Genomic DNA, 57671 nt, shown 5'->3' with positions numbered 1-57671 from the left:
TTAAACAAACCGCTATAGCTAGAGTGTAAGCTTCTTGTGCCTCCATCTATAAGGTCTTTAGCGGCATCGGCAGCTTGTTCCAAATAAGCAGTACCGTCAGAGCCAGTGACACCAAAGGCAGTTCCATTGTGATATTTTTCCCATGTACCTTCGTAAAGTGCAATTGTGGCTTTTAGTAATTGAGCTGCTTCTTTACTTACACGAGGCTGACTTAGATTAGCTTTTGTTTTCAATAATGAAATTGCCATATCAAGGTCCGCAAGTATAAAATCAGCCACTTCATTACGTGGCGATCTAGCTCTATATAAAGCCTCTGTATCTAAATTATTAAAATACTCCTTATAAATAGGAACGGCTCCATATTTTTTTAATAAATCAAAATAGAAGTAGGCTCTAAAGAATAATCCTTCACCTTTAAATTGATTAATATTGGCCTCTTCACCCACGGCTTTATCAACATTTGATGCAAAATAATTTGCTTGCCTTATTTCATCCCAACTCCAAAGCGATCTGTTAGCCTCGTCAGGGATACCTTGAGTACCATTCAATCTAGATCCTGCACCTGTACCCAACCCGAAATCTGTACCTGTATCAGGCATTTGAGCACTACCAAAACCTACACCAGACCATCCGGGTAGTTTATTATAAAAAGAGTTTGTATACAACTCTAAATCACTTCCTGATTTCCAGAAAGCTGGCTCTGATATTTCATCTAGAGGGGTTCTTTCCAATATATCATCGTCACACGACACCATTAAGATTGCCGAGCATATTGTTAGAATATAAATTATTTTTTTCATAATTAGTATAAATTAAATTTTAAAATGAAACATTAATTCCTGCCGAAATGGTTTTTGATAAAGGATAAGAAGAACCTCCACTAAAAGTACCTCTAACGGATTCAGGATCATAAAATAAAAGATCTGATACTGTTAAGAGGTTTTCTCCTGTAACAAATATTCTAAATCTATCAATCTTATATTTTTCTGATATATTTTTAGGAATTGTAAATCCAAGTTGTATCGTTTTTAATCTCGCATAGGCACCATTCTGTAAATAATGGTCAACTGCAGATTTGGTGTTTTTATTATTTCTACCACCATTCTGTGCATAAGGTCTAGCAAAATACGAATCTGTATTTGGACCTAGAGGACTTGTGGTATTTTCTGGTCTATAATAATCTAAATGCTCTTCATACACATTAGAATGGAATGGCCCTTGTGCTGGTCCTAAAAATTGCTTCTTATAATTACCTTGTATAGGATTAATATCTCTTTTTCCTACCCCTTGTACAAACATATTAAAGTCTAGACCTTTGAAGCTAGCACCAAGTGCAATTCCATATTGGTATCTCGGCGTCGTGTTTCCTATTACAGATAAATCGCCATGATCATCTACTGTATTATCACCAATGTCAATAGCATCATCACCATTTAAATTGGCATATCTAGTATCACCTTCTTTATAAGACCATGGACTATGCCATTTTTGGCTTACAAGTGCTGTTTGTTCAGCTGCTTGTTCATCACTTTCAAACCAGCCATCCCATGTAAAGCCCCATATATCTCCAAGATCTTTTCCTGCAAAACGATCAGAAAGTAATGCTGTTGCATTATCGAATTCTACAATGGTTTGTTTATAGTCAGTAAGTGAAACTCTAATGTTATAATTAAAGTCTCCTAATGATTGTTTCCAAGATATTTCGGTCTCCCATCCTTGAGTTCGTGCAACACCACCGTTTACTAAAGGAAGTGCTCCATCTGCTGTTCCTAGCACAGCTGGTAACGAGGGTCCTCCAGTAGCCAAATCTGTAATATCTGAACGAAACCAATCAAAAGAGAAACCTAGTTTGTTATTTAATGCTAAAATATCGATTCCAACATCTGTTGTTTTTACGGTTTCCCATGTTAGGTTGTCATTTGGAAGTGTTGATTGTACGTTAGCTGTATATTCTCTTTCTCCATTAAATAGAAAAGAACCAAGGCCTACAGGGATTCCTGTAATATATCCATAGAGCCCAACATTCTGATTTCCAAGCGACCCTTTACTAGCTCTTAGCTTAAACATACTTATATCATCGAATTTCCAGAAATCTTCCTTTGCGATGTTATACCCTAATTCAAAAGAAGGAAATCCAGCCCACCTGTTATCAGGTTCAAACCTTGATGTACCGTCTCTACGGTAAGTTACTCTTGCAATGTATTTTTCTTTATAATTATATCCTATTCTACCAAATACACTCTCCGTTGACCAATGCGTTATTACATCTGTAACGGTTTGCTCACCTACAGCAGTAGATATCGATGGAACCTCATCTGATAATACGCCAGCTGCGTCTGCGTTTAAATTGTATACATTATAACGTTCACTTTGATATCCTACGGTAGCGTCAAAATTATGGTCACCAATGGATTTATGATAACTAGTATATAAATTAGGAGACCAATAGTCGTTTGTAGACAATCGAGGTCTAATTATTGTTTGATCTCTCGAAATTTCTACTTTAGTTTCACCATTTGGACGTTTTGATTCATATTGTGTAGAAGAAAAAACCGTTTTATTATTATTTGTTCTATAGTTGTATTCTAAGTTAATAAACCAATCTTTAAGCGGTTCTATAACAACTCTAGGGAGTAAGACCAATTGGTTGCTTGTATTCACTTCACTAGAGTGTTGCCAACGCGGATAATAAGCAGCTGGCATCGGCTCTCCCCAAATAGGGTCTACAGTAGGCATAGTAGGTTTTAGTTTTGATAATTGATCAAATACTCGACCTCTACCAAAACCAGGATCCCATGGGAACTCGGCATCACTTCTTTGTAACTTCGTTAAAAGTTCGAACTTTAACCATTTATTAGGTTTTGCAGCTATTTTTGCATCTAAATTATATCTATTAAAAGTGTTTTCAGCTACTTTAAATAAACCATCTTCTGAGTATGCTCCTGCTGATATGTAGTAGTTTAGCTTTTGGTCACCACCTCTAATGCTTAAGTTGTGTTTAGATTTTTTTGCATAATCTTTAAAAAGAAAATCTTTCCAGTCGGTTGCTGCACTACCACCAAGACCTCCACTATTTACAACCCAATCGGTATCATTGTTTTTGCTAAGTGTTGTGGGTGCACTACCTGGGTTATCTAAATTTTGTTGTATCCACCCTATGGCTTCTTCTGAAAAAAACCAATTTTCTTGGCCAGTCATATTAAACCTTGAATCATTCATTACATGAGCATACGTTACTGCGTCAGATTGTTGTGGCCATTGTGTAGGAGATGAAAAGGAGAAGCTGTTAGAATAGTTAATTTTCATACCGCCATTCATGTTTTTACCACTTTTAGTAGTTATTAGAATTGCACCACCAGCAGCTCTAGAACCATAAATAGCAGCTGAAGCTGCATCTTTTAGCACTGAAACCGTTTCAATGTCTTCAGGGTTAATGTCATTTATATTCATTACCGCACCATCTATAAGTACTAAAGGTTCCGAATTTACTATATTACCATTAGCTCCACCATCATTACCCGTACTCGTTAATAAGCCTCTGATGTTGATGTTTTGTTCAGCTCCTGGTTCACCTCCACTTTGAGAATTAGTAATTACTAGCCCTGTTACAGCCCCTTGTAAACCTTGAGATACACTTGCAATAGATCTGTCTTGAAAAGTTTCAGCACTTACCTGTGCAACAGCAGAGGTTACAGTCGATTTTTTTCGAGTACCATAACCAACTATCACTACTTCATCAAGATTTGCTGTAGATTCTACAAGCGTAATGGTGAGTTCTGTTTGGTTTGTAACAGCTACTTCTTTGGTTTCGAATCCAACAAAAGAAATCTCTAAAATGGCATTAGCATCTGCAACATCTAAAGAAAACTTACCATCAAAATCCGTTTGTACACCGTTCAGTGTACCTTTTTCAACGATACTTGCTCCTGGCAATGGTTCACCGCTTTGATCAAGTACTGTACCCGAAATTTGAATCTTTTGATCTTTAAGTTCTTTAAGCTGTTTCGGATCACTTTTTTCGACAATAATAACATTATTATCAGTTAATCTAAACGAAGTTTCGCCCTTAGAAAAAATATTGGTAAGAAGTTGATTCAATAAAATTTCACCTTTTTTTAAATTAACTTTAGGAACATCCTTAAATAGTTCTTGTGGATATAAGAAACTAAATTTAGATTGTTTACTTACAACCTTGAATACTTCATCTATAGACATTTCCATGTCTTTTTTGATTTTAATTTTCTGCTGCGAATAGCTATCAACAGTATTAAAACTAAAAACCGTAGTGCATAATAGAAAAATAAATGCTCTCATAATAAACTTTAGTAGCCGACTTCGAGTGAAAGATCGGGCATTGATAAAATTAATTTCCATAAATTTGAATTGTGTTAGTTAAACTTATTAATTAATACATAATGTCTGGGATGAAGTGAAACGGCCAAATTTCAGTACTTCATCCCCTTTTTTTATTTTAATAATACTATCTTATTCTTTATTTCATATTCTTTAATTATTCCAAAATTTTTAACAATATTGAGTACCTCATTTATGCTTACATCCTTTCTAAGCGATCCATTAAATCGTTTTTCTTGAGCAGCTTTATTTTCAAAAATAAATTCAACATCATACCAACGAGAAAGTATGGTAACAATATCTTTCAACGGTTTACCTTCAAAACTAAAAACACCTTCCTTCCACGAAATTTCATTATAAACATCTATTTTTTTGACGGTGAATGTATTTGTATCAAGATTAAGATTTAATTGCTCATCGGGTCTTAATCTTTTTTTCGTATCATCTACGTTTAAATCAATTTTACCTTCTACAAGGGTTGTATATATATTTCTTTCTTCCTTATAAGCCTTTACGTTAAATTGTGTACCAATAACTTCAACTTCTTGTTCATTACAAATTAAATTAAATCTAGATCCATTGTGATTAGAACTTGGAGAAACGGCAAAGTAAGCTTCACCATAAACTAGTTCTACTTCTCTTGTCTTTCCTTTAGTAAAATGTACAGGATATTTTAATTGGCTTGCAGAATTAAGCCATACTTCAGTATCATCAGATAGCTTTAAATAAAACTGACCACCACGAGGAATAGTAAGGTAATTGTAAACTATTTTGTGTTTTGTTTTTGCCTCAGAAGAATAAGCCAATTTTTCTCCATTACTGTTGACATTTTCAGATTGGTAATTTTTGCCTTTGCCCAATGTAATATTAGACCCATCTTCCAACGTAAGTACTGCCTTATTAGAACCAGGTTCAATAATTATAGGAGCAGTATCCTCAGATATATTTGGAGTAGGTGTATTAGTTAGATAGCCTTGTTGATAGTAATAGCTTAGCCCTAAAACGAAGATGGCTGCTGCCGCATACTTAATAAAAGATCTAATTCTTTTTTGTTTAATAACAGATTTGTCCTTACTAATTCTTTGCAACAATACTTCCTTTGCATCAAGCTTATCTTGATTTTCCAGCGTATATAAAATGGAATAATGTGTTCGAACAAACTCTTTAAAAACTTTGTAATTGTTTGGTTTTTTTATCCAATCTCTCAATTGATCTAACTCTTCTGCATTGGCAGCTTTGTTAATATATTTTACAATGAGATTTTCTGCTTTATTAGAAATCATTCGGATAGTTTAGTTATTATAATTAACCACCCCATTTTAAATACCCTATGTTTTTTTAACTTTTTTTTAACGATTAGAGGATTAAAAAAAATGAAATCACTATTTTTGAATAAATATTTTTACGAAATCGATTATAATAATGCCAAAATATTTCATTATTTTTTATTTTGAATTTTGATTATTATATTTTTTAAAACTATTAGTAATAGCAAGGGATAGATTCGTTTTTAAGGAACTAAATTTAGAATTTGAAACTATTGATTTTAACTGATTTCAATTCTTATTTTTAGATGTTTTGGAAAAATAAAATATTTAAAAACTTTACATTTGAGTGACTAATCTTATTTATGAATTTGAATACTAATTTTGAAGATAATACCTATTTAATTGAATCTCTTAAGCAAGGAGATGAGAAAGCCTATTCTCATTTAATTGAAAAATTTCATAAAAAGTTGTTCATCTATGCTTTTTCGCTCACAAATAATAAACCGCTTGCAAAAGACGTATTACAAAATGTTTTTTTAAATGTTTGGATTTTTCGAGATAAACTCGATTCAAATCTTTCCATTAATAATTTTTTATATACGGCTACATACAATGAGTTTATTAGGCAATATTGGAAGAATCAGTCCACCAAAGATTTAGAAAATAAATATGCTCAAGCCTTAAATGAGGTAATAAATGAAACGGATGAAAAAACAATTGAAACCTTAATGTCAATTGTAACCCAAGAAATCCAAAACTTACCAAAAAAATGTAAAAAAGTTTTTCTATTAAGTAAGGAAGATGGTCTTACAAATATGGAGATATCTGAATATTTAGAGATCTCCATTAAAACTGTAGAAGCTCATATTTCAAAAGCCTATTGTATCATTAGAAAAAAAATTGGCAAAAAAACAAGTAGTATCTTATTCTTGCTGTTTCCTAATAATAAAACATCTTAATTTTTATCGCTTATATTCTACTTTGATAAGTATATAAATCAAAATATCTGCCTTTTTTAGCGATAAGCTCGTCATGCTTGCCTTGTTCTACTATATTTCCATCTTCTATAACTAAAATTTGATCTGCTTTTTGGATGGTGCTTAGCCTATGAGCAATTACAAAAGTTGTTCGGTCTTGCATTAAAACACCTAAACTTTTTTGAATGTACGATTCACTTTCGGTATCTAAATTAGAAGTAGCTTCATCTAAAATTATAACTTTCGGATCTGCCAATAAAGCTCTAGCAATAGAAATTCGTTGGCGTTGGCCTCCTGATAATTTTACACCTCGCTCGCCAATTACTGTTTCTAAACCTTCATCAAATCGATCGGTAAACTCATTTACATAAGCTCCTTTTACAGCGGCTAATAATTCTTCTTCTGTAGCATCTGGCCTTGGAAATAAAATATTTTCTCTAATAGTACCTTCATATAAAAAATCATCTTGTAAAACCACAGCTAAATGCTTTCTAAAGCTGTTTAGGTTTACCTTAGCTAAATCTTCACCGTCAAGTGTGATTTTCCCTTCAACAGGATTTAAAAAGGTGGCTGCTAATCCTGCAATGGTACTTTTACCTGAACCTGAAGAACCAACTAATGCCGTAACACTTCCAGAAGAAGCGTTTAATGAAATATTGTGAAGCACTTCCTTATTTTCTTCATAACTAAAAGACACATTATCAAAAACAATATCTCCTTTTATATCCTCTAAAACAATCGTTCTCTTTTCCGGATCATCTTCTTCCGTCATATTCATCAACTCTTGTGTACGATCTAAACCCGCCATGGCTTCAGTAAGCTGACTCCCAATATTACTCATCTGAACTATTGGTGCAACCATAAACCCTAACAATAAGGTAAACTGAACAAAATCACCCAATGTCATTGAGCCCCCCATGATATAATAACCACCTAACCCCATGATTCCAGCAGATGCTAATCCAATTAGAAATGTAGAGGAACTTGTAATTATAGCGGTAGCAGTCAAGCTCTTTTTTACATTTTGAAATAATTTATCAACCCCTTCTTCAAAGGTCTTATTTTCTTGTTCTTCAGCATTAAACCCTTTGATGACTCGAACTCCGTTAAGCGTTTCTGTAAGACGACCTGTTACCTCTGCATTAATTTTTCCACGGGCCTTAAAAATGGGACGAATTACACCAAAGGCTTTAAGCATAACAACTGCAAAAATCAGCACAGGTACCAACACGACTAATGTCATTGTGGCATTTATTTTAAGTAACCATACAAAAGATAATATGGCTGTTATTGAACCACCTATAAGCTGCACCAACCCTGTTCCTACCAGGTTTCGAACACCTTCAACATCCGTCATTACGCGAGAAACCAAGGCTCCAGATTTATTATTATCGAAAAAATTTATAGGTAATTTTAATAATTTACGTTGCACTTTTGCTCGTAATAATGATATTAAATGTTGAGCCTCTACACTTAGTAAACGTGTTAAAGAAAAAGAGGTAACTGCTTGAATTAATAATGCACACACCACAATTATAATTAGTGTGTATAACCCACTCATATCTTTGTTTGGTACCACATCATCAATTAATGTTTTGGTCTGAAGTGGTATCACTAAACCCGCCAAACTCTTCAAAATTATTAATATTAATCCAATAGATACAATTTTTCTTCTCGGCCAAATAAATTCTTTAAATGCCCATGCAAACGATACTTTCTCTTTTTTACTCATGCTACCTTATTGACTAAAACCGAGCCAATTTAATTTGGCTGACAATTAGGCATAAAATTAATAATTAAATATAACAATTAGTTAGAACTCTGTTTTTCGTCAATCAGATTTAACAACTTTCTTTTTATCAAATCGTAATTTTTAAACAAAATAAAATGGTTGGCATTTTTTACGGTGACCGTGTCGAGATATTTATCAGGGACTTTAGACACTATAAACTCCATATTTATATAGGGTACAATTTTATCTTTGGTACCATGATAGTAAGTAATTGGTGTTTTAATATGTTGCCAATCTTCTGACATTTTATTTAATTCATCTATATGTGTCCATTTTTCTCGGTCTGAGACTCTCAAAGCCTTTGAAAAAAGCCATCGTGTGCCTTTCCAATGTGCCAGTTTACCTATTGCAAAAAATTTTTCATCTTTTGGAGAAACTGCTCCAGCGACCATTAAATTATCAGAAATAGTTGGATGTAAATAATTCATTTTTCCAGCAATTGCAACTCCATAAGACCAGCTTACTAGTATTACATCATGAAGTTGCTCGTTTTCAATAATTGTATAAATACTTTCGGCTTGTGATGTGATTGACGTTTCCGCATTTCCATAATCGGAATACCCATAACCCAAGCGGTCAACGGTTATTAAATTGGCTTTTTTATTAAGATCAATATCTGCTAAATATTTAAAATAATCTTTACCAGCTCCAGGTGCTCCATGAATAAATAGAATCGTTGGTAACGATTTATCAATTGTTTTACTCGCAATGAATCGGATTCTTTTTCCGCTATAATCTTCATAATAAATCTTAGCCTTTAGATTTTCTTTTCTAAACTTATTTTCAATTTTTCTATCACTAACCTTAAAAGTAAAGCAAGAACTTAACATCATCAATAACAATATTGACAAGATTAGAGACTGTTTTTTGTAAATATATTTAACTATTTCATTCATTCTTAAAGCAATTGGTTCAAAAGTATCGAAATTTTAGAAAAGATTTGTTTCTTTGTAAACTAAACTATCATCATGTCAATAGAAGTACAAAACATTAGCAAAACTTACGGAGCACAAAAAGCCTTAGACGGTATTAGTTTTAAAATAAACTCTGGTGAAATTGTAGGCTTTTTAGGACCTAATGGTGCTGGTAAATCTACGATGATGAAGATTATTACAACTTACATCAATGCTTCTGATGGGGTAGTTATCGTAAACGGACATAATGTAGCCACTGAACCCATGTCGGTGAAACAGTCTGTTGGGTATTTACCTGAACACAACCCATTGTATTTAGACATGTATGTAAAAGAATACATACAGTTTAATGCTTCTATACATACTATTACTAAATCAAGAATTCAAGAGGTAATTGAGCAAGTTGGTTTAACACCTGAAGCTCACAAAAAAATTAGCCAATTGTCTAAAGGTTATCGTCAACGAGTTGGTTTAGCAGCTGCGTTATTGCATGACCCTGAAGTACTCATTTTAGATGAGCCAACTACAGGATTAGACCCAAATCAATTGGTTGAAATAAGAGGATTGATTAAAGAAATTGGCAAAACAAAAACGGTATTGTTTTCAACGCATATTATGCAAGAAGTTGAAGCCGTGTGCGACCGGGTAATTATTATTAATAAAGGACAAATTGTAACTGATAAAAAACTGAATGAACTTAAGTCTGATAAAGAACAAGTTATTGAAGTTGAATTTGATTTACGTGTTGAGCCTCAATTAATCAATCAGATTCCGAAATTGAAAAACATTGAAAATGTCCATGATAACATCTGGAAACTTACTTTTAACACTAGTAAAGACATGCGTCCTGCTATTTTTGACTTTGCTCATGATAATGGATTAAAGCTACTGCAATCTTCTATAAAAAATCAAGATTTAGAAAGTCTATTTAGAAGTCTTACGAAATAGAAACTCCTCCTAACCTCCCCCAAGGGTAGAAATTATTAGCAATTAGTTTACAGTATCCTTCTTCTTTTTCTTACCAAAAAGACCTTTCAGAGCATCTTTTGCTACATCTTCAACTGTAGGTTTCGGTGTAGGTTTCGCTACTGAATCAGTAGAAACAACTGTTGAATCCTTAGTTTTTTCTTTACCACCAAGCAAATCTTTTAATGCATCGCCGACCTTATCTTTTCCTTTCTCAATCAATTTATCTTTTTGTTGTGCCACCAACTGCTTCGTTAAATCAGTCACAGCTGATTTCATATCCGTTTTAACCGTAGGATTCTTAAAACTACCCGAAATCAAAGCATTAACTGGTATTTTAATGTTTTCACTGTCTTCTTCTTTTAATTGTGCTAACAACTTTGTTACATCCGTCCCTAAATACTTAGCTGGCACATTTACAACCGCTTTATAACCTAATGTATTATCAAAACCATGACCACCACTAATGTCAATTTTAATATCTTCATAATTAATAGAAAAAGGATGTACCTCTACTTTACCATCTTTAAATGACAACGCTGTTTTTAAATCGTCTAAATTCAATTTTTTAGCATCTAAAAAGGTGAGTTGGTCTTCTAACTTCTGTATCAATGGAGAGTTTTCTGATGAAAGCTTTGAACTCAATAACTCTGCAGCAGCCTTACCAGACAAAGTGCTCAAATTGGGTGTAAAATCATTATTTAAAAATCCTGAAAGGCTAATAGTTGTATTTAATTTTCCTTGAATTATGTTGGCAATTGGTGCCAATGCTTCTAACAAACTCAATTGCTTAAAAGATTCATCAATATTTAAGCTTTTCATGTCCAAATTCATTGCAAAAGTTGGTGTTGCGGACTTCGTAGATACATTTCCATCAAAACCAATGATACCATTAAAAAGATTGGATTTCATGTTTTTTAACGTAGCTGTTTGATCTTTAATTAACAACGTACCTGATACATTTTTCAATGTTAAGTTATCATACAAAACCGTATTTGCTTTTGCATCAATAGTACAGTTTAAAAAAGAGGGTATTTTAATACTCTCAGTTGCTGCAATTGGGGTTTCTTTTTTCTTTTCTCCTTCTTTTTCACTTGCCTCAGCCACCATAAAATCATTCACCGAAAACGTATTAGAGTTCAAAGAAAAACGGCCTTCCATGTCTTCTTTATTGAAGAAAAAACCAATTAAATTATCTATACTACCCGTGGCTTGAATGTCTGTTTTCCCCAATTTAGCATCAAAACTATTAAGTTTTACAGATTTGGGATTTAACGTTAATGAGGTTTTATCAATTATTAATTTATCACTCAGCTCTGCAGATACATATTCAAAATTCTGCAATGAAAAAGTACCTGATGTTCTCGTGTTTTCATAATTTCCTTTTTCTATAGAATTCATGTCAAAAGCAGTATTGGCATTTATGGATAAATTTCCTTTCAAATCTTTTACAGCTTCCGCAGGATATACCTTTTCTAAATTCGCCAAGTTTATTTTCCCATCCAAATGAGCTTTAACCTTCATGTTTTCGGTTACTTCTGATAATTGAGCAGACGCATTAAATATCTCTTTGTCGATTCGGAAAGATAAGGTGTCAACATTTACATAGGTATCTTTGACCAAACCTGTTTCATTTGCAATCTTTGTATTTATGTTGATGTTTTCCAATGATTTTGGCAAGTCAGGATACTTAAAAGAAGCATTATCCGAATTAATTATGATATTAAACTTCGGAATGTGTGTGTCGTCAACCACCCCCTCAAAATTACCTGTAACGTCAAAATTACCTGTAGTTGTTACCCCTTCAATATTTTTAGAATATACCTCAGGTATTAACGCTAAAAAGTTCTTAAAATCTGATGATGGCGTTTTAAAATTGATAGCCACTTCTTGATTGTTATCATTAATTTTAACAAAACCATCAAAAACTAGCGGCAATTGATTAATCAATGCCTTGTTTTCTAAAAAGCTGAATTTATTTTCATTTAAATCAATACCAATTAAAGCTTGTAAATCAATTTTATTGTTGTTAAAATAAGCGACACTATCCATTTCAAATGAAATTAATCCATCCGTTTTTGTATCTAATTTAGAGGTTGCTGCCGACAAATTGCCTTCTCCTTTATGATTAAACTCTTTTAATGAAAACGACATTTTACTTGAAGCATCTGTATAGGAAATTTCACTGTTGGTAATACTATACCCCTCTAATTGCAACTGTAAAGGATCTGACTCAGTAGTTGAAGTTGTTTCCGTTTCAGTTTCTTTTGCAATATCATAATTAGCATTTCCATTTTCATCAATTTTAACCGCTAATTTTGCACCATCTATTGCAAATGTAGTAATGCTAATATCAGAATTACTTTTAAACAATTGACCTATTGGTAATTTTAAATTAATTGATTTTGCCTTAAATAAAGTATCACCTTCGAAAGGAGCCTTATTTACCAATGAAGTTTTGTATAATGAAACTTCAGCACTCGGAAAACTACTCCAAATACTTAAATCAGCATCTTCAAATTCTAATGTAGCATTCAAATTATTGTTGGCTGTTTTCTTTACCAATTCTATTATTTTTCCTTCAAAAACTATGGGAATAATAATTACTGCCGCTATTAAAACAACTAAAAGTATCCCTAATATTTTAAATATTTTTTTCATGTATTTTTATCCTTAATTGACTTAATTTTAATAAACTTTCTTCAAATGGTAAAATATAACACTTTAATAACGCATTTTATCTCATAACATTTTATCATTAACTCAATTGACAAAAGTAATTTTCATTTACTATTTCTCATGTTAAGAAAAGCGTAAAATATTGTACTTTTGCAATAAATTTTAACGCATGGATATTTCTGTTATTCCCAATATTAAACACACAAATAGTAACAACTTTTTTTTATTGGCTGGGCCATGTGCCATTGAGGGCGAAGAGATGGCTTTACGAATAGCTGAAAAAATTATTTCAGTAACTGATAAGCTAGAAATTCCCTTTATTTTTAAAGGTAGTTTTAAAAAGGCTAACCGTTCTAGAGTAGATAGTTTTAGTGGCATTGGAGATGAAAAAGCCTTAAAAATACTTCAAAAAGTAAGTAAAACTTTTGGCGTACCAACAGTAACTGACATACATGAAAGTGGTGATGCTTATCTCGCTGCTCAATTTGTTGATGTCTTACAAATTCCCGCATTTTTAGTTCGTCAAACGGATTTAGTCGTTGCTGCTGCAAAAACAGGTAAGGTTGTCAATTTGAAAAAAGGACAATTTATGAGTGCAGAAAGCATGAAACATGCTGTAAATAAAGTGATTGATAGCGGTAATGAAAAAGTTATGATAACCGATAGAGGTACCATGTTTGGGTATCAAGATATGATTGTTGATTTTAGAGGAATTCCTACAATGAAAGAATTCGGAACCACTATTTTAGATGTAACGCATTCATTACAACAACCAAATCAAACTTCAGGTGTAACTGGTGGTAGACCGGACATGATCGAAACTATTGCACGAGCTGGTATTGCAACAGGGGTTGACGGATTATTTTTAGAAACTCATTTTGATCCAGCTAATGCCAAATCTGACGGTGCTAATATGTTACATCTAGATCATTTAGAAAAACTACTTACCAACCTAGTGGCTATAAGAAAAACAATAAATTCACTATAATTAGAAATACCGTAATGTTTAAAACTAGATTTTTTCTAAGTATTATTTTATCTTTAATAACATTAAGTCTTTTAGCACAAGAAATAAAACCTACAAGATATACCGCTAGTAATAAAGGGAAGTTTTTTGTAAGTTGGGGTGGTAATAGAACTTCATTTACGAACTCAGACATCACTTTTAAAGGGGCTGATTATGACTTTACACTAACGGATGTAAAATCGCACGATAAGCCTAAAGGTTGGCATATTGACTATATTAACCCTGGACGGATGACCATTCCTCAGACTAATGCGAAAATTGGATATTTTATTAATGAACATTATACGGTTGCTATTGGTCTAGATCATATGAAGTATGTGATGACCCAAAATCAAACTGCACAAATTGATGGTGACATAAATATGCCAATTACGGAACCTGGAGCTGTTTTTAATGGCTTATATAACAACGTTCCTATTCAATTAACAGAAGATTTTCTAAAATTTGAACATACAGACGGTTTAAACTTTATCTATTCTGAATTTTCGAGATTTGATGATATTTCCTCTCTTTTCAATATTAAAAATACGGATGTTTTTCAAGTAAATATTACGGAAGGAATTGGTGCTGGTGTGTTATACCCTAAAACCAATGCTACGCTTTTATCAAAAGAACGCCATGACGATTTTCATATTTCTGGATATGGTGTTGCATTAAGTGCAGGATTACATCTTAATTTCTTTAAATATTTCTATATTAGAGGTGATGTAAAAGGAGGATTTATTGATATGAATAATATTAGAACTACTAAAAGCAATGCTGATAGTGCTTCTCAATCATTTTTTTACCTTCAAAGAGTAATATCTCTAGGAGGGATTTTTAAGTTATAGATTACAATTTTTTAGCTAAAATGTTGTTATATAGTTTATTGTGAGAAACATAACACTATACCTGTTGCTGTTTTTGTTTATAAACAAAAACTATGCTCAGCAATTTGATATTGCTGGACAAATGAATAATATCCATTCTCCAATTACTTCCACAAAAACCATGACGCATGAATATGATGCTGTTGACGCAAGAGTAAGAAGCTATAGCTCAGATTACAAAAGCTCGGCGGCTTTAGCGGAACAAATTCTGAAAGATTTTACGACGAAAAAAGATAGAATTAGAGCCCTCTATACTTGGCTATGTATTACAATTAAATATGACATGACTTCCTATGCTAAAGGACAGACTGAAATTGGTTTCAGTTACACCTCTAAAACGGATTTTAACCGTAAAATGAAGGCTATAAACAATTCAATTGTCCATAAAACACTTGAGACCAAAAAAGCAATTTGTGAAGGTTATGCCCAAACATTTAAAGAAGTTTCAGAATACTTAGGTATTGAATGTAAATTAATTGGGGGATATGCCAAAGGTGATGTTAGTGATATTAATACAATTCCAGAAGCAGAAAATCATGCATGGAATGCCGTCAGAATTGATGAAAAATGGTATTTGATTGATGCTACTTGGGGTGCAGGCTATACCTATGGTAACAAATGGTTTTCGCAATTTGACGATTTCTATTTTTTTTCTGACCCTGATCAATTTGCTTTAACCCATTACCCTTCTGAAACCGAATGGTTACTAACTGAATCAAAACTGACATTAAAGCAATTTTATAGCAAACCCATTTATAAAAATTCTTTTTTTCTTAATAAATTGAAATTAATTTCACCAAAATTTGGTGTTCTTGAAGAAGCAACTAAGACAGATATTGTGTTTTTAATGGGACACTTACCTGAAAATATTAATTTGTTTTATGCGTTTAAGGGCGATAGATATAGTAAAAAAATTGAACCTGATTGCAATAGTGATCAATGTACTTTTAACATTTCATTTACAAAAACTAGCGATTCTGAATTGTACATTTTCGTCAATCAAAGACCTATTTTAGAATACTTTGTAAAACTGAAATAAATCTTATAAAAAAAATCCCAAATTACAACTGAATCATGTGTAATTTGGGATTTGAATATTATTAGTTATTTACCTATCCACACTTAGACATTCCGCAACTTTTGCATTTTAAACAACCTTCTTCAAAAACCAACCCTTCTGGATCTCCACATTCGCTACATTTTTTATCCTTTACTATGGCATCTTTAGGTATAAAGCGTTTTAAAGCTCGTGCAACACCATTTTTCCATGTATTGATGTGATCGTCATATAAATTTAGATTCTGAATTAAATCAACTACATATGGCATTGGCATACCATGACGTAACACACCAGAAAGTAATTTGGCATAGTTCCAAAATTCTTTGTTGAAAGATCTAGACAATCCTTCAATAGTTGTTTTATAGCCATCACTATCTATATATTGAAAATCGTATCTAGCTTCGTCTTGTTCATCTCTATTTTTTATTACCCAACCTTTCTCAACCCATTGTGGTAGGTTAAAGGCATCTTTCATTTTTCCTGTAAAAATTTCGTAAGGTTTTCCATCAATTAAACCAATAACGGCCAACCATTTTTCTGATTCATTGTGGAATCTAATAATTTCAGCTTCAATTCTATCTGGTCTTTTAGCAACTATAGTATCTTCTTTATATCCTTCCTTTTTTTCTTCGCTTTTTTCATCTGTTGATACCAAAATACCACTTCTTGAACCATCTCTATATACGGTAATACCTTTTAAGCCTTGCTTCCAAGATTCAACATAAATATCTCCAACTTTATCAACAGTAACATCTGATGCCAAATTAATAGTTGAACTAATCGAATGCGTGGTATATTTTTGAACCAAAGCCTGCATTTCAACACGTTTGTTCCAGTCAATTTCAGGGGCAGTTGCACCGGCATATGGACTGTCTTTAACATCAGTTTTACCTGTGGTGTTCATCCAAGTTTCAAACTTTTTATGATAAACTGTAAATTCTTCAAAAGCGTCTCCTAATTCATCTACAAAATCTACTTTAGAATTTTCGTCATTGGTATTCACTTTTCTACGACGTACATAAGATAGCATGTACACAGGTTCTATACCTGATGATACTTGTGCCAACATACTTAATGAACCCGTTGGAGCCACCGTACTAATTGAAATATTTCTTCTACCATTTTGCATCATTCTATCATACAAATCAGGAAACTCATTACTCATCATTTGAACAAATTCAGATGTATCTTCAATGTTTCTGTTAAACACTTCAAATTGACCTCTGTTTATGGCCATATCAATACTACTATCAAATTCAGCTACGAATTTTTTCTTCATTATGGCATCAACCACAGATAAAGCTTCATCTGTGTCAAATTTAATTCCCAAAGCGGCAATAGCATCTGCTAAAGCAGTAAAACCTAGACCAGTTCTTCTTCCTTTTTTACCAGTTTCTGACAATAATTCCCAAATTTCTCTTTCTGTTCGTTTGATATGATCAGGTTCAGGATCTGCTTCAATTTTTGCTAAAATTTTATCTGCAGCCTCCAATTCTAAATCAACTAAATCATCCATTAAGCGTTGTGATTCATATACAACCTCGTAGAATTTTTTAAAATTGAATTTTGCTTTTTTTGTATAAGGATCTTCTACAAAACTGAACAAATTAACTGCAATTAAACGACAACTATCACCACCTTGCATTGCAATTTCAGAACATGGATTTGTAGAACTATTTTTGAATTCAGGATAGACTGATGATGTAGAATAGTGATGCTGCCTATCCCAAAATATCAATCCTGGTTCAGCTGAATTATGAGCACATGTTATAATTTTTTCCCATAATTCATTTGCATCAATTTCTTTGGTATATTTTGGTTCTGAACTTTCGATAGGCCATTGCAATGTGAATTTTGTATTGTTTACTACAGCATTCATAAAAGCATCAGATAATCTGATAGAAATATTTGCACCTGTTATCTTAGTTAGGTCTTGTTTAATGGTAATAAAATCTTCAATATCTGGATGTGCAACATCCATGGTTAACATTAACGCACCACGACGACCATTCTGAGCAACTTCGCGTGTTGTATTTGAAAACCTATCCATAAAAGATACGGCTCCTGTAGTTGTTCCTGCCGCATTTGATACCAAAGCATCTTTTGGCCGTAACTCAGATAAATCTACTCCTACTCCACATCGTCTTTTAAATAATTGTGCTAACTGTTGATCGGTATAACAAACACCTCCATATGAATCTACTACTGATGGTACCACAATACAGTTAGAAAGTGAAGCAATTACTTCTTTATTACCTAAACCAAACATTACACTTCCTTGTGGAATTACATATTTAAAATCTTTAAAAAGATCATATATTTTTTCAGTAGTTAATGGTTTTCTCGCTTTTCCATATGTAGATAAATTATCTGAAACGTTGTCTGTAGGAATATAATTTTTTTCAATTCTACCAAATTCTTCTGCCATACGTAAATGCATCTCATCAGGAGATCTCTCCTTATAGTTTCCAGTTTTGTCTTTGAGACAATACTTGTTTATCCAAGTAGTAGCGGCTAGTTCATCCCCTTTAAAATAGGCTAATGAAGCTTCTAAAACTTCTTGATAATCATAAATTTCAGCTTTGGTTTTGGTAATTTCTACAGACATAATCGGTTTTTATTGATAATTAGAGTTGCCAAAATTAAACTAGAAATTTACATGTTCCTGAATAGGTTTTGAATTTTAATAACAATGAGAGGTTGAAAACTTTTTAGAGAATTAATATCTAAAAAGTGATTTTTTTTAGGTAAATTATTCAGCAATTATTGCTATGCTTTAAATGTTAATGGTTAAACATTTTATCCTTAACTGAATAAGCATCTTTTAGTACATTTATTAAAATAGTTTCATCAATTTCATCCAATGATAAATATCGTAATGACTTTATTACTTTACGATTGGCCGTTGTCAAATTCTCTAAATGAACCGTTAAATTACTGCCATTCCAAAAGCCTAAATCTACAAATTGCTCCTTTTTACTTACATTCATATAACAAAACGGTCTATTGTATATGTAATAAAAGGGAATTCTGTATTTGTATTTTAAATCGACCTCTGAAATAGTATTCTCAATAATTACCTGCAAGTGTAATACCATAGAACGATAAGGTTCTGGTTGATTTAAAATGTAGTTTTCTGCTGGGTTCATAATTCAACAAATCAATTAATCCAATTTAATGATTACAAAGTAAATAAATTCTTGCACATTTCAAATATTCCATTACCTTTGCATTTCAAAGTACTTTTATTATGAATGAAAAAGATTATTTAAAAGACATCTCGGAGATTAAGGATATTATGAACCGTTCAACTCGGTTTATTTCATTAAGTGGACTCTCAGGTATATTGGCAGGAACCTATGCATTACTTGGTGCATTTATTGCCTACAAGTTATTAGAAGATGTTAATTATAATTTTGATTACTCTACTGAAATTCTAAAAACAAACTATACAATACTTGGTTCACTAAAAAACTCACTGATAGGACTTGCTTTAATTGTTGCATTTTTATCAGCGATAACTGGCTATGTTTTAACAAAGAAAAAAGCGAAAAAGAATAATGAAAACATTTGGACACCGGCTTCTCGTCAACTTATTAGTAGCTTTGCAATACCAATGATAACTGGTGGAGTATTTATCTTTCTTTTAATTGAAAGAGGCATTTATGGTATTGCTGCACCAGCTGCTCTTATATTCTATGGATTAGCCTTAATAAATGCGAGCAAATACACATTAAGTCAAGTCCGATTTTTAGGAGTATTAGAAATATTATTAGGCTTATTAGCCTTGGTGTTTTTTGGAAATGGATTGTTATTTTGGATACTCGGATTTGGCATTCTACATATTATCTATGGTGCATTGATGTATTTTAAAATAGAGAGAAACTAAAAAGTGAAAGACCTAATTAAAAATATAAACAAACTCTTTGATCATAGAATCAGACTAGGAATTATGTCTGCTTTAATGGTTAATGACACCCTCGACTTTAATACACTAAAAGATTTACTTGATGTTACCGATGGTAATTTAGCGAGTCATATTAAAGCATTAGAAAGAGCAGAATACATTAAAATAAGAAAATCATTTATTGGTAAAAAAACCAATACTAAATATAACGCAACACATTTAGGTACATTAGAATTCAAAAAACATTTAGCTGCCTTAGAACGTATCATTAATAATAAACCTTAAAATTTTTTACCTAATTACTTTGTATTTCAAAGTGCTTTTAAAATATAAAAAACATGAACAAAAATATTCCATTAATCGCCAGCTCACTAATCTTTAGCTTATTATTCTTTAAGCAGAATATTGGTTTAAATTTCCTACTATTCTCAACGCTTACAATAGCACTACTCTTTATATTTAATACCAAGCAATTTAAAACAATAAAGGTGCTTACAGCTGCACTCGTTTTTTTAGCAACCGCAACCTTTGTCTTTATTTATAACACTACATTAAGTATAATATCGAGCATTATTGCCTTCTTTTATCTTTTAGGAACCTTAAGTGAAGTACACTCCTCCGTTTACATTCAACTGCTAAATGGCTTTTTCTCTTCTATTGCTTCGGGTTTCTCCATGTATTACAATCGTTTCTTAGAGGAGACAGAAGCCGTAAAAAAGAAAAGCATCGATTATGTTTATTGGTTAAAAATGATTGGAATACCGACAATAGTATTGCTCGTTTTTGTAATCCTATACCGAAGTGCTAATCCCTATTTTGATGAACTTTTAAATAAAATAGACTTTAGCTTTATCAACTTTCAGTGGATTTTATTTACCACATTAGGCTATTTTTTACTGTTAAACATTACCAATCCAATTACAATTGAATCCGCTACAGCTTTCGACTTAATAACAGCTAATAATCTCAACAAAGATGACATAAAACCACAATCTAGCGAAAACTTGGGTCAAGAGAACCAATTGGGAATCATTCTACTCGTGCTTTTAAATATGCTTATTCTATTCTTCTTAGTTACAGACACAATCTATTTATCACATTTAACAGATTTAAATGCTTCTGACCTATCTAGAACCGTCCATGAAGGCATCTACGCATTGATTACCTCCATTGTCTTCGCCATTGGGATTATACTGTACTTTTTTAGAGGAAACCTCAACTTTTATAAGAAAAACAAAAACTTAAAAGTGTTAACCACGCTATGGATTGGTTTAAACATCGTACTTATTTTGGTTACGACTTACAAAAACTATCTCTATGTAAGCTTCCATGGTTTAACCTATAAAAGAATAGGTGTTTTTATATATTTATTATTATCAATTATTGGTTTAATAACCACTTTTATAAAAGTATATGCTACCTATAATTTCTGGTTTCTTTGTCGTAAAAATATCAGCATCGGATTTGCTGTATTATTAATCTCAACTACAATAAATTGGGATAAACTGATTACAAAATATAACACCCAATATGCAGAAAATATAGATTTTGATTATTTGATAGGCCTATCAGATAACAATACTCTTATACTAAAAGAATATGTAGATGTTATTACAAACGAACCACCTATATCAGCTCAAAATCAAATAACACATAAATACAATCAGTATTGTAAAAATTTACAAGACAATAATTGGCAAGAACTCGTTTTTGATAATTTAATACTTAAGCCATGAATGTCAGTTTACGAACAATAAAAACGGCCTTTAAGTCAGCACTCTTAGCTGTATCTTTACTCTACTTCGCTATACTTTGTTTAAATGAAGGGCGAATTTCAGACGCTCTCCCTTTTCTACCTATTTGTCTATTCGTAAGTTTTATTCTTATTATACTAGGCGTAGGTTTTACCATTGTTCCCTTTTACTATCTTGGAAAAAAAAATCCAATACCTAAAATAGGTAAGAAATTTTTTCCATTGTATGCAATTTTATCTTTTTCATTCTGTTTAATATTTACGGTTATGTCAGGTTTTATGGCGGCAAATGTTATTCTTGGCATTGCCTATATAACAGCAATGTTTGCCTGGATATGGTTTTTTAATTTGGACAAGAATAAAATTAATTGATAGTAATTGAAAAAGACAAAAATTTATCTTAGAATTTTTTGGGTAGCCCTTGTACTTATTGGGTTAACCTTATTCTTTTTATATCCGGAGAGGTTTACGCACAACTCGCTTTCTGCCTTTGTAAAAGAAAATTCAACAAAAATATTTTCAACCTATATTGGAATTTGTCTAATCCGCGGTTTATTTCTACTTCCATCTACTCCATTTATTTTTGCTGGCGTTTTGCTTTTTCCAGAATCACCTTGGACTGTATTTTGGATCTCCATGTTTGGAATAATGACTACTGCCATTTACCTCTATTTTGCCTCCAAGTTCTTAGAATTTGGTAAGCTTTTTGGTCAAAAACATAATGCAAAAAAAACCAAAATAATAGAAAAATTAGACAAACACGGTTTTTGGGTAGTTCTCGGTTGGTCTTTTTTCCCTTTAGTCCCAACAGACTTGATTTGCTATATTGCAGGCTCAATTCGAATGAACTTTTTAAAATACATTTCAGCAATTTTTATAGGGGAATCAATTCTCGTTGCTTGTTATATTTTTTTAGGAGAAGGAATCTTAAAACTATTCTGATTATTAGTAAAAAACAATGTAAAACTTGCCTTTTTAGCCCCTATTAACTATCCCTCCTTTTAATCTCCTTTACCAAATGTTCTAAACCATTTAGTTTTAATTCATATACCAAGCCGAGCATCATCCCTAATTTACCTTTAGGAAAACCTTTGGCATGATACCAAACGATATAATGCTCTGGCAAATCTATAAGGTCTCTCCCTTTAAATTTACCATATGGCATTTTAGTATTGGCTAAATCAATAAGAAATTGTTTGTCTTGCATTATATTTAGTGCCTAGACACCCCTAAAGTCCCCTCGAGGGGACAATTAATTTGTATTTTATTCTTTACCGTCAACGTAATCTTGAAGGTATTTAAAATTTTCAGTGAGCTTACCGTTCTCGGTCATTTTTGCTCGCTGTAAAACACCCTCTTTATCATCATTAAAAAATGCCGGAATTACATCTTTTAAAAACATGTTTCCAAATCCGCGACTCGCATTATCAGGTAATTCGCAAGGCAAATTATCTACTGCCATTACAACTATAGCCTTAGCATCTTTATAATCAATTTCTTGACTCGTTTCAGGATTATACCCATAAACTGGATCAGCAATTGTAGAAGGTCGGATAGTTGGTGCAACCGGACCATCAATATCGCAACTAATATCTGCAATTACTTTTATGTTAAAAGTATCCGTTTTTGTGTTGTCATGTGTAATTATATAAGGAGCTCCTTCACCATAAAAATGGGCAGCAATATATAAGTCACTTACTGCTGCAAAACGCATAAATGTTGATTCGTAATCACTCGGATTTTCGAAAAAATCATATTTATCTAATTCCTGTCCGTCTTTGCGTGCATTATAATCTAATGCATCTAATTGCACATATACAGGTTCATTAAATTCCTTTTCTAAATAGTCATTAACTGAAACTTCTTTAATTTTTAATATCTCTAAAATTTCTTTTACACCTGTACCTACTTTACCTGTACCCGTTACCACAATTTTAATTGCAGGGACTTTAATTTTCTGTAATTCTTCCTCTAATTCTTTACCATCTTTTAAACTGTCTGCATTTGGCAAATTTATACCTCCAAATTTAAGACCATATGCTCTGATAGCATTATAGGCTCCTACAATTCCAGCGTAATATCCAAAACCTATTAATCGATTCCCACGGCTATCAGTAACCGTTTCATGATCATAAAAAGTAATATTTTTATCGAGAATGGCATTTAACAACGTTCTGTTATAAGGTTGTTTTTTTATAGTATGAGAGAAGAAAAAATAAGATTTATTGGCAATTAAACTATCAATGGTAGCTTCTTTTACACCCAACATCACATCACAATCTGAAACATCTTCAGAAACCTTAATACCTAATGCTCTATATTCTTCATCTTTAAAGACTCTAATATCAGAAGATTGAACAACCACTTCTGCATTTGGGTATGTTTCTAATAACTGACAACAAGCCTTAGGCGATAAAACCACACGACGATCTGGCGGACTTTTAACTTCTTTTATTATAGCAAACTTCATATGTTAGGTTTTGGTACAGATTTTGTTGCAAGGTATTATGAAATAAGGTATTTAACAAGTTTTGATTTCAAAATTATAACTATCTTTGTAAATTAAATAATAATTTGGGGGCGACTGGTTTTGACAGCAAGACCAATTGAACTGTAAGCATGTCGAGCAATGAAATAGTACTCGTAAAACTCAATTTCAACACTTTAAACGGCGAGAATAACTACGCTTTAGCTGCATAATCCGAATTACAGTAGGATTTAGCCTCGTCTCTACTAGGTAGAGAAGCTTTATGTCTCCTGACAGCCTTTGTTAATGGCGTTCAAGTTTGAGACATCGTAAAAATTGACATAGAAATGCTATACTTCGCTAGTGTTTTGAAACTAAAGAAGATAAGCTAAAAGTGGGCGGTTGTCGGTCAGCTTTTGGACGAAAATTAAACGATGACTATGCATGTAGAAAGCACTTTAGTTGCTTGTTTGGACGAGGGTTCGAGTCCCTCCGTCTCCACAAATTAAAACCTCAACACATTGTTTTACAATTAGTTGAGGTTTTTTACTTTTAAAATTTGTACGATTATTGTATTGTAAGTTAAATAACGTCAATAAATTATCAATATTTCGTTTTAAAATTAAGAGAGTATTTATCTAATCTATGCCCTTCTTTAAAGGCTCTGTTCTCAATTATCTTGTTTGATTGAGCGTTATAAACAACTTCAACAAAAAACATATCAATAGCATAAATGTTTATTTTATAGTTATCTTCATTAACTGTATCTAGATAAATACCAATATCCCATATAGAATTATATTGCTGTTGTTCTTCTAATAATAAGTATTCGTATAAGGTCATATAATATTAAAGTATTTTAGTATTAACCCTATTACAGCGAAGATTAATCCATAAATTAAAGTGTATTTGCCAAAATCATCAAAACTGTTAGTGTTTCTAGGCTCTTTACAACTTCCTTTTGGTGCTGGAGTTCCTTTCATAATTAAGAATTGAACCTCTAATATAAGAATTACTTAATATACTAATTATATAAAAAAAACATCTTATTAAACAGTTAAATTTATTTTGTTGATAACGCAACCATTTGCTTGAGTAATTCTTTAGGAGTTTGGTCTTTTGTGAGTCTTGATAATTTATTTTTTTTCATTTCAATATTTTTAAAAATAACGGGGCTATTAAAATTTAGACTTTGAAGTTCCTCAATTTTTGCTTCAACACTAACAATATTCATAAATCGACGGAATTGGTCATTATTTAAATGTGGTACACCATTTTGTTTTACAATAAGACTAAAGTATTTTGTAAAGTTCATTTTACAAAACTATAAAACAAACGAATTAGTGATTGTTTCAATTTGAACCAATTCTTAATACTATCAAATATAATTGTTTGTTTAAATTATTGTCATTTCAAACTCCTATTTAACAGTATTTTAAATGAATTTTTATATATTTGATAGGTGGTCGCTAAATTGAATCTGTTAAAGCAATCTATTTACAAATAATGCTCATTTAGTTTCTTATAGTAACGATAGCGGATATAAACGCAATACGTTTATACAATTGTTACCATTTATTTAAAAACAATCAGCCAAATAAAAGAAATTAAAATGGACATTTTTTGCTTTTTAAGAGATTACCCAGCAATTGGCGGACTTGCTATCGGAGCGATTTTCGGAGCAACAGGCTGGATTGGAAGAAGTATCTTTGACGTTGTATTGGAGAAGAAACGTTACAAAAGAGAATTAAAAACCTATTTGTGGAAGGAAAAAATTAACGCATCTAAAAAAGCATCAGAATTTTATCTGGAATATGCCAATTTTTTGAATTTAGCCCGAATACAATTTGAGAATTTTCGATTGGGGAAAATTGAACACGAATCCTTAATTGAAAACTTCCAAAAAGAGGTTGCTTTTTACGCCGAAAAACTAAAGACATTTCCTCATTTCGAACATCATCATATCAATATATTCTATGAATTTGACGAGAACAAAGCGATGGAAATTAATAACAAAATCAACGCAACAAATCGAGAAATTTCAGAATTAAGTCCAGACTCAGTCAACACCGAAAAGGCAAGTGAACTGTTTAAAATTCTGGAAGATTGTTATGCTGAATTATTTGACCTTCAAAAAGGACATACAAATAGAATACGAGAGAATTTGAAAGACTATGTGTAGAAAAAACAAATGGTAACAACACCTATATGCCATTAATTTTGGCTTAATTATCGGGTTTTAGGCAAATGCTTTTAAAACATTTTTTCTTCAAACAACTCATGCTCTTAGTAGGTATTGTTTAGGGAAACGCAAGGGCTACATAAAAAAATATTTTAAAAGCGAAAAGGTCTGTGTTTTATCTATTAACTTTATAGCTTTATCAAAGAAAATTAACGGCACATAGCCCAAACGTTTGCAGTAATTAAAAATAACAAATATGCTTAATGATAAAAAAGTAAAAGCATTACAGACTCTAATCAGAGATTCATTTCGAATCAGACCTAATCACAACCCAAAGTATATTGATGTTGAAGGGCATTTAGACCGTCTTGGGTCAAAACAACAACAAGTAATTTTTGGGAGAAGAGGTTCCGGAAAATCTTGTTTATTGGTTCACTATAAAAATGACGTTGGAAAAAAACATGAAATATTATCGATTTATGTGTCTACTGACGATATAAAAAGACTCGGATATCCTGATGTTTTAATTAGATTATTACTTCAAATCATGGAATCTATTCCTTCATCTAAGCAGAAATGGCGAAAATTTGTTTTACGAAAAACAGAAGTTCAAAAACATATTGAGGATTTAAGAAAACTTCTTAATAGAGCTGAAACAAGAAAAGTACAAGAAGAAGAAAAAAGTGAATCTAAATTTAGTGGAGGAGGAAATTATAAAGGTGTTAAAGCAAGTGCTGACCGAACAAATACTTTAGGAAAACTGAGTGAATTTCAAGAGAATAAACTTGATGAATTAGAAAGACATCTTCCAGACTATAAATTAGCTATCGAAAGAGAACTTAAAAAAAGTAAATATGAGGCCTGCTTCATTTTACTAGACGATTTCTACTTAATAAAAAGAGATAAACAACCTGATGTCATAGATTATATTCACAGATTGGTACGTGGAACTGAATATTATTTAAAGGTAGCGACAATAAGACATAGGACTGAATTAATTAGACATGAAAAACAAACAATTGGAATTGAGTTAAATCAAGATGTCGAAGAAATAAATCTTGACCGAACTTTAGAAGACTTATCCTCTCCAAGTGAATATTTAGGTAGAATTTTGAATTATATGGCTAATGAAGTTGGAATGGAAAATGCAAAAGAAAGTTTATTCAATCATAATTCATTTGACGAACTTGTTATAGCTTCCGGTGGTGTACCGAGAGATTTTCTCACGATTTTTGTTAACGCTATAGACCAAGCAATTTCGGTTGATAGAATACAACATCTTACTGCAACTAACATCTGGAAAGCAGCTAGCAGTTTCTCATACCAATCGAAGTTAAAAGCTCTTCGAAAGGACGCAAATGTTGAAGCATCTAGGCTTGAATCAGTTTTTAGAGATATTCTAAAATTCTGCATTGAAGAAAAAAAGAGGACTTGTTTTTTAATATCTCAAGACGAAACTCAACAGTATGGTGCTATGCACGAGTTGGTTCTTCAACTTATGGACTTTAAACTTATCCATGTAATAGAACCAGATACTTCAGCTGCCTCAGGTCGTAAAGGAAGATTTGAAGCATATACTCTTGACTTTTCGCTTTTTATGGAACCTAGAAAAAGAGGTATTCAAATAGTTGAGTTTTGGAAATTTGACGAGGGACGTAGACGAATTGGAGTAAGGGAATCACCAACTTATCATTTAGAGAGAGCTGAAAGTGCATTTCAAAATAATAGAGATGAAAAAACAGAAGACTTCATTGGAAGGATGGAAATTGAATAATAAAAACTACCGCCAGCACCGTATATAATTTATTGCTAGCTTCTCGCCTACTTACGAAAGTCCTCGCGGACTTTCTTGGTCGATAATTATTTACTAAATTAGTTGCTTAAAACACGCAACAAACCATATACAACAACGTTGGGCAACATTAAAAAAACATCATCCGAATTAAATAATTTATGGCAAAAATTTACATTTTACACTCAGAAGAAAATCACAATTTTATTAGGTCATTGATGAATAATTTAATGGAATTAGGACACGAATTAATTTTAAGTGATTTCGAGGTCGGACACGACATTAAAACTTCAATTAAAAATGCAATGAAGAGTGCAGATATTCATATTGCATTGATTTCGAATGACTCTTTAAATTCTAATTATTTTATGGATGAGGTAATTCAAATCCGAAATTATTCCGTCCATTCTAATTCACGAAAATTATTTATACCAATATTTTATCCCAATATTGACTTTAGTGAATTACCGAGTACAATTAGAAATATTCGCGGAATAATGCTGAATGGCACTACCGAAAATGATGTGCAAAATGTTGGAAAAGATATAGATAATGCAATCAACTCATTTTACGGTAAACAGATTGCTATTGAAGAAGAAGAGAAAGAGGTAAAACAAAAAATTGAATCTTCAGCACCAGAATATATTTCCCAGACTTTGACTGATTTACAATCTAAGGAGTCTAATATGAAAACGTATGCTTTAATATGGTATGGTTTAGGCTTTATAGCATTAATTGCAGGAGTTGCTGCAACAATATGGCTTTCAAATTCTGGTTTAGCTGATTTTGGAGAAAAGGAAAATTGGAGTAAGACAATATTCTTTGCAATTAAAAGTGCACTAATAATAATTCTACTTATTGCCTCATCGAAATATTCATTTACTCTTGGAAAAGCATATATGAACGAAACAATGAAAATAGCAGATAGAATACACGCTATCTCTTTTGGAAAATTTTACCTTCAAGTATTTAACAAAAGAATTGAGACAGAAGAATTAAAAGATATATTTAGAGACTGGAATATAAATAATCAATCTTCTTTTATGGGACAAAAAAGTGATGATTTCGACCCAAAACTATTGGATAAAATGTCTGATATTATTGATAAAATTAAAGGAACGGAAAAATAACGTTGCCCAAAAATGTATATAATACATAGCTAATATAGGCTTTCCGAAAGGTTTGAGTGTATTTGCGAAGATCGCCAAATTTAAAAATTTGGCTTTTGGTAAAATAAAGAAAAATTTAAAAATTCGTCTCGTGTATAATCCGAAACGATAGCGTCTGTTTTCAGCCCTACTATTCTTATACACGACCGTTGGACATAATTTTAAACATCTGAATGGAACACATTAAACAACATATTGAAGAACGTCTTTGGGAGTTTATAAAAAGAAGTTATAATTCGGAGGATTATAAAACAGCTATACTTGATTCTATTCAATTCATTGGAGATATAATTCGAGAAAAGTCTGGATTAGACAACGATGGAAATCAATTAATTGGTGGAGCACTTGGCGGAACTAATCCAAAAATTAGGCTAAATAAATTAAAAACTGAATCTGAAAAGAATATCCAAAAGGGAATTGAAAGTATCTTACGTGGAATTTATTCAGCTTATAGAAACCCGAGAAGTCATTCAAAAATAAACGATAGTGAACAAGATGCATTTGAAATAATAATTTTCATTAATCACCTTATAAAATTAATCGATAAATCAAAAGGAAAATTCACAACTGAACTCTTCTTGAAGAGAGTTTTTGACAATGATTTTGTTCAAACAAATCAATATGCAAACTTATTAATAAAAGACATCCCAAAAAACAAAATATTCGAAATAGCAATAGAAATATTTAGACAAAAAGAAAACGGAAAAGTAGCTATTATTATACTCATTTGGGAAGCGTTAAAAGATTTATTAAGCGAAGAAGAAAATATTGAGATTTTGAAATTGGTCTCGGAAGAATTAAGATTTACGGATTCATTAAAAACAGTAATTAGATGTATTGCATTATTCGAATCGCAATGGACAAAAATAGATGAAGATTCAAGGTTAAGAGCTGAAAATAAATTAATACAACTAATTCCTGTTGCTGAAAAAGATTTTCAAGGAACAACAAATGAAGCTGGAATATACGCTTCGTGGTTTACCTCTATTATTAAAGTGTCATTATTAAGAAACTTAGTTGCTGACAAAATTTACAATTCCTTAGTTTCACGGGACAAAGAAAAACAGAGATTTGTAATTGACTTTTTCGGTAATCATATTGATGGATTAGAAGATGTTTTGTTTTTGGATTCATTTAAAGATATTCTGAAAAAAGAATTGGATGATGGAAATAGAATAATTTACGATTGGGTTTCAAATTATTACGGAAAGAAGAAAGATTCTGATTTTAAAAAAGAACTAGAAAATTTTGTAGAGCAAATATCAGAAGATGATTTACCCTTCTAAAAAACTATGCCCATTACCGTATAAAATTAATTGCTGATTTTAGCTTACTTACGAACTATATTACTTAAAATAAGCAACTAATCAAAAAAAAAACCAATGGAAATAGTCTTTCAACTAAACTTATCACCTACTCAACCTGACTTGAATGAAATTGAAAAATGGTTAATTGAAGAATATAAAACTTTTGGAGATGGTTTCTATTGCAATTGGGCAATTATTGAAAAAGCATTTAGAAATAAAAAATTTATAACTTTAGAACATAATAATTTTCCAATCGGATTTTTAGTTTGGAACAAAGGGGAAATTTATGCTGAAATTGATATAATGGTAATTAAACCTGAAAATCGAAATAGCGGAATTGGAAAATATTTCTTCAACCAAATAGCGGGATTTTTTAAAGAAAAAGGATTTTTAGCTATTAAATTATTTTGCTCGCCAAGTGAATCAGAAAAATTTTGGAAAAAAATGGATTTTATAAAATTTCCTGACAGAGGATATTCTGAATCTGAATTGATGTATTATAAACCATTAATTGAAATTCAACAAACGACAAAAAACAATTCAGATAACAAAATTGAATTATGGAACGTTGAATCTTATCAAGCAAAAAATCACGAACCAAAATGGACTTGGGAAGTTAATTCAACTTTAGGAAAGTTATTATTGCCAATAATTCAACCTTGTAACTGCAATTGGAATTTAAGATGGACAAAAAACGGAAAAAAAATAAGAGAAGATAAAGTAAAATACTTTTCGGAAAATAATAGAATTGAATTCGATCCATTTTTATTTATAACTGAACTGAATGAATAGAAAAAAGGATGTATCCACAATGCGGGCTATATACCCTTAATTATAGCTTATTTATTGGGCTTGAGGTAATTGTTTTTTTTAAAACCTTCAAAATAGTATAGTGATGAAATAATTTTGCCACAATGCTTTGTTACAATTAATAATTCTTTAAATCTTTCGGATATATAATTGAGTGATCTTGCTATTTTATACCTATCTTCAGGAATTGTTTCAAGCTAGTTGCACTCAGGTTAAATAAACCATTAATATTAAGCCTTTTTATTTTAAACCCTTCTAGATGCATCGCATAAATTAATTCTCCATTAGATACGTAATCTCCAAAACGCCTTTCGATGTGATGTTTTAAGCCATAAGACGTTGCAAATCTATAAAACCCTTTAGTTTTAGTAAAATTCATCCTTATCATTATTCTTATTAAATCAATTTTTTCTCTGTCATTAAAAATAGAAGGATTAAATTCTGTTGTTGGATTAGAAAACCCATTGAGGTCTAACCCTCTTAAATCATTATTTTTCATGTGTTTTGTTATTTTTCTATTAAAATTTTTCTAAGATGAGTACTAATTTAGCGTTTTACCGAACTATCCAATAAAAAGGTTATACCAACAAAAAGTAGGTTAAGGAACTATTTACAAGACCAAAAATACATCGGAAATCGGAACGAGTGCTATCGTACGAGATTAACAGGGGGGGGCTGTTTTTTTGAGCATTAAATAGAAAATTTAATTCAATTTGAACTGATGCTATTGTAATTTTATGATACATTTATTCCTGTTTAAGGTATATATATTTATATAATTAACTCCCAATTGATAAGATTGAGCTCGCCTTTAGATATATCCTATTTGGTTTCTTCCAAAAACTGAATTAAAGCCATATAACGGCTTTTATAATCTTCGATGTAATTGTTGTAAGGATTCTTAATAAAGCGTGAATACTGACGCCAAAAGAACCATACAAACTACTAATCAATTTACTAAACGTGCAAAAAAACTTTTAACACTTATAATTATTAATAATGAACAGCCAGGAAACTCCCAAATATTGAGTTCTTTCTTACTAGATTAGTCCAAGAATAAAAGCATTACCGATTCGTTCCTTTTTTAAGTTTAGTAGTAAGTTTATCTAAACCTTAAATTAAACTAGTTTAACAACGTTTATTTAATAACACTTTCTAAACCTTATTTTCTCCGTGTATACAAGGTCTCTAGCGTTAGGTTTAAAGGTTTAAACCTTTATAGAAAACCTTAAAAATTTGGTTAAGGTTTAAAGGTTTAGTGCCTATATAGTAGGCACGTACCTTAAACCTATTGTTAAACTATTGAAAGTTGATAATAACAATCTTCTAAAATGGACAATCATCTTCATTTTCCTCTAATCCATTAAATTTACCTAATGTATAAGGAGCTTTTGGTTTTTCTTGAAGCAACCACCCCTTATTTTTACATACACTAATAATCTCTTTTATTTTATTCATACCTATACCTTTTCCTGCACCTTTATATTTTTTATTAAATTCATCTTTAAAGATAGCAACAAGGTCACCATAAGAATAAGTATTTTGCTTTCTAAATAAGCCTTCAAGAATTCTATACTTATCGTAATCATTAATATCATAAGGTTCTAATTTATTAGCTGGCTTTACTCTCATTTCATAATTAGCAACCAATTGAGGCAACCCACCTATAATTTCGAACGCAAAAGGTTCTGGTTCTTTATTTCTACATTGCTCGGCATTAACAATTGAAATATTTTTATCTTTAGAATCCTTGTTAACAGAGAGGACAGTTTCGGCTTTATTTACCAGCTCAGAACCTAAATGTCCTCTAGCATTAGAATCATTTTTATTTTGGTGAAGCACAGCAATTAGGTGCATTTTATGAACCTCCGTCCAATTTAAAAATAGGTTTCCAATTTTTGTTGCCTCTGCTTCATCGTTTATTGAAGTAACAATATCTCTGACCCCATCAATAATTACTAATCCAACTTTTGGGTTTTCTTTTAAACAGTGCTCTATTAATTCAAGACGCTCCTCAGTACTTTTACTTCTCAGCCCATAAACTTTCAAATTTGTAGGAACGTCAATTCCTGTTAATTCGCAAATACGCTTAAGGGATAATTGTACATGATATTTTCCTTGTTCGGTATCAAAATACAAAACTTCATTTTTATCATCAGGAAGACAGCCTTTGAACTTGCCTAATAAAAGTTTGTTTGAAATAGAAGCCGAAACAGCAATACCAATGAAAAAGGATTTCCGACTTTTAGCTTTTCCAATAATTAAAGAGAAATTTTCTAAAGTTCCCATAACACTTTCATCCCCATTTTCATCTATAGTAGCCCAAGCCTTTAGTGGAGGTGGTAATTTGTCATTAGGATTGATTAAAAGGCTTTTTAAAATTTTATTTAGCTCTTCAGGAGTTTTAAGTTTCACTTCTCTTTTTTCTGGTATTTTAAAAACGCTTTTATCCGACATGAGTATTTTTTTTTGATTCAACAAAAAGTACAGTTGGGTTGCTTTTAAGCATTTCAAAATACTTATTCAAGTCCTCTTTTGGTGCTGTTAATTCTAATTCATAGTGATTCAACACTATGAATTTAAGCTCGTTATTTGGAACTCTCACAATATTATGTTCCACAACTACAGCTTTAATTGTATCAAATTGTTCTATGATAGATTTTACCTCAGCAATTTGTTCCTCTGTACCCAATAGGGTTTGAAATTTTTTTTCTAAAATCATTTCATTTGTTTTTTTAAAGGTTTTAATGCTTCTAGTAATTCACTTCGTTTATAGTATCGTCGATTGGCGATACCATAGGCTTTTATCTTTCCTTTATTCGTCCAGTGCCAAAGAGTACTTGAGTTTATCTGAAGAAATTTGCAAGCTTCTTGCCTTGTTAAAAGCTCATCTATATTCTCTTGATGTTGAAGCTCCTTTTTTAATTGTGCTAATTGATTTTTAACCCCTTCATTAATTAGCTCAGATAGCTGTTGTGGGGTTGTTTGAATAAATTGTAATTTTTGCATGTTGTATAATTTAAATTTATATACAGCAAAAATGGAAAGTGATTAGGGTATGGTAAAAGGGGGATAAAAGGTAAAAATTAGGTAAAAAAGAGGTATTTTTAATCTAATTCAAAGAATCGAAGAATTTTTTACTCAACAACATCAAAATTGGTCTTTCTTTTTCTGGATATAAAAACTCGGCTTTTTCAAATTTCTTTATTGAAACATTAAATTTTTCTAAAATGAAAGCTTTATATTTATCAATTGTAAAACTGAATTGTACCTTGCCTTTTATAAACAATTCTCTTAAGTAGTAAAACATATTTATATATTTAATCTTACCATTTTTATCATAATTTTCATTAAGATATTCAAATAGTTTTTCTCCTTTTTCATCAAAGTAATTAGCTTGTGATTTGATGTTTGAATTTTGTTGTTCAGCTTGCTCCTTTAATTCTGGAATATGTTTCAGTATTTCCTTTTTAATAGACGTCAAGTCCCCGTAAATAACCTCATAAGGGTTTTTAGAAGGAAAGTAGTTTACAGTTAATTCCTTATTGACCTTATACCAATCAATATATTTATTTATCAAAACCAAATAACCCTCTTTTAGAGTTGTCTCTATTGAAAGACGTTGCTCTTTAGTCAGCCCCTTAAGCTCATTATAGAGCTGATCAGCAAACTTTAATGCAGACTTGTTGAAATCAAGTACTATTGGCTCTAAAATAACACCATAAGGTGATTTTACCCCTACAGTATAAGACATAAACTCAACGTTTAAATTATTATTTAAAAATTGTCTTAATTCTACTTCTCCAAAAAATACACTCATTTTATTAGTTTAAATAATTAGTTAATTCCATAGCAATGTCCTTATTGCTTTTACCGATGTAACTTAAAAACATTGCTTCCGTACTGTGTCCTGTTATATAAATCAAAAATGAAGTTGGTATTTTACCATAATGATTTGTAGCAAAAGAGCGTCTTCCAATATGGCTAGTAACAAGCTCCCATTTTTGATAGATACCAATTTCTTTTCGGTATTTTTTACTAGTAGGTGAAATTTTTACTTTTTTACTACCCTTAACTTTTTTATTTAGTTGTGCTAGTTTACATACCTCTTTAATATATACGTTATACTTTTGCTCCGATATTGAACGGGGAAACTCTCCATTTCTTTTATTAAGAATTTCAACGACCTTTTGAGACAAAGGAACGGTCATCAGTTTGCCTGTTTTCTTTTGAGAAAACTCAATCAAAGGTTTTAGTACGCCCTCCTTGTTCTTTTCCATACGTACCATACTTTTATTAAAACGCATAAAATCAGATACTCTTTGACCAGTATAACAACTAATAATTAGCCAATCTTTTGCATTCTCTAAGTGATCAGGTAGTGCAGAAACGCTTTCTATCTTTTGAATTTCAACTTCCGTTAAATAAATACTATCAACCTTTTGGTATTTAGCTTTTATTTTTTCTAACTGATAACTCGTTTCGAGACCATTATATTTGGCGTGATTACAAATGGTTTTAATAAAGCGTAAATCTCTCGCTATAGTATTAGGTGCATACTGCTCAGATATACAATATTTTTCAAATTCAGCTTTAAAATTGAGGTCAACCTCTTTTATTAAGATGATATTATATCTATAATTTTGAAATCTCTCTAATTTACGCTTGATAACTCTAAATTTTTTCAAGGAGCTTTTTGTTACCTCAGTTTGCTTTACCTCAATGTACTTATCTATATAATTAATCAAATCAGTCGGAAATTCGGTTCTATCGATAGGGTTATAAAATTGATTAACTTGAGCTTCAAGCCAACTCTTATTAACAAACTCAGAATCTATACCTTTAAAAGAACTTAATATATGATTCTCTATTCTATTGAGTTCGCTCTTTACCAACGTTTGCTTATTAATAATATCAATATCTTTAAGACGACTTGAACGATGATGCTTTTTCCAATATTCCTTTGTTACTTCTAGTTTCGTTTTTACTCCAAAGACATAATCTTTTTCATTACTACGATATAATAAGCGTAACACTAAATCGGCTTTATTCTTTGTAGAACGGTATAAAAAATTAATTGATGCCATATTATTTTTAATTTGCAATACAAATATAATACAATTGTACGGTATTTGTACGGTGAATAGCAAACAAATGCAACCTAAATCAATTTATAAAAAACTAATTAATTTCAAATATATATTTGTATCATTGAGTTTGTTGTTATATTTACGAAAAAATAAGGGCTGGCAAGAATAGCACTGTTGCATTAGTTGTACTCCCTCCGTCTCCACGATCATTCACAACTACCTTGTGGATTAAAACATAAAAAATCTGCCAAGTTTACTTGAGCAGATTTTGTTCTTTTAAGACACCTGGCTTGCAAAGACAGGTAGTTGTAATTGCTGTACTGGTTAAGAGGGACCATTGCACAACGTGCAATGAATTCCGACATTCATAATGTACTTAAGCAGGCTATGTTGTTTTAAGATATCTGATTTGCAATTGAAGTACTCGTTACACTTCAATCAAAGGCGTTACTTTCTAAAACAATATACTGAACACAGCATTTGGAGTAAAGGCCAAAGCCTTTTTAGTTCCTTTTTCAATTTCGTTATCTCGTACACGATAAAAATTGGAGATTTCATTTTCTTGATTCAAAACATTTAAGACCGAAACCCCAGCTTTAGCTTGGATTCCTGAAATAATTTTAAATTCATAAACTGCAGATGCATCTAATCGCAAATAGTCTTCAAGGCGACTACTATTGGTAGTTTCATATTGAATAGTATTTTCTTCCACCTGTTGGTTTCCGATTGGACGTGTAGTGGGTTTACCAGTATAGTAGTTAAGACCAGCTGAAAATTTAAAGTTTGCTGCAGAAAAAGTAGATCCTAGCGTTACTGCATGCGTTACATCAACGTTATTTGGAAATTTTGAAGGAATAAATTCGTCAAAAGTATACGTGTTTTTGCCATACGAATAGCTCAACCAACTACTGATTCTTTTTATTCGTTTATTTATCAGAACGTCTAAACCATTGACACTATAGGAGCCTATCGATTGATCATAAATATGAGGTCCTAAAAAACCTTGACTCTGCGACGTAATTTGATCTACATTTTTATGATATCCAGTTGCACTAATCAACCAGCCTCTATTTGAAAAACTGAGCCCTAGAGAAGCTTGTTTACTTTGAATAATTGGAACTTCTTCTTGGTTTGACAGACGCCATCTTCTTTTTTCAACCCCTAAAAAGTCATTTTGAAAATTAATAATTTGAGAGGTGTTTTGATGTTTTAATTCTCCTGCAATTTCCAAGGAAAAATAGTCTGCAAATCGCTGATTAATAGAAATTCTAGGTTCTATTAAATGCTTTTTAAATTTTTCTACATAGGTATATCTCAACCCTCCTTTTATTTGAGTGTTCCTTGATTCAGAACTAAAATTTACAGCAGAAAAAACCGCATGCTCACGAATTACCTCTGTTTCTAAAGTTAAAAACCTAGGATCATCAACATCGGTAAGATTGGAGATGCCTGATTCTATAAATTGATAACCATTAATAAAAGACCATTGTGGACTTGAAATATATGTTGTTTTTAATTTTAATGAAGACTCTGAAACCTTGTTTTCTTGTTCTAAACGCTGATTTTCTAAAACATCTACATTAATCGCATTGAGACGGTAATCAGTCTCATAAATTTGAAGACTAGTTTTAAATTTATGAGACCAATCTCTCTGATAGTACAATCCTTCTGATGTTGTGTTTTGAATCAATCGGCTCTCACGAGAAGTCGTTTGTTGATTTTGTTCCGCACTTTCATTAAAAATCAATTCATTATTTACTTTTATAAAGTTAAACCGAATTACATCTTTTGAACTAGGACGGTACAGCCACCTTATGGAGGTATCATAAAAATCAAATGAAATTCCGGAATGTGCTACCTGCTTATTATTATTCTCAACTTCACTATCTTGTAATACCCTATCAAAATAAGAAGTATATGTGGGCGTTTCAACAAAGTCATTTATCGCTTTTCTGGCTGCAATTTGAACGGAAGACTTTGCACCAACCGGTACATCAATAAAAACATTAGCATTTGTGAAATTAGATCCCACGCTCCCAGTAAATTTATCAGTTATTTTATCGTCCGTATTCATTAGAATGGTTCCTGAAACCCCATCCGTATAATCAACGCCTGTTCCATTTTTTATCAAGGACACCTTTGATGTAATTAAAGGATTAAACACCGAAATTAATCCGAAAAAGTGTCCAGATTGATACATCTTTATACCATCCCACAAGAGTAGATTTTCCGCATTTGTTCCTCCGCGAATATTAATATTAGAAACCGTTTCATCAGCACTTTGAACACCTGGTAAAGCTTGTACCGTCTGTAACACATCCGTTTCTATTAAGCCCGGAACAAGATCGAAATTTTTAAAATTAATTTGCATGCTTCCGTCGGCAAGTTTATTAATACCCTTGGCAATAAAATGTGCCAACACTATTTCGTCTAAAGATTCATTTTGAAGACTAAGCTTTATGGTGTCGCAGGCTTTCGTATTAAAATCACCCGATGTGAAGATTAAGGGTGCATAACTTAAATGACGAATGTCTATGATTTCATTTTTGTCTTCAACAGCTAAACTAAAGAACCCTTTTGCATCTGAGATTGTAGCGTCTGCATCACCAATTATAGAAGCAGAAGCTATTGGCGTTTGATCAACTTGATCGATTAAAAATCCACAAATATTAAAAGCCGTATTCATTTTATTAATGACTATATAATTGCCATCAAGAAACCTAAATTCTAGTCCCGTTTTTTCGTGAAGATATTCAACGGCCTCTTTTAGATTTAATTTAGGGTCAGGAGTTATAATAAAAATGTTTTTTACAATCTGATCTGCATAAGTGAATTCGTAATTAAAACGCCCTTGTAAGTCTACTAATATTTCAACGAGCGGTTTTTTTTCATTATTGTCTTGTGAAAACAATAAGGAGCCGTTGAAAAGGTAAATTACAAGTACAAAGCATTTTAATTTATTCACTCTTATATAACAAAATTTTAGCCGGTCCTTCTTTCGTATACTTCAAGTTAAAAGAACTCGTGACAGATTGAAGTGCCTGTTCAAGGTTTAAATGGGTAAAGCCACCCGTAAATAATTGATCCGTATCAATATTCTTAACGGTAATTTTGACGGCAAATTGTCGTTCTAATTCATTCAGTACTTCAATTAAAGGAATGCTTTTAAACGTGCTTTTATTCGTAATCCAAGAAGGTTCGCTTTGCGAAACCTCATCTAAAGATAGTTCACCGTTACGAATTCTCAATGATTTACCAATCGTTAACACTTGATTAAAGGCATCACTTTCTACCTGTACAACTCCTTCAAAACATTGAACCTCAAAAAATCCATCACGCTGGTTCACAGTAAATTGTGTACCGTGTACAGAAACAACACCGGCACTTGTAATTACATCAAACTTAGAACCTTTAGCCACCTTAAAAAAAGCTTCACCCTTTAGCCTTAATTCTCTTTTCTCGTTCCAACTCTTTTTATTGTAGCTAATTGTAGAAAGATTATTTAATATTACGGTAGAAGCATCCGGTAATTCAAAGGTTTGTTTTTGACTGGCAAGTGTTTTAATTGTAGTCGATTTATTATTAAAAAATGCAAAAAACAATCCCAAACTAATAATAAGTATCGCAGCAACCCTCATTAAAATTTTACGAGTACTAAGACGTACTACTTTAGATTTTTTTTGCCCATCACGTATTGCCTTAAACTCATTAAAAGATCTTGTTTTCGTAAAATTAGAAGCTTTAAATTGCTGAGCTCCTTCAATAATTTCAGTATGTAGCACATAATCTTCTGACCGCTCAAACTCTTTCAGTTCGGCGTCGGTCAGATCATTTGATAACCATTTTTTTAATAATTCTTCTTGGTTCATTAAATTCATTTATTTACTTAAAAACAATAAAGTTTATAAAAGTCCTGAAAAAATATCAATTAATTTAATTCTTTTATTTCAGCTTTAATAATATTAAAGGCCGTATAAATTCTGTATTCAGCAACCTTCTTGGTAATATTAAGCATATCGGCTATTTCTTGATGCTTTTTGCCTTCCGTTTTGCATAGTAAAAAAGCAACCCGTTGGTCTTCTGTCAACTTCGCTAACGCACGTTGATATTTTTTATAGAATTGTTCTTTTTCTAAGATAAACTCCGGATTTTCATTGGTGTAATCCTTTGGCTTTACTTGTTGATGTTTTAAAACTACCTTTTGATGTTTTATTTCGTTTAACATCATGTTTTTCGATACCATAAAAACGAAACCTTTCGCTTTTTCAATCGTTACTTCTTTACAATTGTTCCATAATTTAACAAAAGCTTCTTGCACAGTATCGTTTGGGTCATAACGATCACCATATTTATAATAAAGGTAATTATGAAGGTCTTTAGCATATGAATTATAAATAGAAGCAAAAACACTTTCATCACATACAGACTTGTTTTGGGTCATAAATTATCTATTTATAAATTATAAGTAAAAATTTTCAGGAGTTTTTTACGTTTAATTGTTTTACTATGTATACAATAGTATTAACAATTTATATTGCACAATGAAGCAAACGATAAAAACTACCAAATTATTACTCTTAGGATTATTAATTTTGATTTCCTGTAGAAACGAAGAATCAGTTTTGATTCCTGGTCCAAATGAATCTTCTTTTACCGCTGATTCAAATCTAGCGGGTTTAATGAAACGTACCACCCTTAAAGATGGTTCGTTCGATAACATTATAGACAAAGCAAATTGTTTATCTATACAATTTCCTATTACAGTGTTTGCCAATGGCATTCAGGTTATCGTAAATTCAGCAGATGATTTTGAAACCGTTGAAAATATATTTGATGATCATGATGATGACGCTGATACAATGCAAATTCAATTTCCGATAACAGTAACTCAAGAAGATTTTAAAGAAGTAACCCTTAACGATCAGAGTCAATTTGATGCTCTTGCAAGTACTTGTCAAGGTGAAAATGAAATAGATCAAGATATTGAATGTGTAGATTTTGTTTTTCCAATTACAGTTTCAACTTACAATACCGTTACCGAACAATTTGACAAAGATGAACTACAAAATGATCGAGAATTATTTGATTTTATAGAAGATTTTAAATCTGATGATATATCCAATATTGAATTTCCCGTTGTTGTAATTCGCAGCGATGATACCGAAATTACTACAAATTCAATGCAAGAACTAGAAACTGAAATTACCTCATCAATAGATATATGCGATGAAGATGATGATTATGACTATAATGATGATGATTGTATAGCATGTGAATTACAAGAATTTAAAGACTTGTTAACGGGCTGTGATGATTGGAAGATAAATCGATTAACCCTCAATTCATTAAATTTAGACTTGCTATATCCACTATACCAATTTAACTTTGCAACCAATGGCACTGTTACTGTTACTTTGCTAGCCATACCATTACCATTATTCACGGGAACCTGGACCGCTGTGGGTACGGGACAAGATATAGAATTAAATATAGCTATTCCAGGCTTGGTAGAAATTTCTAATATTTGGACCTTAACGGAGATTGATTTAGTTACCGGACAAAATAGAATTGACTTTAAAGATGATGATGATCGGCTGCGATTTGAAAGTGCATGTAATTAGTAATTAAAACCACATAAAACTTCAAAACATCCCCTTGAAAGGGGATGTTTTTTTTTATAAATAACTTTTTTTCAGGATATTTAAAGACACGATTGTTTTTACTGTAGGGGAGTCTGCAAAACAATTTAACGCAGACGCATTTTATTTTTTTTCATATCAGAGTTCATAAGGCATCCTTTTCAAAAGGGTGCTTTATTTTTATAAAAAAAGTAATAATAACCTTATCACCAATGCTGTATTTATAAAGAAAATTAAAATAAATCATTTTTTTTCAGGACTATTCAAGTTCTAGTTGTTTTTAGTTCACAGGTCGCAATTAAATACTTAAACCTAAAAGATGGTGACCTCATTAAAATTTATACTATGAAGAAAATTACCAAGTTAACAATCGCCAGTATCACAATGATCATAATACTGTTTACTACAACAATCGCTGCTCAAGATTTTCAAAAATTAGATGAAGCTCCACAAGATATTGCATATTTAAGAGCTTCAAAAGTATCAACTCCAATGGCCAAAGTAATATATGGAAGACCATCTTTAAAAGATGATAAAGAACAACTTACAGATCAAATTTCATATGGTAATATTTGGAGAACTGGAGCCAATGAAGCTACAGAAGTAAAGTTTTATAAAGATATTTATTTCGGGGAAACCTTAGTTCAAGCAGGAACCTATGTATTATTAACCATTCCTGGTGAGACAGAATGGGAAATAATACTAAATAGTGAAGTAGATACTTGGGGTGCTTTTCAGTATAATCCTTCCACAAATGTTGCTCAGATCAAAGTGCCTGTAAAAAAAGCAGAACGCTTATCCGTTTTTTCTATCGGATTTAAAAGAATTAACGAAAATGCCAACATGGTACTTGCATGGGACAAAACAAGAGTTTCTATACCTATTAAATTTACAGAAGAATACTATTACGCTAAACTATAAGCTTGAATAAAAATTGAGCTAAAACTAAATTAATTGGGGGTCAATTATTTTAATAATAGGGATTATTTGTAAAAACTGCTTTGAAATGTAACTCAAAGCAGTTTTTTTATTTGAGAAATGAGCTCGTTGCAATTACTACCCTTGACATATAACAGACTGTACCTATTATATCCATTCTTATTTCAAAATATATTTAAGTCCCACTTGTTTATATGACTGTTTATTAGTTTTTTACAAATATATAAAACAAACATATTTAATAGTCACACTAAAATATGTCGATAAAACTCCCTATTATTAAACAATAAGCATTTTATTTGTTTCAAAATCAATTTTAATGTTTGCATCAGATAATTGGGTAACTTATATGTGGCTTTTATTAGCCGTTTACGCCTGTGTAATTCTATATTTTGTTATTAGAGGAGCTAGAAAAACAACAACTATTGCCGACTATGCCGTGGGTACTATTGGATTCCCGTCTTGGGTAGTTGGTTTATCATTAGCCGCCTCAATGACCAGTGCAGCAACTTTTATTATTAACCCGGGGTTTATTGCTCTCTACGGACTTTCAGGTGTACTTTCCTTTGGTATTATTTTACCCATAGCTGCTTTTATTTCGCTAATTGTCCTTACCAAAGGCTTTGCTAAATATGGCAACACCGTTAAAGCTACGACCATGGCTCAATGGATGGGGCAACGCTATAAAAACAAAAGTTATGCTTTTTTCTTTGGCGTAATTGCACTATTATTAATCACGTTTATTGTTTTAATTAATGTAGGATTAACTCAGGTTATTGCAAAATCTTTAAATCTACAACCGTTTTACGTGTTGATGGGCATTACGGTATTTGTATTTGGATATATGATGTTTGGTGGTGCCAACTCCATGGTTTATACCAATACGATACAGGCTATTATCATGTTTATTGTAGCTTTAATCTTAATTGGATCTGGTTACGAATTTATGGACGGTGGCATTTCTGGTTTTTTTGATAAACTAAACGATATAGACCCCAATTTAACAAAACCAACCAACGAAACCAGCTTTCTATTTCGCGATTATTTTGAAATTATTGCCGCTCAAGTTGTAATTGGAGTCGCTGTTGTTTGCCAACCCCATATCATTACAAAATCGTTATTATTAAAAGATCCTAAAAAAGTAAACACCTACTTATTTAGTGGCATCTCATTTATGATTGTTTTCTTTTTGGTTGTAGTCGTTGGTTTATATGCTCGTATCAGTTTTCCTGATTTTACTGTAAATGGCGAAAAACTAAAAATGGATGAAATTATTCCTGCTTACGTAGTTACAAAGTTTTCAGTGGTAACAGGGTTGATTATAGTAGTTGGATTAATTTCTGCAGGATTATCAACATTAGAAAGCCTAATACAATCCTTATCAATAACTATAACTTCAGATATATTACAACCTATTTTTAAAGATAAAGTAAGTAAAAACACCTTTGTCATAAACAAAATAGTGATCGTTATATTAGCAATAGTAAGTTTTTTATTAAGCTGGCACCAAATTAAATATCCCAATGTAAGTGTTGCAATTTTTGCTCAAAACGGAGTTTATGCCTATTTTGCAGCTGCATTTGTACCAGTATTATTTGGTATCTTTTTAAAAGATGTTTCTATAAAAGTAGTTTTTATTGCAAGTATTACCGCTTTAGTGGTGCATTTCGGAATTTATTACGGTAGAATAACACCATATATGCAAGAGCCTGTAAACAATCCAGGAGTTTCGGCGGCTATAGCTATTGTATCATCTTTACTTGTAGGATTGGTATTGTACAAATTCACAAACAATTCAAAACTAAAAACTTCATAATAATTTGGATACTTTTGATTGGATAGCAAAATGGGCAGATTATACGCCCGATAAAACAGCGTTAACTTCTTATGATAGTAACGAGAATTATAGCTATGCCTCATTAAATACCTATGCCAATAGGCTAATGGATAAGTTCATAGCACTAGGACTCGAAGAAGGAGATCGAATTGCAGTTTTAGCCCAACACTCTTTAGAATATATTGTTCTATTTGCTACTTGTCAACGAATGGGAGTAATCTTAGTACCTCTTAACTATCGTCTTTCACAAAAAGAAATAACTAAATTAATTGTCGATTGTATTCCTAAATTATTAATCTATCATCAAGATTATAAAGAAAAAATAGATCCCGAAGTATTTCATAATATTAAGACTTTAACACCTGAATTAGTAAAATATCACTATAAAAATCCCATTCCTGTTGTCAATAAAGAATATATTATAAAGGAAGACAATCCTCTTTTTATATTTTACACTTCAGGTACTACGGGTAGTCCACAAGGCGTAATTTACACCAATAAAATGATGTTCTGGAATAGCCTGAACACCTCAATGCAATTGGGAATTACTTTTAAAGACTCAACATTAAACATTCTACCACCTTACCATACTTCAGGGTGGAATATTTTTATAACACCCTTATTACATAAAGGAGCACATATTGGTATGCTCGATAAGTTTGATGCCGAAAAAGCACTTTGTTTATTAGCCTTAAATGAAACCAGTTTATTTATGGCCTTACCCACAATGCTTTTAATGATGCAACAAACCAACGTTTTTAAAGAAGTTGACTTGAGCCATTTACGATATATTATTTCTGGTGGTGAAGAAGTTTCACAAGAGATAATTAACTATTGGTATGAAGAAAAAAAGGTGTACATAAGACCAGGTTATGGATTGACTGAAGCGGGTCCGAGCATCACTTCATTACACCATGAAATGGCAAAATTAAAACCAAATTCCATTGGAAAATCAAATTTTTACCTCAATATAAAGATAGTTAATCCCCTCGGAAAAGTTGTAAAAACTAATGAAATCGGCGAACTATGTATAAAAGGTGAAGTTGTGAGTCCTGGTTATTGGAACAACTCGGTTAAAACCAAAAATAAAATTAAAAATGGCTGGTTACATACTGGCGACATGGCATTTAAAGACCAAGAAGGTTACTTATTTTTAAAAGGCCGTAAAGATGATATGTATATCTCTGGTGGCGAAAATATATATCCTCAAGAAATTCAAACAGTTATTGAACAGTTTAATGGTATTGATAAGGCGATTGTCTTAAGTACAAAAGATGAAAAGTGGGGCCGTTGTGGCATTGCCTTTGTTACTACAAGTAATAAAAGCATTGTAATTGAAGACATTCGTACTTTTTTGGACAAAAACTTAGTTGGTTTTAAACATCCTAAATATATATTTTTAATGGATAAAATTCCCATTACAGGTTTAGGAAAAGTTTCTAGAAAAAGATTAATGATTTACTTTAATTCGTTAAAATCAAAAAAATGATAAAAAAAATAGCTCTTATTTTTTTGCTCTGTATGAACACGATATTATTTGCACAAAACACTCAAAAACTTATGAAAAATATCGTTTCTGAATATACATATCCCGCAAAATCAATAAGCATTGATAGTTTAGAAATTAGTTATATAATGGAAGGTAAAGGTGCAACCACACTTTTATTTTTACATGGTTTGAGTAGCAATGCTGATGCGTGGTCTAAAAATATTGAAACGCTAAAAAATAACTATACTTGCATTGCCTTAGATTTGCCTGGCTACGGAAAATCATCGATGCTTAACGTTGATTATACACCCTCCTTTTTTGCTTCAATTACGCATCAACTTATTAAAAAATTAGATTTAAAAAATGTTGTGCTTATTGGACACTCTATGGGCGGACAAGCATCTATTAAGTTAGCAACCACCTATCCCAAAGACATTCAAAAATTAATACTTATTGCCCCTGCCGGATTAGAAACTTTTCAAAAAGAACAAGCTAACTTTATGAAAACGGCTTACACGACAGCTACCGTTAAAAATACTTCTGACGAACAAATTGTACATAATTATGCTCTAAACTTTTACAAATTACCCGAAGATGCTCAAAAAATGATTGATGACCGTAAACAGATTAAAAATGCTTCTAATTTTGATGCTCATTGTGAAGCCATCATAAAGAGCATTGCGGGTATGTTAGACGAACCTGTTTTTGATCAATTAAAGGATATAACACAAAAAACCTTAGTTATTTTTGGTAAGGAAGATAAATTGATACCCAACCGCTATTTTAATCCGACGTTAAGCACTGAAAAGGTGGGTAATATTGCCAAAGAACAAATTAAAAATGTTCAAGTGGAGTCTATCCCTGAAAGTGGTCATTTCGTTCAGTTTGAAAAACCAAATCAAGTAAATGTATTGATAGAACAGTTTGTTGAATCAAAAGAATAACACGTTTGAAAACTAAACTAAAAAAATTTACCGATTTTAGTCAGCACATCCTACCTCATGAAGCGACTTATTTATCCGCTTTTCATCAATTTAAAGACCCTGAAAAAACGCAAATAATAGAATTGGTAATTGCCAATGCCTTGTCGGAAAATAATCCATTAGCTTTTAATCAAAGTATCGATAAACGAAAATATTCTTATATCAAAAAATGGATTAACAACAAACTCACCTCCATAGATGTTGATATTATTATTAATTGGATAATGTTGTTGAAAAATAAAGTATTGACCGATGCTATTACGGCAACGGAAGAAAAACATTTTTTACAATATATAATTCAATATAAAAAAGTGGATTATAATTTTCAGAATTTATATGAGTTGGTAAAAGATTATAAACCCTATTTACTGGTTAGAATGCGGTATAATGATCATCAAATTGTCGCCGATTTTCTTAAAAATTATGAGGACCATTATACAACTTCAACTCGAATTGATTCAAAATTATACAATGCCACTACCGATATTACCAACCAATATAGCCTCAATAACAATGAACCAAAATTTTGGGAAAAATGGTTGTTAAAAATTTTTCAAACCACAGCGATTGATGGTAAAAACAGATATCAAGCCTTTGTTTTATTGGCTTTTATGTATACCAATTACAATGAGAGCGAAAAACTAAAAAAAATATTCGATCATATAGATGTATTTTTTGGGAAGGGGCAAATGTATTCGAGAAGAATATTATCTAATTATTACGCAAGTCGCGTTTTAATGCACTCTAGAAAAGATGAATTAAAAAAAGCTGAATATTATGCGTTTCTCTCTATTCGCCAAGAAAATAATGATACTTTAATGTATCTGAATAATCTAGTATCTATCCTGCTAAAGAACAGTAAACCAAAAAAAGCGAATGCACTTATGGCAGAATACATTAATCTTTTTAATGAAACTCATAACTATCATCAAAAACTAGGTTATGCTTCCAATCAAATTCGAATTCTGACCGAACTTAATAAGTTTGCTGAAGCAGATAATTATGCCAAAAAAATAATTAAAAAATACAAATCTAAAATCATTGAACACCGTTGGCATCATTTTTTTACATCCTATATAAACGTGCTGGTAATAGAAGAAAAATATGATGAAGTTTTAAAAATTACAAGTAAATTTAATTTAATAGCCAAAGAAAAAGAACGAAAGAAAAAAGGGAATTATGTACCCAATATTTCTTGGAGCATCTCACTATCTAGATATATGGAAGGTAAAATTAATGCCACTAAATTATTAGAAGAAATTAAAGAGCCCATAAACGACAAACAACACACCTTAAATCAAAAACAACACATGATTAAAGTTATTGATAAACTTTCAAAAAATCTTCCTGAAGCCTTTTTACAACTAAAGTCCTATCTATAACTTATTGTATTAATAAGCTAATTATCAACAGTATATGTAATTTAATTTAACACTAACTTAAAATAGTCGCACTTAGTTTGACTAGATTCAACTTGATGATAATTGTTTTTTCATAATAGATTGCACATCTAATTTAACTCAAACTACACTATATTATGAAAAAACTGTTTCTTCTTTTAACTATATTTTCTTTTGCAATTTTGCATGCTCAAGAAACCGGAAGTATTCAAGGTATTATTACCGATGATGCTGGACAACCCTTACCATCTGCTTCTGTTAGCATTAACAGTATTAGCAAAGGCGTTGTTACTGATTTTGATGGAAATTATCTTTTAGAAGATATTCCCGCAGGCACTTATGATATAACGTTCTCATTTTTGGGATTACAATCAATTACACAACGTGTTTCAGTTGAAGCTGGTAAAATAACTACAGTAGATATTTCTTTAAATTCATCGGACAACATTTTAAATGAAGTGGTGGTAACTGCAGGTAAAAAACCTCAAAAAATTACAGATGTTCCGGCTACTGTCAACGTAATTAGAGCACAAGACATTCAAGAATTTGCTAGTTTTAACATTGGCGAATTGGCTGCAAGACAAAAAGGTGTGGATTTTGTTCGAAGCGGTGTTTTAGGCACGGGAATCAACATTAGAGGTTTTAACTCTGCATTTAATTCTAAAAATCTTCAAATTACAGATGATAGAGTTTCTACATTGGTAGCCACTGGTTTACCTTTTGGTACTTTTTCTACAGTAACTAAAGACGACGTAGAACGTGTTGAAATTCTTTTAGGACCAAACGGTACACTATACGGACCAAATGCTCATAACGGTTTGGTAAGTACTATTACAAAAAACCCTTTTACTTCTGAAGGAACAACTTTTGCTGTTGGTGTTGGTAATCAAAAAGTATTTACTGCGAGACTAAGACATGCACAAGCACTTAGTGATAAATTTGCCTACAAACTGCATTTTGAAAAATCAACTGGTGAAGAGTTTGATTATACAGATAGTGTTTATGTTGGAGACAAAGCCTATAAAGAATTAGGAAAAGACAATAAATTTGACAGTGAAAAATACGGAGCTTCACTGCATTATAAACCTGGTAAAGCATCTGAAATCATTGGGTATTACGGACATAGTAACAGCAGTAATATTGGTGTTACAAATGCTGGGCGTAATAAAATAAAAGATTGGAGTATAGACATTGCACAATTAAAATTTGTGTCAAACAACTTTTTCTTAAATACATATTACACTTGGAGTAAGACCGAAGACACCTATGCAATGAACCAAAGAACACAAAACTATGTTTCTTTTATTGATAATGGATTTTCTGAAGAAGAGGCTTTAAGAAGGTCTTATACGGAACAATGGAATTCTGCTTTTGGAATACCGTTACCAAGAGGCTCCGTTTTTGAAGATGCATCTAAGAGATTTAATGCAGAGGGACAATACAATAACAATTGGGGCGGGTTTTATTTAACTTTAGGTGCCCAATATCAATTAGATATGGCAAATTCTAATGGTACTTATCTTTTAGATGATGGAGGAATAGACATTGATCAAAAAGGTGTTTATACACAATTAGAATATAAAATTGCCGAGTCTGGTTGGAACTTTTTATTCGGAGCCAGAGTTGATAACCATGAACTATATGGCTCAAACTTTATTCCTAAACTAGCAATTACTAAAGTCATGGATAAAGGAACTTTTAGAGTGACGTATGGTAAAGGGATCGCTGTGCCTTCAATATTAAACCTAAAAGGAAATTTATTTGGTGGATTGGTCATTGGAAATGGAGAAGGTTTCACATTATCTGACGGTTCAAAAATTGAAAAATTAGATGTGGAAACTATTGATTCTTATGAAGTTGGTTATAAAGGGCAACTTTCAGACAAATTATTTATTGATGTTAATGCATACTACAATCAATCAAAGAATTTTATTAGTCCATTACGTAATATTGCAGACGCAGCAAACAATAAATTTGTAACCCACGTTGGAGACGAAAAATATGAAGACGCTGTGCCTGGTGCTACAGGGCCATCAGCATTCTTATTGACTTATATGAACTTTGGTAAAGTTGATACTTATGGTTTTGATCTTGGATTAAATTATTACTTCACAGATGCTTTTAGAACCTCTCTTAATTACTCTTATTTTGGAAGAGATTTAGATAAAAACGATATGGCTAATGATGGTAATTTAGATGGTATAGTTTTAGACACTGAATTGCCTATAAACACTCCAAATAATAAATTAAGCATAGGTTTACATTATAATAAAAATAAATTTTACGGAACTCTTTATGGTCGTTGGGTAGAAAAATATGATTTCTTTTCTGGGATAAACATTGCAGCAAAAACGCAAGATTTAGATGGAGATGGTACCAACGATGTTTTTGCAAATGCAAAGAATGGAAGAACATGGAACTACGGTCAATTAGGTGGTCTTACTGTTGATGCGAATGCTGGTTATTATATTACGGATAAATTTACAGTAGGTGCTAGTATAACGAACTTGTTTAATGCTAAAAACCGAGAGTTTGTAGCTTCTCCAATAATTGGTACTTTATATTCTGTTGAGTTAAAATATACAGTAGATTTCTTTAAGAAAAAATAATATTCAATGCCAAAAATAAACCTCAGCAATATAACACTGAACTACGAGGATAAAGGAAAGGGCAAGGTCTTACTTTTCCTTCACGGGCTCGGATCATCTATAAAAGATTGGGACTTTCAAGTCCCCTTCTTTTCTAAGAATTTTCGTGTGATCACAGTCGATCTAAGAGGCCACGGTGATTCAACAATGAAAGATTCTAATTTTGGTGTTGACCACATGGTCAATGATATAAAAGAATTTTTAGATGCCCTAAAAATTGATAAAGTCACTTTTATAGGTTTTTCCATGGGTGGAGCCATAGCTTTTCAATTTACCTATTCTTATCCTGAAAAAATTGACAAAATGGTTATCGTTAATAGCGGACCTGATTTTAACAATATGGGTAAAATTGGAGAAGATTTGCTCAAAAATAGAACTGAATTCTTAAAGACAAACGGTTTGGATCCATTAGCAAAAGAAATTGCTTTTAATATGTTTCCAGAATCTCATCAACTGAATTTAAGGAACGAGTTTGAAGCCCGTTGCAAAAAGAATGATTTTAATAGTTATTATCAATCTTTTGTAACTTTGATGGATTGGGGTATGGGTGACAAAATAAAAGATATTAAAGCGAAAACACTTGTAATTGCTTCTGATATTGATTATACTCCAATAGCATTTAAAGAGGAATATGTAAAAAAATTACAAAATGCTTCTCTTGTAGTAATCAAGAACTCGAGACATGGAGTTGTGTTAGATCAGCCTGAAGCATTTAATAAGGCATTATTTACATTTTTAAGTCATGAATAAAACAGTTTTAATTACCGGAAGTACAAGTGGTATCGGTTTGGGTATTGCTACACAATTTGCAGAAAAAGGGTATAATATAATGTTTAATGGATTAGAGTCCAATGGTACTGAAATTGCTAAAAATATTGCCTCAAAGTATCGTGTTAAAACTTCCTTTTCTAATGCCAACTTATTAGATAAAAAGCAAATTGAGGACTTGGTTAAGGAAACCATTGAAACTTTTGGTTCTTTAGAAGTATTGATAAATAATGCTGGTATTCAATATGTTTCTCCAATTGAAGAATTTTCATCAGAAAAGTATGAAAATATTATTGCTATTAATATGAATTCTGCTTTTTATGCGTCTAAAGCAGCTTGGAAACAAATGAAAGCTCAAAAATTTGGTAGAATTATTAATATAGCCTCGGTTCACGGGTTAAGAGCCTCTGAATTTAAGGTGGCTTATGTTACAGCCAAACACGGCGTAATAGGAATGACCAAAGTATTAGCTTTAGAAGGTGCTCCTTTTAATATAAATGCCAATGCTATCTGCCCTGGCTATGTAAAAACTCCATTGGTTGAAGGTCAGATAAAAGACCAAGCAAAAGCTCACCAAATGACAGAAGATGAAGTGGTACAAAAAGTCATGTTAAAAAAACAAGCCGTTAAAGAGTTTGTACCCATATCAGTAATTGCAGATACAGCTCTTTTATTAGCAGGAGAAACATCCGCTACAATAACAGGTACTACTTTTGCCTTAGATGGCGGTTGGAGTGCCCAATAAAATTATTTCAAATAAAAAATGCCCGCTATATAAATAACGGGCATTTTCTGTTATAAAGTTAAAAGCTTAATTAACAACAAACTCAGCCATATTTTTTGTTGTAGAACTACCACCAATCCAAACATTAAAATCACCAGGCTCAACCTCCCATTTGTTATTTGCAGTATAAAATTGGAGTGTTTCAGAGTTAATTGTGAAATGTATTGTTTTGCTTTCACCTGCTTTGAGCATTATTTTTTCAAACCCTTTAAGTTCTTTTATAGGACGCGTAAGACTTCCTACTAAATCTCTAATATAAAGCTGAACAACCTCTTCTCCATCTACTGATCCATCATTAGTTACATTTATTGATACTTTTATCTCACCGTCTTTTGCCATTTCTGCATTATCTAAGCTTACTTTACCGTATTTAAAGTTAGTGTAGCTCAATCCGTGTCCAAATGGATATAAAGCCGCTTTAGGAGCATCATTATAGCCAGAATAAGTTACTTGGGTACTTGTAGGTCTCCCTGTATTTTTTTGATTGTAATATAAAGGCTCTTGCCCAACATTGTATGGAAAAGAAACAGGCAATTTTCCTGACGGATTATAATCACCAAATAAAACATCGGCAATAGCAAAACCTGATTGAGAACCTAAATGCCAACATTCTAAAATAGTGGGTACATTTTCTGCTGCCCATGAAATATCCATTGGACGACCATTCATAAGCACAATAATTACATTTTTATTAACAGCATAAACCGCTTCAAGTAATTCTTGTTGCAATCCTACAAAACCAATTTTTGTCTGGCTTCTTCCTTCTCCTGTTTGAAAAGCATTTTCACCAATGGCCAATAAAACAACATCTGCCTTTCTTGCAGCATTAACTGCTGCTGATATACCTGATCTATCTGTAGTATTAAATTCCAAATTGTGTAAAAATTGATTTTCACCAGGTGCTACCGTTTTTGATGTCAATTCTACACCTTTTTCGTAATAAACTTTAGTATTTTCATTAGCAGCAGCTTTTACGCCTTCTAATAATGAAATAGCAGAATTATATTTACCTTTTCCACGCCAATTTCCTAATGGCGTGTCTTTATCATCAGCCAAAGGACCAATAACCGCAATGCTTTTTATAGATTTAGATAAAGGTAGCAGTGCCGATTTTTTAGTTGTAACAGTATCGTTCTTTAATAAAACAATCGATTTTTTAGCTACATCACGAGCAATTTCTAAATGCTCTTTAGTATATATTTCATTTTTTTCTCGTTCTTCATCACAATATTTATAAGGATCATCAAATAAACCTAATTGAAATTTCACACGCAGTATACGTCTTACGGCGTCATCTATATCACTCAGCTTTACTTTATTTTCTTCTAAAAGTTTCTCTAGCTCAGCTTCATACGCATACGACTCCATATCCATATCACTACCTGCATTTAAAGCCAGTTCTGCAGCATGTTTCTTGTCTTTTGCATAACCATGTGCAATCATTTCTGCAATAGAAGCCCAGTCAGAAACCACAAACCCATTCCAAGCCCACTCGCCTTTTAATAAGTCTCTTTGTAATTTTTTACTAGCTGTTGCTGGAATACCATCTATTTCATTAAAAGAATTCATAAAAGTAGCAACTCCTGCCTCTGCAGCAGCTTTAAATGGAGGTAAAACAGCGTTATGTAATTCGTGTTCTCCAATATTTACAGTATTATAATCTCTTCCTGCTTCTCCAAATCCATAACCTGCAAAATGCTTTGCACAGGCTGCTATGGTATTATTTTTTGACAAATCATCTCCTTGAAAACCATTGATTCTAGCCACACCAATTTTTGAACTTAAATACGGATCTTCACCAGCACCTTCCATGATACGACCCCAACGAGCATCTCTAGAAACATCTACCATCGGAGCAAAGGTCCATTGAACACCTGCTGCAGAAGTTTCAATTGCCGCAACTTCAGCTGATTTACGAATTATCTCTAAATCCCAACTAGCACTTTCTCCTAAAGGAATAGGAAATATAGTTTCGTAGCCATGAATTACATCATAACCAAAAATAAGAGGAATTTTTAATCGCGAATTTTCCATTACTAATTTTTGTGCTTCACGAACTGCTTTTACAGACGTAACGTTAAGCATCGAGCCTACTTCACCTTTTTTTAATTTCTCTTCTTTGAACTTGTTTCCTTCTGACGAAGCTGGTCCAGTTACATCCCAACTGGCTGCATATTGAACCATCTGACCGATTTTTTCATTCAAATGCATTAAGGCTAAAACAGAATCAACTTTCCGCTCAATATTAGCATCTTGATTTGAATCTTTTTTAGTTGTTTTGGCGTCACTATTCGTGTTATTACAACTCTGAAATATTATTATAGAGGGTAGGATAAAAAATAATAAATAAATTTTTTTCATGGTTTTAAAATTACTTGGGTGTTTGGTTTTGTGGTTTTACTCTAGTTCTAACTTTACATAAACTGGTAAATGATCAGAAGGATACTTTAAATCTTTTGAATTACTTAAAACTGCGTACTTATAAACTTTAATATTTGATGTTTTAGATACAAAAACATAATCGATTCGTCTTGTTACTGGTTCATTGAATTTAAAGGCGTTGAACGTCCCTGTAGGACCGAATTTAAGTTTGCTCTGCTCTTTAGAATCTAGAAAATTTTGTTTTAAACTGGTTATTAATTCATTATCAGGTTCCACGTTAAAATCACCCATTAGAATTACGGGGTAATTTTCAGTATTGAGTGAAGCAATTCTTTGCCTAATTAATTCCATACCATTCAGTCTTGCTTGTTGCCCAATATGATCTAAATGTGTATTCACTATCCATACTTTTTCTAGTGATTTTAAATCCGTAAACAAACCATAAGTGCAAACTCTTTCATAGGCGGCATCCCAACCCTTTGATCTTTTTTCTGGCGTAGTAGATAACCAAAAGGTACTATCTTGTTCTACTTTAACTTTATTAGTATTGTAAAATATTGCCGAATACTCACCATTATCACCGCCATCTCTACCGTGACCAATCATTTTATAATCAGTTAAGATTTCTTTCATATACTTTATCTGATTAGGGCGACCTTCTTGTGTACCCATAACATCAGGACTATAAAATTTTATCTGATTCGTTAAAAACTCCTTGCGATGCTCCCAAGCATTTTCGCCATCAGAAGCCACGTCTAATCGAATGTTGTAAGTCATTATTTTTAAACTTTGACCATTTGTCATTGAATATGACAATGCTAGAATAATAATAAACAGAAATTTTTTCATTTTTTTAATTTGTTTTTTGATAAACACGAACATAATCTACTAGCATTTGTTGTGGAAAAATACTGTCATCAATACCTTGTGCACCACCCCAGCCACCGCCAACAGCAATATTTAATTTTAAGTGAAATTTTTGGTCAAAAGGCCATTCAGCATCCGTTTTATATTCATTTTTAAAGGAATGATAAACAACATTATCTAGTAGAAAATCTATTTTTTCTGGAGTCCACTCAACAGCATAAATATGATACTGATCATAAGGATCATTAATAAAAACAGCTTTACCAACTGCAGTTCCAATTTTATGATTATAGGCTTCGGTATGTACGGTTCCGTAGATAGAATCTTTGGTAAAACCAACGTGCTCCATTATGTCAATTTCTCCACATTTGGGCCAGCTAACTTGTTTCCAATTTTCGCCCAACATCCAAATTGCAGGCCAGATGCCCACACCTTTGGGTAATTTTGCTTTTACTTCAATTTTTCCATATTGCCATGCCTCCAAATTACTAGTAGTAATACTCCCACTTGAATAATTATAGCCTTCAATTTCTTCCTTATGGGCTTCTAATATTAAATTCCCATTTTCAACTCTCGTATTTTTTAAATTTTCTGTATAGTATTGTTTTTCATCATTTCTTACATACCCCTTTTCATAGTTCCATTTCGTAGCATCAGGTTTTCCTTCTTCATTAAATTCATCTTCCCAAACCAATTGATATTCTTTTTCAATTTCTTTATCATCTTTACTATCAGATGAATTACAAGCATAAATTGTAAATATGGAAAGTATAATAAAATATTTTGATGCTTTCTTCATAAGTCTAAATGTAATATTTAAACAATTTCTTTTATGTACTATAATTAAACGGCTAATTTACCATACTTAGTAGATTGTATTCTGAGGTCTTCATTACTTTTTCTCTTGATAAACCCTTACATAATCCACCACCATTTGTTGTGGGAAAATACTATCATCTATTCCTTTTTGACCACCCCAACCGCCACCAACAGCAACATTCAAAATTAAGTAAAATTTTTGATCAAAAGGCCATTCTGCAGTAGTTTTATGCTCATTTTCTATGTGATTATAAACGACGTCATCTAACATAAAATCTATTTTTTCAGGTGTCCACTCAATAGCGAAAACATGAAATTCATCATTCGGGTTTTCTATAAAAATAGTTTTACCTTTTTCAGTACCTATTGTATGATTATAGGCCTTGGTATGTATTGTTCCGTGAATAGTATCATTGTCATACCCCACATGTTCCATAATGTCAATTTCTCCACTTTCTGGCCAACCAAGTTCTTTTCTTGATTCGCTCAACATCCAAATTGCAGGCCACATGCCAAGTCCTTTAGGCAATTTTGCCCTCGCTTCTATGCGACCGTATTTCCATTCTGCTAAACCTTCAGTTTTAATTCTGGCAGAACTGTATGTCGCCACTTTATCTTTTGTTTTATATGCTGCCCATGTATTTTCTAAATCCTTATTTTGAAAATCTTTATTAGCCACATCTTCTTTATGGGCTTCTATGATTAAATGGCCACCTTCAACTCTTGCATTTTTA

General features: G+C 31.8%; 50 protein-coding genes and 1 other RNA gene (2 of these 51 cut by a window edge). 24 read left to right on the top strand and 27 right to left on the bottom strand.

Annotated features, from left to right (window positions below):
• The 3 genes from JBL43_RS08160 to JBL43_RS08150 all read right to left on the bottom strand — a co-directional run.
• On the bottom strand, window positions 1–800 hold the 5' portion of the coding sequence (locus tag JBL43_RS08160) for a RagB/SusD family nutrient uptake outer membrane protein (protein WP_198840957.1). 919 nt of this gene lie to the left of the window's left edge; only the first 800 of its 1719 coding nucleotides appear in the window; the start codon lies at window positions 798–800; its stop codon lies off the left edge, out of view.
• A gap of 19 nt (window positions 801–819) precedes the next feature.
• A complete protein-coding gene (locus JBL43_RS08155; RefSeq protein ID WP_198840956.1) occupies window positions 820–4314 on the bottom strand; it encodes a SusC/RagA family TonB-linked outer membrane protein in 3495 nt (1164 codons plus the stop codon).
• A gap of 152 nt (window positions 4315–4466) precedes the next feature.
• Window positions 4467–5636 carry a FecR family protein gene (locus JBL43_RS08150; RefSeq protein ID WP_198840955.1) on the bottom strand — a complete coding sequence of 390 codons (1170 nt, stop codon included), beginning with the start codon at window positions 5634–5636 and terminating at the stop codon, window positions 4467–4469.
• 347 nt (window positions 5637–5983) lie between these two features.
• Here JBL43_RS08150 and JBL43_RS08145 point away from each other — a divergent pair, with 347 nt between their 5' ends.
• Window positions 5984–6580 (top strand): RNA polymerase sigma factor, encoded by a 597-nt coding sequence (locus JBL43_RS08145; RefSeq protein WP_198840954.1) that lies wholly within the window; start codon window positions 5984–5986, stop codon window positions 6578–6580.
• Between the two features lie 10 nt (window positions 6581–6590).
• On the opposite strand, the gene JBL43_RS08140 is transcribed toward JBL43_RS08145, so the two are convergent.
• Together JBL43_RS08140 and JBL43_RS08135 are read right to left on the bottom strand one after the other, a co-directional pair.
• Window positions 6591–8330, bottom strand: coding sequence for an ABC transporter ATP-binding protein (locus JBL43_RS08140; protein ID WP_198840953.1), 1740 nt, complete (start codon window positions 8328–8330; stop codon window positions 6591–6593).
• 77 nt (window positions 8331–8407) lie between these two features.
• The gene (locus tag JBL43_RS08135; protein WP_198840952.1) at window positions 8408–9286 is read right to left on the bottom strand and encodes an alpha/beta fold hydrolase; all 879 of its coding nucleotides are present in this window, start codon (window positions 9284–9286) and stop codon (window positions 8408–8410) included.
• A 72-nt stretch (window positions 9287–9358) separates the two neighbouring features.
• Between JBL43_RS08135 and gldA the strand changes: the two genes are divergently transcribed.
• A complete protein-coding gene (gldA, locus tag JBL43_RS08130) occupies window positions 9359–10252 on the top strand; it encodes a gliding motility-associated ABC transporter ATP-binding subunit GldA (protein WP_198840951.1) in 894 nt (297 codons plus the stop codon).
• A gap of 42 nt (window positions 10253–10294) precedes the next feature.
• Here gldA and JBL43_RS08125 read toward each other — a convergent pair whose 3' ends face one another.
• Entirely contained in the window at window positions 10295–12931 is a 2637-nt protein-coding gene (locus JBL43_RS08125; RefSeq protein ID WP_198840950.1) for an AsmA-like C-terminal region-containing protein, read from the bottom strand.
• A gap of 187 nt (window positions 12932–13118) precedes the next feature.
• On the opposite strand from JBL43_RS08125, the gene kdsA reads away from it, so the two are divergent.
• Genes kdsA through JBL43_RS08110 form a run of 3 tightly spaced genes read left to right on the top strand, consistent with a single transcriptional unit; the run spans window position 13119 to window position 15884 of the window.
• Window positions 13119–13937, top strand: a complete 819-nt coding sequence (gene kdsA / locus JBL43_RS08120) for a 3-deoxy-8-phosphooctulonate synthase (RefSeq protein WP_198840949.1) — start codon at window positions 13119–13121, stop codon at window positions 13935–13937.
• 14 nt (window positions 13938–13951) lie between these two features.
• On the top strand, window positions 13952–14806 hold the full coding sequence (locus JBL43_RS08115) for a hypothetical protein (RefSeq protein ID WP_198840948.1): 855 nt from the start codon (window positions 13952–13954) through the stop codon (window positions 14804–14806).
• Window positions 14807–14846: 40 nt separating this feature from the next.
• Window positions 14847–15884, top strand: coding sequence for a transglutaminase domain-containing protein (locus tag JBL43_RS08110; RefSeq protein ID WP_198840947.1), 1038 nt, complete (start codon window positions 14847–14849; stop codon window positions 15882–15884).
• A 73-nt stretch (window positions 15885–15957) separates the two neighbouring features.
• Here the strand turns inward: JBL43_RS08110 and JBL43_RS08105 are convergent, their stop codons facing one another.
• Window positions 15958–18513, bottom strand: coding sequence for an adenosylcobalamin-dependent ribonucleoside-diphosphate reductase (locus JBL43_RS08105; RefSeq protein ID WP_198840946.1), 2556 nt, complete (start codon window positions 18511–18513; stop codon window positions 15958–15960).
• A gap of 175 nt (window positions 18514–18688) precedes the next feature.
• Entirely contained in the window at window positions 18689–19054 is a 366-nt protein-coding gene (locus JBL43_RS08100) for a DUF1801 domain-containing protein (RefSeq protein ID WP_198840945.1), read from the bottom strand.
• 101 nt (window positions 19055–19155) lie between these two features.
• Here JBL43_RS08100 and JBL43_RS08095 point away from each other — a divergent pair, with 101 nt between their 5' ends.
• From JBL43_RS08095 to JBL43_RS08085, 3 genes are read left to right on the top strand one after another with little or no spacing between them, the layout of a single operon-like run.
• The gene (locus tag JBL43_RS08095) at window positions 19156–19794 is read left to right on the top strand and encodes a hypothetical protein (RefSeq protein WP_198840944.1); all 639 of its coding nucleotides are present in this window, start codon (window positions 19156–19158) and stop codon (window positions 19792–19794) included.
• Between the two features lie 3 nt (window positions 19795–19797).
• A complete protein-coding gene (locus JBL43_RS08090) occupies window positions 19798–20097 on the top strand; it encodes a winged helix-turn-helix domain-containing protein (protein WP_198840943.1) in 300 nt (99 codons plus the stop codon).
• Between the two features lie 53 nt (window positions 20098–20150).
• The gene (locus tag JBL43_RS08085; RefSeq protein ID WP_198840942.1) at window positions 20151–21548 is read left to right on the top strand and encodes a DUF4153 domain-containing protein; all 1398 of its coding nucleotides are present in this window, start codon (window positions 20151–20153) and stop codon (window positions 21546–21548) included.
• Window positions 21549–21735: 187 nt separating this feature from the next.
• On the opposite strand, the gene JBL43_RS20355 is transcribed toward JBL43_RS08085, so the two are convergent.
• Window positions 21736–21870, bottom strand: a complete 135-nt coding sequence (locus tag JBL43_RS20355) for a hypothetical protein (protein WP_262896264.1) — start codon at window positions 21868–21870, stop codon at window positions 21736–21738.
• 73 nt (window positions 21871–21943) lie between these two features.
• Between JBL43_RS20355 and JBL43_RS08080 the strand changes: the two genes are divergently transcribed.
• The gene (locus tag JBL43_RS08080; RefSeq protein WP_198840941.1) at window positions 21944–22507 is read left to right on the top strand and encodes a TVP38/TMEM64 family protein; all 564 of its coding nucleotides are present in this window, start codon (window positions 21944–21946) and stop codon (window positions 22505–22507) included.
• Between the two features lie 43 nt (window positions 22508–22550).
• Here JBL43_RS08080 and JBL43_RS08075 read toward each other — a convergent pair whose 3' ends face one another.
• Together JBL43_RS08075 and JBL43_RS08070 are read right to left on the bottom strand one after the other, a co-directional pair.
• A complete protein-coding gene (locus tag JBL43_RS08075; RefSeq protein WP_233098718.1) occupies window positions 22551–22772 on the bottom strand; it encodes a DUF3820 family protein in 222 nt (73 codons plus the stop codon).
• Window positions 22773–22829: 57 nt separating this feature from the next.
• Window positions 22830–24035 carry an NAD(P)-dependent oxidoreductase gene (locus tag JBL43_RS08070; RefSeq protein WP_198840940.1) on the bottom strand — a complete coding sequence of 402 codons (1206 nt, stop codon included), beginning with the start codon at window positions 24033–24035 and terminating at the stop codon, window positions 22830–22832.
• A gap of 106 nt (window positions 24036–24141) precedes the next feature.
• On the opposite strand from JBL43_RS08070, the gene ssrA reads away from it, so the two are divergent.
• Window positions 24142–24536, top strand: a transfer-messenger RNA (tmRNA) gene (gene ssrA / locus JBL43_RS08065).
• Between the two features lie 99 nt (window positions 24537–24635).
• On the opposite strand, the gene JBL43_RS08060 is transcribed toward ssrA, so the two are convergent.
• The 3 genes from JBL43_RS08060 to JBL43_RS08050 form a co-directional block, all read right to left on the bottom strand.
• Window positions 24636–24875: a hypothetical protein gene (locus tag JBL43_RS08060; protein WP_198840939.1), complete on the bottom strand. Its 240-nt coding sequence runs from the start codon at window positions 24873–24875 to the stop codon at window positions 24636–24638.
• A complete protein-coding gene (locus JBL43_RS08055; protein WP_198840938.1) occupies window positions 24872–25015 on the bottom strand; it encodes a hypothetical protein in 144 nt (47 codons plus the stop codon). Before JBL43_RS08055 ends, JBL43_RS08060 begins: the two co-directional genes overlap by 4 nt.
• 80 nt (window positions 25016–25095) lie before the next feature.
• Entirely contained in the window at window positions 25096–25347 is a 252-nt protein-coding gene (locus tag JBL43_RS08050; protein ID WP_198840937.1) for a hypothetical protein, read from the bottom strand.
• 297 nt (window positions 25348–25644) lie between these two features.
• Between JBL43_RS08050 and JBL43_RS08045 the strand changes: the two genes are divergently transcribed.
• From JBL43_RS08045 to JBL43_RS08025, 5 genes are all read left to right on the top strand, one after another.
• Entirely contained in the window at window positions 25645–26214 is a 570-nt protein-coding gene (locus JBL43_RS08045) for a hypothetical protein (protein WP_198840936.1), read from the top strand.
• A gap of 256 nt (window positions 26215–26470) precedes the next feature.
• The gene (locus JBL43_RS08040) at window positions 26471–27988 is read left to right on the top strand and encodes a hypothetical protein (RefSeq protein WP_198840935.1); all 1518 of its coding nucleotides are present in this window, start codon (window positions 26471–26473) and stop codon (window positions 27986–27988) included.
• A gap of 179 nt (window positions 27989–28167) precedes the next feature.
• Window positions 28168–29136, top strand: a complete 969-nt coding sequence (locus JBL43_RS08035; RefSeq protein ID WP_198840934.1) for a toll/interleukin-1 receptor domain-containing protein — start codon at window positions 28168–28170, stop codon at window positions 29134–29136.
• 212 nt (window positions 29137–29348) lie between these two features.
• Window positions 29349–30461 carry a TIGR02391 family protein gene (locus tag JBL43_RS08030; RefSeq protein WP_198840933.1) on the top strand — a complete coding sequence of 371 codons (1113 nt, stop codon included), beginning with the start codon at window positions 29349–29351 and terminating at the stop codon, window positions 30459–30461.
• A gap of 96 nt (window positions 30462–30557) precedes the next feature.
• Entirely contained in the window at window positions 30558–31274 is a 717-nt protein-coding gene (locus JBL43_RS08025; protein WP_198840932.1) for a GNAT family N-acetyltransferase, read from the top strand.
• Between the two features lie 181 nt (window positions 31275–31455).
• Here JBL43_RS08025 and JBL43_RS08020 read toward each other — a convergent pair whose 3' ends face one another.
• The 9 genes from JBL43_RS08020 to JBL43_RS07980 form a co-directional block, all read right to left on the bottom strand.
• Window positions 31456–31791, bottom strand: coding sequence for a hypothetical protein (locus JBL43_RS08020; RefSeq protein WP_198840931.1), 336 nt, complete (start codon window positions 31789–31791; stop codon window positions 31456–31458).
• 827 nt (window positions 31792–32618) lie between these two features.
• Window positions 32619–33749 carry an AAA family ATPase gene (locus JBL43_RS08015; protein WP_198840930.1) on the bottom strand — a complete coding sequence of 377 codons (1131 nt, stop codon included), beginning with the start codon at window positions 33747–33749 and terminating at the stop codon, window positions 32619–32621.
• Window positions 33739–34014 carry a hypothetical protein gene (locus tag JBL43_RS08010; RefSeq protein WP_198840929.1) on the bottom strand — a complete coding sequence of 92 codons (276 nt, stop codon included), beginning with the start codon at window positions 34012–34014 and terminating at the stop codon, window positions 33739–33741. The genes JBL43_RS08015 and JBL43_RS08010 overlap by 11 nt, the downstream gene beginning before the upstream one ends.
• A complete protein-coding gene (locus tag JBL43_RS08005; protein ID WP_198840928.1) occupies window positions 34011–34301 on the bottom strand; it encodes a helix-turn-helix domain-containing protein in 291 nt (96 codons plus the stop codon). The genes JBL43_RS08010 and JBL43_RS08005 overlap by 4 nt, the downstream gene beginning before the upstream one ends.
• 103 nt (window positions 34302–34404) lie before the next feature.
• On the bottom strand, window positions 34405–35112 hold the full coding sequence (locus tag JBL43_RS08000; protein WP_198840927.1) for a hypothetical protein: 708 nt from the start codon (window positions 35110–35112) through the stop codon (window positions 34405–34407).
• A gap of 4 nt (window positions 35113–35116) precedes the next feature.
• The gene (locus JBL43_RS07995; RefSeq protein ID WP_198840926.1) at window positions 35117–36379 is read right to left on the bottom strand and encodes a phage integrase SAM-like domain-containing protein; all 1263 of its coding nucleotides are present in this window, start codon (window positions 36377–36379) and stop codon (window positions 35117–35119) included.
• 457 nt (window positions 36380–36836) lie between these two features.
• Window positions 36837–39293, bottom strand: a complete 2457-nt coding sequence (locus JBL43_RS07990; RefSeq protein ID WP_198840925.1) for a TonB-dependent receptor — start codon at window positions 39291–39293, stop codon at window positions 36837–36839.
• A 46-nt stretch (window positions 39294–39339) separates the two neighbouring features.
• The gene (locus JBL43_RS07985; protein ID WP_198840924.1) at window positions 39340–40260 is read right to left on the bottom strand and encodes a FecR family protein; all 921 of its coding nucleotides are present in this window, start codon (window positions 40258–40260) and stop codon (window positions 39340–39342) included.
• Between the two features lie 50 nt (window positions 40261–40310).
• Complete coding sequence (locus JBL43_RS07980; protein WP_198840923.1) at window positions 40311–40823, bottom strand: RNA polymerase sigma factor; 513 nt, start codon at window positions 40821–40823, stop codon at window positions 40311–40313.
• Between the two features lie 100 nt (window positions 40824–40923).
• On the opposite strand from JBL43_RS07980, the gene JBL43_RS07975 reads away from it, so the two are divergent.
• The 9 genes from JBL43_RS07975 to JBL43_RS07935 all read left to right on the top strand — a co-directional run bounded on the left by JBL43_RS07975 (window position 40924) and on the right by JBL43_RS07935 (window position 52830).
• Window positions 40924–42003: a hypothetical protein gene (locus tag JBL43_RS07975; RefSeq protein ID WP_198840922.1), complete on the top strand. Its 1080-nt coding sequence runs from the start codon at window positions 40924–40926 to the stop codon at window positions 42001–42003.
• Between the two features lie 363 nt (window positions 42004–42366).
• Complete coding sequence (locus JBL43_RS07970; RefSeq protein ID WP_198840921.1) at window positions 42367–42942, top strand: DUF2911 domain-containing protein; 576 nt, start codon at window positions 42367–42369, stop codon at window positions 42940–42942.
• Window positions 42943–43279: 337 nt separating this feature from the next.
• Entirely contained in the window at window positions 43280–44776 is a 1497-nt protein-coding gene (locus JBL43_RS07965) for a sodium/pantothenate symporter (protein ID WP_198840920.1), read from the top strand.
• Between the two features lie 4 nt (window positions 44777–44780).
• Window positions 44781–46286 carry a class I adenylate-forming enzyme family protein gene (locus JBL43_RS07960; protein WP_198840919.1) on the top strand — a complete coding sequence of 502 codons (1506 nt, stop codon included), beginning with the start codon at window positions 44781–44783 and terminating at the stop codon, window positions 46284–46286.
• Window positions 46283–47230: an alpha/beta fold hydrolase gene (locus JBL43_RS07955; protein WP_198840918.1), complete on the top strand. Its 948-nt coding sequence runs from the start codon at window positions 46283–46285 to the stop codon at window positions 47228–47230. The genes JBL43_RS07960 and JBL43_RS07955 overlap by 4 nt, the downstream gene beginning before the upstream one ends.
• A 5-nt stretch (window positions 47231–47235) precedes the next feature.
• A complete protein-coding gene (locus JBL43_RS07950) occupies window positions 47236–48651 on the top strand; it encodes a hypothetical protein (protein WP_198840917.1) in 1416 nt (471 codons plus the stop codon).
• Between the two features lie 155 nt (window positions 48652–48806).
• A complete protein-coding gene (locus tag JBL43_RS07945; RefSeq protein ID WP_198840916.1) occupies window positions 48807–51278 on the top strand; it encodes a TonB-dependent receptor in 2472 nt (823 codons plus the stop codon).
• Window positions 51279–51284: 6 nt separating this feature from the next.
• Complete coding sequence (locus JBL43_RS07940; RefSeq protein WP_198840915.1) at window positions 51285–52067, top strand: alpha/beta fold hydrolase; 783 nt, start codon at window positions 51285–51287, stop codon at window positions 52065–52067.
• Window positions 52060–52830 carry a 3-hydroxybutyrate dehydrogenase gene (locus tag JBL43_RS07935; protein WP_198840914.1) on the top strand — a complete coding sequence of 257 codons (771 nt, stop codon included), beginning with the start codon at window positions 52060–52062 and terminating at the stop codon, window positions 52828–52830. Before JBL43_RS07940 ends, JBL43_RS07935 begins: the two co-directional genes overlap by 8 nt.
• Window positions 52831–52896: 66 nt before the next feature.
• Here JBL43_RS07935 and bglX read toward each other — a convergent pair whose 3' ends face one another.
• From bglX to JBL43_RS07915, 4 genes are all read right to left on the bottom strand, one after another.
• Window positions 52897–55230 carry a beta-glucosidase BglX gene (bglX, locus tag JBL43_RS07930; RefSeq protein WP_198840913.1) on the bottom strand — a complete coding sequence of 778 codons (2334 nt, stop codon included), beginning with the start codon at window positions 55228–55230 and terminating at the stop codon, window positions 52897–52899.
• Window positions 55231–55266: 36 nt separating this feature from the next.
• A complete protein-coding gene (locus JBL43_RS07925; RefSeq protein ID WP_198840912.1) occupies window positions 55267–56100 on the bottom strand; it encodes an endonuclease/exonuclease/phosphatase family protein in 834 nt (277 codons plus the stop codon).
• A 4-nt stretch (window positions 56101–56104) separates the two neighbouring features.
• Window positions 56105–56917 (bottom strand): glycoside hydrolase family 16 protein, encoded by an 813-nt coding sequence (locus JBL43_RS07920; protein WP_198840911.1) that lies wholly within the window; start codon window positions 56915–56917, stop codon window positions 56105–56107.
• A gap of 93 nt (window positions 56918–57010) precedes the next feature.
• Window positions 57011–57671 carry the 3' portion of a family 16 glycosylhydrolase gene (locus tag JBL43_RS07915; protein ID WP_198840910.1) on the bottom strand. The gene runs 917 nt beyond the window's last position, so 661 of the gene's 1578 nt are visible here — the last part of the coding sequence; the start codon falls outside the window, past its right edge; the stop codon is at window positions 57011–57013.

Source organism: Aureibaculum flavum (assembly GCF_016406085.1).
Classification (GTDB): domain Bacteria; phylum Bacteroidota; class Bacteroidia; order Flavobacteriales; family Flavobacteriaceae; genus Aureibaculum; species Aureibaculum flavum.
Note: the sequence above shows the minus strand (reverse complement) of the source record. Positions and strands in the feature narration are given on the sequence as shown.

Excerpts from the sequence above, each read along its gene's own strand:
- JBL43_RS08155 (WP_198840956.1), bottom strand. The coding sequence starts at position 4,314 with ATGAGAGCATTTATTTTTCTATTATGCACTACGGTTTTTAGTTTTAAT.
- JBL43_RS08150 (WP_198840955.1), bottom strand. The coding sequence starts at position 5,636 with ATGATTTCTAATAAAGCAGAAAATCTCATTGTAAAATATATTAACAAA.
- JBL43_RS08145 (WP_198840954.1), top strand. The coding sequence starts at position 5,984 with ATGAATTTGAATACTAATTTTGAAGATAATACCTATTTAATTGAATCT.
- JBL43_RS08140 (WP_198840953.1), bottom strand. The coding sequence starts at position 8,330 with ATGAGTAAAAAAGAGAAAGTATCGTTTGCATGGGCATTTAAAGAATTT.
- JBL43_RS08135 (WP_198840952.1), bottom strand. The coding sequence starts at position 9,286 with ATGAATGAAATAGTTAAATATATTTACAAAAAACAGTCTCTAATCTTG.
- gldA (WP_198840951.1), top strand. The coding sequence starts at position 9,359 with ATGTCAATAGAAGTACAAAACATTAGCAAAACTTACGGAGCACAAAAA.
- JBL43_RS08125 (WP_198840950.1), bottom strand. The coding sequence starts at position 12,931 with ATGAAAAAAATATTTAAAATATTAGGGATACTTTTAGTTGTTTTAATA.
- kdsA (WP_198840949.1), top strand. The coding sequence starts at position 13,119 with ATGGATATTTCTGTTATTCCCAATATTAAACACACAAATAGTAACAAC.
- JBL43_RS08115 (WP_198840948.1), top strand. The coding sequence starts at position 13,952 with ATGTTTAAAACTAGATTTTTTCTAAGTATTATTTTATCTTTAATAACA.
- JBL43_RS08105 (WP_198840946.1), bottom strand. The coding sequence starts at position 18,513 with ATGTCTGTAGAAATTACCAAAACCAAAGCTGAAATTTATGATTATCAA.
- JBL43_RS08100 (WP_198840945.1), bottom strand. The coding sequence starts at position 19,054 with ATGAACCCAGCAGAAAACTACATTTTAAATCAACCAGAACCTTATCGT.
- JBL43_RS08095 (WP_198840944.1), top strand. The coding sequence starts at position 19,156 with ATGAATGAAAAAGATTATTTAAAAGACATCTCGGAGATTAAGGATATT.
- JBL43_RS08085 (WP_198840942.1), top strand. The coding sequence starts at position 20,151 with ATGAACAAAAATATTCCATTAATCGCCAGCTCACTAATCTTTAGCTTA.
- JBL43_RS20355 (WP_262896264.1), bottom strand. The coding sequence starts at position 21,870 with ATGCCAAGAATAACATTTGCCGCCATAAAACCTGACATAACCGTAAAT.
- JBL43_RS08075 (WP_233098718.1), bottom strand. The coding sequence starts at position 22,772 with ATGCAAGACAAACAATTTCTTATTGATTTAGCCAATACTAAAATGCCA.
- JBL43_RS08070 (WP_198840940.1), bottom strand. The coding sequence starts at position 24,035 with ATGAAGTTTGCTATAATAAAAGAAGTTAAAAGTCCGCCAGATCGTCGT.
- JBL43_RS08060 (WP_198840939.1), bottom strand. The coding sequence starts at position 24,875 with ATGACCTTATACGAATACTTATTATTAGAAGAACAACAGCAATATAAT.
- JBL43_RS08055 (WP_198840938.1), bottom strand. The coding sequence starts at position 25,015 with ATGAAAGGAACTCCAGCACCAAAAGGAAGTTGTAAAGAGCCTAGAAAC.
- JBL43_RS08050 (WP_198840937.1), bottom strand. The coding sequence starts at position 25,347 with ATGAACTTTACAAAATACTTTAGTCTTATTGTAAAACAAAATGGTGTA.
- JBL43_RS08045 (WP_198840936.1), top strand. The coding sequence starts at position 25,645 with ATGGACATTTTTTGCTTTTTAAGAGATTACCCAGCAATTGGCGGACTT.
- JBL43_RS08040 (WP_198840935.1), top strand. The coding sequence starts at position 26,471 with ATGCTTAATGATAAAAAAGTAAAAGCATTACAGACTCTAATCAGAGAT.
- JBL43_RS08035 (WP_198840934.1), top strand. The coding sequence starts at position 28,168 with ATGGCAAAAATTTACATTTTACACTCAGAAGAAAATCACAATTTTATT.
- JBL43_RS08030 (WP_198840933.1), top strand. The coding sequence starts at position 29,349 with ATGGAACACATTAAACAACATATTGAAGAACGTCTTTGGGAGTTTATA.
- JBL43_RS08025 (WP_198840932.1), top strand. The coding sequence starts at position 30,558 with ATGGAAATAGTCTTTCAACTAAACTTATCACCTACTCAACCTGACTTG.
- JBL43_RS08020 (WP_198840931.1), bottom strand. The coding sequence starts at position 31,791 with ATGAAAAATAATGATTTAAGAGGGTTAGACCTCAATGGGTTTTCTAAT.
- JBL43_RS08015 (WP_198840930.1), bottom strand. The coding sequence starts at position 33,749 with ATGTCGGATAAAAGCGTTTTTAAAATACCAGAAAAAAGAGAAGTGAAA.
- JBL43_RS08010 (WP_198840929.1), bottom strand. The coding sequence starts at position 34,014 with ATGATTTTAGAAAAAAAATTTCAAACCCTATTGGGTACAGAGGAACAA.
- JBL43_RS08005 (WP_198840928.1), bottom strand. The coding sequence starts at position 34,301 with ATGCAAAAATTACAATTTATTCAAACAACCCCACAACAGCTATCTGAG.
- JBL43_RS08000 (WP_198840927.1), bottom strand. The coding sequence starts at position 35,112 with ATGAGTGTATTTTTTGGAGAAGTAGAATTAAGACAATTTTTAAATAAT.
- JBL43_RS07995 (WP_198840926.1), bottom strand. The coding sequence starts at position 36,379 with ATGGCATCAATTAATTTTTTATACCGTTCTACAAAGAATAAAGCCGAT.
- JBL43_RS07985 (WP_198840924.1), bottom strand. The coding sequence starts at position 40,260 with ATGAATTTAATGAACCAAGAAGAATTATTAAAAAAATGGTTATCAAAT.
- JBL43_RS07980 (WP_198840923.1), bottom strand. The coding sequence starts at position 40,823 with ATGACCCAAAACAAGTCTGTATGTGATGAAAGTGTTTTTGCTTCTATT.
- JBL43_RS07975 (WP_198840922.1), top strand. The coding sequence starts at position 40,924 with ATGAAGCAAACGATAAAAACTACCAAATTATTACTCTTAGGATTATTA.
- JBL43_RS07970 (WP_198840921.1), top strand. The coding sequence starts at position 42,367 with ATGAAGAAAATTACCAAGTTAACAATCGCCAGTATCACAATGATCATA.
- JBL43_RS07965 (WP_198840920.1), top strand. The coding sequence starts at position 43,280 with ATGTTTGCATCAGATAATTGGGTAACTTATATGTGGCTTTTATTAGCC.
- JBL43_RS07955 (WP_198840918.1), top strand. The coding sequence starts at position 46,283 with ATGATAAAAAAAATAGCTCTTATTTTTTTGCTCTGTATGAACACGATA.
- JBL43_RS07945 (WP_198840916.1), top strand. The coding sequence starts at position 48,807 with ATGAAAAAACTGTTTCTTCTTTTAACTATATTTTCTTTTGCAATTTTG.
- JBL43_RS07940 (WP_198840915.1), top strand. The coding sequence starts at position 51,285 with ATGCCAAAAATAAACCTCAGCAATATAACACTGAACTACGAGGATAAA.
- JBL43_RS07935 (WP_198840914.1), top strand. The coding sequence starts at position 52,060 with ATGAATAAAACAGTTTTAATTACCGGAAGTACAAGTGGTATCGGTTTG.
- bglX (WP_198840913.1), bottom strand. The coding sequence starts at position 55,230 with ATGAAAAAAATTTATTTATTATTTTTTATCCTACCCTCTATAATAATA.
- JBL43_RS07925 (WP_198840912.1), bottom strand. The coding sequence starts at position 56,100 with ATGAAAAAATTTCTGTTTATTATTATTCTAGCATTGTCATATTCAATG.
- JBL43_RS07920 (WP_198840911.1), bottom strand. The coding sequence starts at position 56,917 with ATGAAGAAAGCATCAAAATATTTTATTATACTTTCCATATTTACAATT.